Genomic DNA, 56265 nt, shown 5'->3' with positions numbered 1-56265 from the left:
CCAATCAGATCTGGCTCGCCGATCTGACCTACATCCCGACCGGCGAAGGCTGGCTCTACCTCGCCGCCATCCTCGACATGCACACCCGCAAGATCGTCGGCTGGTCCATGCGCCAGACCCTGCACACCGAGATCGCTTTGGACGCCCTCAACATGGCCGTCGAACGCCAGCGACCCGCGCCCGGCCTGATCCATCACTCCGACCGGGGCATCCAGTATGCCGCCGAGGCCTATCGCTCAGCCCTCGCCCGATCAGGCATCACGCCGTCCATGAGCCGCAAGGGCGACTGCTGGGACAATGCCCCGATGGAAAGCTTCTTTCACACCCTCAAAACCGAGCGTGTCCATCACCGAGTCTACGCCACCCGCGACCAGGCCCGGCGAGACCTGTTCGGATACATCGAGGGCTTCTACAATCCCCGTCGCCTGCACTCGTCACTGGGCTATATCAGCCCAGCCGAGGCCGAACGCAGAGCGGCTTAACCCCGTCCACTTTTGCGGGGGAAGATCAGTACAGTCATGCCGATGCCAAGCTCAAAACAGAGTTGCTCAATCATCTTGCTCCGCTTCAGCGCCTTGGACTGATCGACCACTGGCATGACAGCGAAATCCAGCCGGGCTCCGCATGGGAGCCCGCGATTTCCAAGCAGTTGGAGGCATCACAGCTTGTCTTGCTGCTGGTCTCCTCTGACTTCATCGCTTCGGACTACTGCTATGAGAACGAGCTCGCCTCGGCGCTTCGGCGGCACGATGATGGCACGGCGCGGGTGCTGCCGATCATATTGCGTCCCTGTCTCTGGCAGGATCTGCAATTCGGTAAACTTCAGGCCGCCCCGCGAGAGGGGCGTGCTGTCACATCTTGGACCAATGCCGACGAAGCACTGACAGATGCGGCCAAGTCGGTGCGCGAAGCGGCGCAGAACATCCGGACAGCGAGTGCCGGGACGAGCACCCAAGGAGCCAAGAAATGACTGACACGAATTCCCTGTCCCTAAGCACGACCGGAGATTTGGTCGTCGCCATCCGGAACAGCGAGCCTCTTGGTGTGGATGTCGTCGCCGACCTTCTCCGCGCGATGGGGGACGATTATCGGATGTCGAGTGGCGGCAGAACTTTGGCCGTCCGCGAGATGCGGGCGGGATCACTCCTGATCCATCTGTGGGACGCGGCCCAGTTCGCCTTCGACAGCGCAGCGACGATCGTGACGCTCGTCGAGTTTACGAAGTTGATACGCGGTGCGATCGAGGCGACCAAAAAAGGTCGGTCGGTAGACTCGAAAGGCCGCGGGATGAAGACTGTTCGCGCGCTGATCAAAGCCTCCCGTGAGTCTCACGCCGAGATAGAGATCGATTATGAAGGCCCGAACGAACGCATCCAAGTTCGGCTATCCCGGCTCGACGCAGAGCAGATCACCCTGAGGGAGGTCGACAAACCAGTCCTCAAACGCCTGCCGTCGATTACCGGCTTGTCGGCCCCCCAGTCGCGGATCGACCAAGAGATTGAGGCATTCGCCCGAACCGCAGCCCGGGATGATCGCTTTGTGGATCCACCCCAAGGGGACGGGCTCTTGTCCATAATAGGTACACTCGTTCACGCGCTGCTTGAGCTACCGGGCGGTCGTGACCGCCTACAAGAGATAACACGTCGACTGCGCTCATCGGGGGACGAGACTGCCGCGGTATTCTTGGAGGGTTTCATGGGGAAGCCGCTGGATCGCGGTTAGGCGCTACCCCCTAGTGGGCCTCGTCCCAATTCCCCGCCGCTCTCGCATCCACCACCAGCGGCACCGTCAGGGCCACGGCCGGTTCCGCCGCCCCCTCCATGGTGCGTTTGATCACGGCGATGGCGCGCTCGGCCAGGGCGTCCGGGCATTCGAAGACCAGTTCGTCGTGGACCTGGAGCAGCATCTTCACCTCCGACAGCCCGGCCGCCACCAGGGCCGCGGGCATGCGGATCATGGCGCGGCGGATGATGTCGGCGGCGGCGCCCTGGATCGGGGCGTTGATGGCGGCGCGCTCGCCGAACTGGCGTTCGGCGCCCGACTTGGAATGGATGGCCGGGATGTGGATGCGGCGGCCGAAGACGGTGGAGACGAAGCCCGCCTGGCGGACCTCGGCCTTCGTCGCGTCCATATAGGTGCGGATGCCGGGGAAGCGTTCGAAATAGGTCTTGATATAGGCGCCGGCCTCGCCCTGGTCGATGTTCAGCTGGGCGGCCAGGCCGAAGGCCGAGATGCCGTAGACGATGCCGAAATTGATCGCCTTGGCGCGGCGGCGGGTCTCGGGGTCCATCTGGTCGACGGGGACGCCGAACATCTCGGAGGCCGTGGCCGTGTGGATGTCGATCCCGGCCTTGAAGGCGCGTTTCAGCTCGGGGATGTCGCCGATGTGGGCCAGCAGCCGCAGCTCGATCTGGCTGTAGTCGGCGCTGATCAGGACATGGCCGGCGCGGGCGATGAAGGCCTGGCGGATCTGGCGGCCCGTCTCGGTGCGGATCGGGATGTTCTGCAGGTTGGGATCGCTGGAGGCGAGGCGGCCGGTGGTGGTGGCGGCCAGCTGGTAGGAGGTGTGGACCCGGTCGGTGGCCTCGTCCATGGCCGCGACCAGGGCGTCGGTATAGGTGCCCTTGAGCTTGGACAGCTGGCGCCAGTCGAGGATGGCGCGCGGCAGGGGGTGGGTCTCGGCCAGGGTCTCCAGGGTCGCGGCGCCGGTCTCCCACTGGCCCGAGGCGGTCTTCTTGCCGCCGCTCAGGTTGAGCTCGCCGAACAGCAGCTCGCCGATCTGTTTGGGGCTGCTGATCGCGAAGGGGCGGCCGGCGATCTCGTGGGCCTGGGTCTCCAGCTCGGCCATGCGCAGGCCGAACTCGGACGACAGGCGGCGCAGGCGGGCGGGGTCGACGCGGATGCCCTCCAGCTCCATGTCGGCCAGCACCGGCGGCATGCCGCGCTCCAGGCTCTCATAGACGGTCGCCAGCCCCTCCGCCGCCAGCCGGGGCTTGAGCAGACGCCACAGCCGCAGGGTCACGTCGGCGTCCTCGGCGGCGTAGCAGGTCGCCGGCTTGAGCTCGACGTGCTTGAACGACTTCTGGGCCTTGCCGGTCCCAGCGACCTGTTTGAACGGGATCGGGTCATGCCCCAGATGCAGCCTTGAGAGCTCATCCATCCCGTGCCCGTGCAGCCCGCCCTCGAGGACGTAGCTGATCAGCATGGTGTCATCGATCGGCGCGACCCGGATCCCCCGCCGGGCCATGACCGCCAGGTCGTATTTCCCGTTCTGCACGACCTTGAGGACGGATCGGTCCTCCAGAATGATCTTCATCCGGGCCAGAACAGCGGCCTTGTCCAGCTGATCCAGCGGCGGCCTCGTCTCGATCGCGTCCCCGAAATCCAGCCCGCCCCCGCCCGCCTGCGGCTCGTGTTCATGGGTCAGGGGCACATAGCAGGCGTCGTTCGGCCCGATCGCCAGGCTGATCCCGCACAGGCCTGCGTGGGTCGCCGACAGGGCGTCGGTCTCGGTGTCGAAGCCCACGACCCCCACCTCTGTCGCCCGGGCGATGAAGGCGTCGAGTTCCTCCAGCGTCTGGATGCAACGGTAGGCCTCATGGTCCACCGCGTGTTTCTCGACCCCCTCCGGAATGGCCTGGGGCGCATAGCGGGGCGAGATGACCGGGGCGGTCAGGGGCGCGGGCCGGGCGGGCGCGAAGGCCGACCCGTCGTGTCCCTCAAGCCTGCCGTCGCCGACCCGGCGCAGCAGTCCCCGGAACTCCATCGTCTCCAGGAAGCCGGCCAGCGTCGCGGGATCGGGATCGCGGACCTTGAAGTCGTCGATCGCCTCGGGCGCAGGGGCGTCGCAGGTCAGGGTAACCAGCTGGCGGCTGAGCAGGATCTGGTCCCTGAAGTTGATCAGGGTCTCGCGCCGCTTGGGCTGTTTGATCTCCCCGGCCCGCTCCAGAAGCGTGTCGAGGTCGCCGTATTCGTCCAGCAGCTGGGCGGCGGTCTTGGGGCCGATGCCCGGGGCGCCCGGGACGTTGTCGACGCTGTCGCCGATCAGGGCCTGCAGGTCGATCATCTTGTCCGGCGTGACCCCGAACTTCTCCATCACCGCCTCCTCGGCCAGGCGGCGATCCTTCATCGGGTCCCACATGACGACCGAGGGCCCGATCAGCTGCATCAGGTCCTTGTCGGACGAGACGATGACGCACTCGCCGCCGGCGTCGCGCACCTTGCAGGCATAGGTGGCGATCAGGTCGTCCGCCTCGTAGCCCGGCAGTTCGACGCAGTGGACCCCGAACGCCGCCGTCGCCTCTCGCACCAGCGGGAACTGCGGGATCAGGTCCTCGGGCGGGGCCGAACGGTTGGCCTTGTACTGGTCGTAGAGGGTGTTGCGGAAGGTCTTCTCGGAGTGATCGAAGATGGCCGCGAGATGGGTCGGCCCATCGGCGCCCTTCATGTCCTTGAGCAGCTTCCACAGCATGTTGCAGTAGCCCTGCACCGCGCCCACCGGAAGGCCGTCGGACTTGCGCGTCAGGGGCGGCAGGGCGTGGTAGGCGCGAAAGATGTAGGCCGAGGCGTCGATCAGCCACAGCCGGACCGGCGGGCCGTCCTGCGTCAACGGGCGGTCGGTTTCTGGCGCAAGATTGGCATCGGACATGGCGCGAACATAGGCGTCGCGTCGCGGCGCGTCACGCCTTGGCGATCGTCAGATCGGAGAAGCTTCAGCGTCGGACGACCAGGGCGTGGTGGCGATCGAGTTCGCCGGCTTCGCCTTCGTTAACGGCGTCTGGTCCGGCATGGCCGAAGCCTAGAACTCGAGCCAGCTGTCGCCGGGGTCGCGCTCGCCGGGCCGTGCCGACTGCTGGCCCCAGCTGACCATCATCAGCAGCTTGTGGCTGCGGATGCGGTATTCGCCGATCATCGGGCTGACGGCCCCCAGAGGCGCGCCCGTGCGCGCATCATAGACGAAGCCGGAAAACTCGGCGACGCCGACCCGGTCGCGACGGCTGTAGAGGCTGAGCTCGGGAATCGAGACGACGTTCAGGTTCTCGTTGATCGGCAGGGCCAGCGGCGGCAGTCCGACGACCCGGCGCATCTGCTCCAGCGACAGGGCGCCGGCGCGCAGCTCGAATACGGCGTCGGCCTGGGCCTTGTCGTCGGCCAGGGCGAAACCGGCCTCGGACAATGCGGATCGGATGGCCGAAGTCGCATAGGCCGAGCCCTCTCCCTGCATGTAGCGGCTCTCCACGAAGACCCGCGATCCGGGCGGAATCGGCAGACGCAAACCATCGACGGCCTGATCGGCGGCGCGCGCCATCAGCAGCTGTTCCGTCGCCGTCCGGCCCGGGTAGGTCTCCGACGTCGAGGCGCATCCGGCCAGGAGGGCGGCCAGAACGACCGCGACGCCCGGCAGGATTAGACGCACGCCTACCAGGTCCCGATATTGGGCATGGACAGCCACGGCTCGGCGGGCTCCAGCGGCGTCCCTTCCTGCAGCAGTTCGATCGAGATGCCGTCGGGCGAGCGGACGAAGGCCATGTTGCCGTCGCGGGGCGGGCGGTTGATGACCACGCCCGAGTCCATGAGCCGTTGGCAGGTCGCATGGATGTCATCGACCTTGTAGGCGAGGTGGCCGAAATTCCGGCCACCCGTATAGACCTCGGGGTCCCAGTTCCAGGTCAGCTCGACCTCGGGCGATCGCTCGGCGGCGGAGCGATCCTTGTCCCTGGGCGCGGCCAGGAAGACGAGGGTGAACCGCCCCTTCTCGTTCTCGAGACGGCGGACCTCCTCGAGGCCCAGCTGGGCGGTCCAGAAATGCAGGGAGGCGTCCAGGTCGGCGACCCGGACCATGGTGTGCAGATAGCGCATGAGATCGCCTCAGGCTGAGAGGGAGGAGGCCCGCCTTCTAGTCGGGAATCGTCAGCTTCCAAAGGCCGGAAAAGCGCTCTAAGCGTGGCGGCTCAACGTCCTTGCACGAATTGTCGCAGGACTCAGCCGTCGGCCAGGGGGCGGGCGGACAGCCAGGGACATTCAGCCGCTTCATGGGATCGCTCACTCGCGCCAACGCGGCGCGCAGCGCCGGCAAGGGCGCCGCCGCCAAACCGAACACCACCAAGGGACAGCAGGTCGGCGACGTCAGTCTCGGCGAACGGCTGAAGTACGGCTTCGACAAATCCATGGCCGGCGGACCGGTCGCCCTGGTCGGCTGGCTCAGCCTGGTGACCCTGGTGGTGATCGTGATCGCCGCGACCATCCTGGCGATCAGCCGGATGGGCCCGGACGGCGGCTTCAACTTCTTCGAGGCCGCCTGGCAGTCGCTGATGCGGACGATGGACGCCGGCACGATGGGCGGCGACTCCGGCTGGCCATTCCGCTTCCTGACCCTGTTCGTGACCCTGATGGGCATCCTGGTCTTCTCGGCCCTGATCTCGATCATCTCGGCGGGCCTGGACGCCAAGATCGACGAGGCCCGCAAGGGCCGCTCGCGCGTCCTCGAAACCGATCACACCATCATCCTGAACTGGTCGGCGTCGATCTTCGACATCATCTCCGAACTGGTCATCGCCAACGAGAGCCGGAAGAACCCGCGCATCGTCATCATGGCCAACAAGGACAAGGTCGAGATGGAGGACGAGATTACGGACAAGGTGTCCGATCTCAAGAACACCCAGATCATCTGCCGCTCGGGCGATCCGACCGACCTGTTCGACCTCTCGATCGTCAATCCCCAGGCCTGCCGTTCGATCATCGTGGTGTCGCCGGAAGGCGCCGAGGATCCCGACAGCCAGGTGATCAAGACGGTCCTGGCCCTGACCAACGATCCCAAGCGCCGCGAGGCGCGCTATCAGATCGCCGCCGAACTGCGTGACGCCAAAAACGCCGAGGTCGCCCGCATCGTCGGCGGCGACGAGGTCCAGCTGGTGCTCGCCGACGACCTGATCTCGCGCATCGTGGTCCAGTCCAGCCGCCAGGCCGGCCTCTCGGCCGTCTATTCCGAGCTGCTCGATTTCGACGGCTGCGAAATCTACACGACCGAGCTCGAGGAGCTGACCGGCGTCACCTATGGCGACGCCGTCATGGGTTATGAAGACTCCGCCCTGATCGGCATCCGCTATCCCGACGGCCGGGTGCGGATGAACCCGCCGATGGACGAGATCATCGTCGCCGGCTCGCGCGCGATCATCATCGCCGAGGACGACGCGGCCATCAAACTCACCCCGCTGCCCGAGGACGCCATCGACGCCTCGGCGATCCGCAAGCCCAAGGTGGTGCGTCGCAAGGCTGAACGCACCCTGATCATCGGCTGGAACCGTCGCGGCCCGATGATCGCCTATGAGCTGTCGAAATACGTGCGCCCCGGCTCCACCCTCGTGGTGGCCGGCGACACCCCCGGCTTCGCCGAGGAGATCGCCGCCATGCCGCTCGGGTCGACCAATATGAAGGTCACCTCGAAGACCATCGACACCAGCCACTCTGCCTCGATCGAGGCGCTGGACCCGGTCAGCTACGACTCCATCATGGTGCTGGGCTATTCCGACACCATGGAGGCCCAGTCGGCCGACACCCGGACGCTGATCACCCTGCTGCATCTGCGGAAACTTTCCGAGCGGCTGGGCACCCATATCAGCGTGGTCTCGGAGATGATCGACATCCGCAACCGCGAGCTGGCCGAGGTCACCCGCGCCGACGATTTCGTAGTGTCCAACAAGCTGGTCAGCCTGATGCTGGCCCAGGCGTCCGAGAACGAATACCTCAGCTCGATCTTCGACGACCTGCTGGATGAGGACGGCTCGGAAATCTACATGCGCCCGGTCGGCGACTATGTGGACCTGTCCGGGCCGGTGACCTTCTACACGATCGCCGAGGCCGCCCGTCAGCGCGGCGAGACCGCCATCGGCTATCGCCGCAAGCGCGAGAGCGAGGCCGGCGACGACCGCAACATGGGCGGGGTGGTGGTCAATCCGCCCAAGTCCGAGGCGCTCGACTACCTGCCCGAAGACCGCATCATTGTCCTGGCGGAAGACTGATCGCATCGATCGGGGCGGGGCTGCGACACCCCGCCCCGCTTGGCGCGTCTGGCCAGAGCCTCCACCTGTAGTAGATACCTGTCGCCTAGGAGACCGCCGTTGCCCCTTCTGATGTGCCCCAACGACAATACCCAGATGCAGACGCTGGATCGCAACGGCGTCCAGTTCGACATGTGTCCCAGCTGTCGCGGCGTCTGGCTGGATCGCGGCGAGCTCGAGAAGCTGATGGAGAGCGCCGCTGCCAATGCGGTGGCCTCCGCGCCCCCGCCGCAAGCCCAGGCCTATGCGCCGCCGCCCCAGCAGAGCCAGCCCTGGGGCCAGGCTCCGCAGCAGCCGCAGTATCGCGAACAGCCGCGCTATCGCGACGACGACGACAATCGCTACAAAAAGAAGAAGCGCGACAGCATCTTCGACATCTTCGACTGACGTCGGAGGCCTCCTCCCTCTCGCGCAGCGATGGGGAGGCGTATCCATAGCCTAGCGGAGGAGACGGAGGGGGTGTTGCCGCCACTCAGAACACTTCCGTCAGCTCGCGAAGGGCTCGCTGTCTCCTCCCCACGCCTGCGGCGCCTGGAGGAGACAGATCTGTTCAGGCCGCCAACCCCGCCGCCTTCATCAGGGACTTCAGCGGCGCAAGGCTTTCCGGCGCGGCGGTCAGGGCGGCCCGGGAGTCGGGCGCGCGAAACAGCTTGATCGCCTCGGCCTTGGCCCGGTCTGCGGCCGGTCCCAGCGGCGCGGTCTCGCCGGCGGCGAGGCGCAGCAGGGCCGACAGCTTTTGCTGCACCGGCGCGGTCGCCCGGGCGAGCTGGAGGGTCAGCCGGGCTTCGGCCTCGACCACGCCGCCGACATGGCCGATCGAGGTCATGATCTGTTCGGTGTCGTGCTCCGACAGGGCGGCCGCCATCACCGATCGATTCAGCTGGGCCAGGACTTGAAGCTTCCTGGACGCGGTCGGCCCGTTGAGGCGCATCTCGCTCTCGAAGCGCAGCGAGGTGACGCAGGCGGCCAGCCAGCGCGCCGCTGAACGTTTGTTCGCATTGCCGGTGACGTTCTCGCACAGGCGTGTCAGCTGTTCAGCCTCGCACAGGACGGACTCGCAGGACACGACATAGGCCTGGACGAAGTCGGCGGTGACCAGGCTCTTGGAGCGTTCGGTGAAGGCGGTCTGGACCTCGTCCAGCGTCAGCAGCCGCCCGGCCGTGGCGGTCAGCGACATGGCGAGCGCGCGCAGGATATCGATCTCGCCGGGCGCATCGGCGGGACGCAGGCGGCGCTGTCCCATCAGTTCTCGCAACACCATGCGAGCCAGGGACGCGGCGAGGATCGGGTACTCCCCGGCCTCGATCCGGGCCCCCAGCCGGGCCGCAGGCCCGTCGACAGACGGCATCAGCAACGCGAGGCGCGGATCGTGGCGGATCAGGGCGGCGATCTCGCGCGGGGCGACCATCCGCACCACCGCGGCCAGGCTGCCGCCCTGATCCAGCGCGGGCCCCAGGATTTCCGACAGGTTGGTCCGCGCGCCCAGTTGCTCGCACAGGATCTGTTCGATCGCGACCATCACCATGGCGCGCGGCGCGCCCTCGCCCGGCGCCCGATCGGCCAGGTCCATCAGCCGGTCAAGACGCGGCCGTGCCCCGCGGGCGCCGGCCAGCGCACCGGCGATGACCCCGCCCATGATAAAGGCGCGATCCGACGCACCCGCCAGCTTCTCGGCCACATCGGCCAGCGACCGGTTGGCCAGGTCGGGGAAGGTTCCCTTGCGCCCGGCGGACATCACCCGTTCCATCGCCTGCCCGACGAGCTTCTGATAGTGACGGATCAGCTCATGCGAGGCCTGACCCGTGGCCTGGCTCTCGGGAATGACGACCTTCTGGATCGCGTGCTGGAGTTCGACACCGGACGCCTCGAGCTTTTCGACCATATCCGGCCGGTGCAGAAGCTCGAAGACGGTGATGCCGTTGCGACCGAGCCAGTCCTCCAGCACCCGTCCGATCAGCTCGCGGGCATGCGGTGCGTAGAGGTCCTGCGGGCCCAGGCAGTTCGAGCGCTCTTCGTCGGCGTTGACGAGGCGCTTCTTCGGCGCTTCCGGCACGCCCTTGGTCAGGACGGTGTGGCTGCTGAACTCCATCGTGTCCGGATCCAGCGTCTCCTTGGTGACCCGCACCGCCACGGCGTGCTTGTCCTTCAGAATTTCCTCGGCCGTATCGATGGCGTGCTTGCGCTCTTCGGTCGCCAGCATCAGCGACCACGGCGCGGGCGCCGTCTTGCGGATATAAAGCTCGTAGTGGACAGGTCCGGCCATCGGGTCGCTTTCTGCGGTCTTGCCCGCAGGTTAGGCCCCAAGGCTTTAAGCTCCCGTTTCGCGAACGAAATCTGGCGCTGGGGCGACTGTGGCCGTAAAGTCACCGTGATCGCGGGCGAACGGTAACGCTTGTCGTGCGTTCAAACGCTCCCGACTTCGGTCAGGATCAGACGAGGAGACCTTCATATTGGCCAACATCACCCTGGTGGACGACGACGAGAACATCGTCGCCTCCGTGTCGCTGGCTCTCGAGAGCCACGGTCACAAGGTGGTCGCCTACCACGATGGCGCCACGGGCCTTGAGGCGCTGGAGGCCTCGCCGCCGGATCTGGCCATCCTGGACGTCAAGATGCCCCGGATGGACGGCATGGAGGTGCTGCGTCGCCTGCGCCAGACCAGCCAGATCCCGGTCATCATGCTGACGTCCAAGGACGAGGAGATCGACGAGATCCTCGGTTTCAACCTCGGGGCCGACGACTACATCCACAAGCCGTTCAGCCAGCGCCTTCTGATCGAACGGGTGAAGGCCCTGTTACGCCGCTCGGGCGGCGACGGCGGCGAGCCGGAACCCTCGGCCGAGATTTCAGGCAAGGCCATCCGGCGCGGCAAGCTGGTCATGGACCCGGCGCGGCACGAAAGCACCTGGGACGGTCGGGCGGTCAAGCTGACCGTCACCGAGTTTCTTCTCCTGCAGGCCCTGGCCCAGCGCCCCGGTTTCGTGAAGAGCCGAGACAATCTGATGGACGCCGCCTACGACGATCAGGTCTATGTCGACGACCGCACCATCGACAGCCACGTCAAGCGGATGCGCAAGAAGTTCCGGGTCGTCGATCCCGAGTTCGACGCGATCGAGACCCTGTATGGCGTCGGTTATCGATACCGCGAGAGCTGACGCTTCGGAGCCGTCCGAGGATCTGCCGCCGCGCCCCCGCCTGATCCGCTTCGGCGGGTCGCGGCTCGGCGGACTGATCCTCGCGCTCAACCTTCTGAGCCTGCTGATCCTTTTCGGCGGGGCGCTGGCGCTGAACGAATGGAGCACCGGGCTGATCAAGACGCGGCAGGAATCCCTGCTGGGCCAGGCCGAACTTCTGGCCAAGGTGCTGAGCGACGAGGACTACACCCGCGGCGAGCCGATCCCGGAACTGAACCCGACCCAGTCGGCCAAGGTCCTGATCGACCGGTTCGTGCCGGCGGGCCAGCGCGCCCGCATCTTTGATCGCGATGGCGTCCTGATCGCGGACAGTTTCGACGTGTCCGACACGATCGAGGGGCACCCTCTGCCGCCGGCGCGGCCGGCCGGCACGCCGGCGGCGCCCGACCCCGTCGACGCCAAGGCGGCCGCAAACCTCGAACGGGCCAATGCGGCTCTGGACGAGGAAATCCTTGCGGCTCTGGCGGGCAATCCCCAGGCTGCGGTGCGGCGGTCGGAGAATGGTGACCGGGTGGTGTCCGTCTCCCTGCCGATCCGCCATGTGCAGCAGGTGCTGGGCGTCCTGACGCTGGAGGCCGGAGACGTCGATCAGATCCTGGACGCCCAGCGGCGCGCGCTGGTGCCGTTCGCCCTGGTGGCCCTGGGGGTGAACCTGCTGGCCTCCCTGCTGCTGCACCTGTTCGTGGCCCGCCCTGTCATGCGGCTGTCGGCGGCGGCTGACCAGGTCCGGCTGCAGCGCGCCCGCGCGATCTCCCTGCCGGACCTGGAGGATCGTCGCGACGAGATCGGCGATCTGGCCCGGTCCCTGGAATCGATGACCGACACCCTGTCGACGCGGATGGACGCCATCGAACGGTTCGCCGCCGACGTGGCGCACGAGATCAAGAACCCCCTGACTTCGATCCGCTCGGCGCTGGAAACCCTCGATCTGGTTCAGGACAAGGACAAGCGCGATCGCCTGACCGCCGTGCTGCAACAGGATGTACGGCGGCTGGACCGGTTGATCACCGACATCTCCAATGCCTCGCGCCTGGATGCGGAGCTGTCGCGCGATCGGCCGCGCCCCGTCGATCTGGCGGCCCTCCTGACCGAGATCGTCGGCGTCTACGAAACCACCGGAAAGCCCGGGGAGGCGCCGGTGACGCTGGACCTCGCCGTCGATGCGCCAGCGCGGGTCATGGGGCGCGACGGGCCGCTGGGCCAGGTCTTCCGCAACCTGATCGATAATGCCCGCTCCTTCAGTCCGACAGGCGCCACCGTGCGGATCGCGGTGCGTCGGGACGAGACCGACACCCTCCTGCCCCTGCGGATAGCGGTCGAGGACGATGGTCCGGGCATCCCGCCCGAGAACCTGGAGACGGTGTTCGAGCGGTTCTACACGTCGCGGCCCCGGGGCGCGGCCTTCGGCTCCAACTCCGGCCTCGGCCTGTCCATCGTGCGCCAGATCGTTGAGGCCCACGGCGGCCGGGTCACGGCCACGAACCGGCTGGACGCCTCGGGCGCCGTCAAAGGCGCGCGGTTCGACGTGGCCCTGCCCGCCGTCGGGCGCCGACTGTGAGCCAGCCTGTCCATGCCACCGCCGTCGCGCGGTATGCCTCTGGCGGCTGGCAGGGCGTCCTGCTGCGCGGCCCGTCGGGGGCCGGAAAGAGTGATCTGGCGCTGCGCTTGATCGACGCGGGCTGGCGTCTCGTCGCCGACGACTACGCCGGGGTCTGGGCCTCCGACGGCCGTCTGTTCGCTTCCGCGCCCGAACGTATCGCCGGACGGATCGAGGCGCGGGGCCTGGACGTTCTGGACGCCGCCTTCCGGCCCCTGGCGCGCATCGTCCTGCTGGTCGACTGCGTCCAGACGACGCCGGAACGGCTGCCCGAACCGCAATGGGAGACCCTGGCTGGCGTCCGCCTGCCGCGCCTGATCGTGGATGTCCGCCCGGCTTCGGCGGCTGTGACTCTGGCGCTCGCCATCGACCGGCTTTAATCGCAGATCGGTTTGGCCTATCTAGGCCCGCTGGGGTCGGAGCGGGGGCTTCCGATCCACCGCATAGGGGATACCCAGCGTTGCAGTCGCTTTCATGATCGGCTCGGCATGATCGGCCTGGTGATCGTCACCCACGGCGGACTCGCGTCCGAATTCCTGTCCGCCATGGAGCATGTGGTCGGCCCCCAGCGCGGGGTCGCGGCCATCTGCATCGGGCCCGAGGACGACATGGAACGGCGTCGCCGCGACATCGTCGACGCCGCCGCCGCCGTCGATGACGGATCGGGCGTCATCCTCTTGACCGACATGTTCGGCGGCACGCCCTCGAACCTGGCCATCTCGGTGATGGAACAGACCCACGCCGAGGTCATCGCCGGGCTCAACCTGCCCATGCTGATCAAGCTGGCCAGCGTGCGCGGCCGCGAAACCCTCGAAACCTGCGTGGCCCATGCCCAGGACGCGGGCCGCAAATACATCTCCGTGGCCTCCTGGGTCCTGGCGGGCGAGAAGTAGCTTCCATGGGTCAGACCATGCCGACCGCGAAGGCGACCGCGAACATCTGCAACACGCGCGGCCTGCATGCCCGGGCCTCGGCCAAATTCGTGAAACTGGCCTCCAGCTTCGAGGCCGAGATCCAGGTGACCCGCGACGGCGTCACGGTGGACGCGCGCTCGATCATGGGCCTGCTGATGCTGGGCGCCGGAAACGGTTGTTCGATCGAGATCACGGCCGAGGGTTCAGACGCCCGGGACGCCATCGACGCCCTCAACGACCTGGTCGCCCGCAAGTTCGACGAAGACCAGTAGGGTTCAGTCCCTGCCCTGCTTCGCCCCGATGTGGGCGATGCCCAGCCGCTTCGCGATCCTGACCTGACGATCCCGCTCCAGCGCGGCCTCGCGCTGTTCTTCGGTCCGCGCATCGTGGCACCGCTCGCAGCAGACGCCCTCGACATAGTGGGGCGACGTCCGGCCCTGCGGGCTGACCGGCATCCGGCATCCCCGGCAGAGGGTGTGCGTCCCTTGGGCCAGGGCGTGGCCGACCGCGACCCGCTCGTCGAACACGAAGCATTCGCCCTGCCACAGGCTCTCGGCCTGCGGCACGGTCTCCAGATAGCGCAGGATGCCGCCCTGCAGGTGGACGACATCCGTCACGCCCTCCGCCTTCAGGAAGGCCGTCGACTTTTCGCAGCGGATGCCGCCGGTGCAGTACATGGCCACCTTGGGCGGGCCCCGTCCGTCTTCAGTGCGTCGGTCGAGAAGCGCGCGCCCCTCGGTCTGGAACCACTCGGGGAAATCCCGGAACGACCGCGTGTTCGGCTGCACCGCCCCGACAAAGGCCCCGACCTCGCCCTCATAGTCGTTGCGGGTGTCGATCACGATCGTGTCCGGGTCGGCGATCAGGGCGTTCCAGTCCTCAGGCGCGACATAGGTCCCGGCGTTCACGGCGGGCTCGAGGTCGGGCAGGCCCAGGGTGACGATCTCGGGCTTCACGCGCACCTTCAGCCGATGGAACGGCATCCGCTCGGCGGTGGAGTATTTGACGTCGGTGTCCGCGAAGCCGGGCAGGGCGGTCAGCCCGTCGATGACCCGCGCGACCGCCCCGGCCGGACCCGCGATGGTCCCGTTCACGCCCTCATGCGCCACCAGCAGGGTGCCGCGCACGTCCTCGCCACAGAGATCTTCCAGGAGATCTCGCAGGGCCGCAGGGTCCGCGACGGAGGCGAAGCGGTAAAGGGCCGCGAGGCGGACCGGAGATTGGATCATCGCTTGTGTGTCAATTCTACGGGCTTTCCGCCAGCCACCGGGATCAGTTTTCAGCGGCGAGATTCTGTCGAAGAAATATTTTTATTCGACGTCTTTTTCCAGACGCCGAGCCCCTTGGAACCGATCTCGCGCGCCCTGGTTCGCGGTCCCCTTAGATTCTGTGGACGTCGAGCCGCTGTGGCCCGGCCAACGGAGATTTCCATGACAGACGCTACCAATCCCGGCAATATGCAGGTCTGGGGCCAACGGCGCCAAGCGAATGGCCTGTTCCCCTCTGCCGGCGGCGCGGGCATGCAGCCGCCACTCGGCACTCCCGCCAAGGAGAAGCGTGACCCGGAAAGCCCCTACTACGACCCGTGCGCTCTTGGTGGACCACAATTCCCCGACCGGCTACACTACCTACGCCCACACCTATGACCCCCCGGAGGGTCAGGTGGGTCGCGAGGTCAATCCGCTTGCCCTGCCATGCCCGAACCCCTGATCAAGTTGCACTGCTAACGGTAGCGGGCCTCGGCCTCATGGCTGGGGCATGCGCCGCCCAGACTGCGTCGAGGCCATCAATCGGCCCGCGGGATGAGAATCAAGGCTACGAATACCGCATCCGGGCGGAGAACGAACTTGGCGTGAGCCTGCTGGTGCAGCAGCAGCCAAACTTCAGGTTCAGCGTCGAAATCCGCGCCGGTGGCGGCGCCAAGGTCGTAAATCAGGGTGCATGCGCCGCGCTGGACGGGGTCCTCGCGGATTTTGCCACTTTGCCGCCATTGGCGATGGGGCCATGGTCCTTGAGGAATCTCGGTGAAGACCCGCCGACAAGTCTTCCACCACGGCGGTTTCATACGCCGTGGTGGAATGTCGAATGGTCTGGGGAAGCTCCGGACGGCTCGAAGTCGCGTGTGATCATGGACGGCAACCAAGGTCCGCATAGCGCCTGGCTGGACCAGGTCGCCGTGGCGGTCGCGGCCTGCGAGTAGCGGGCTCGCTGGCTTGCGAGCGTGAACCTGTAACTCTGTACTTCGGGAACCAAGGCCCCGAAAGAATGCTGGTTAGGGCATCGCCAAATATGAGCGCCTGGTGGAGCCGAGGGGAGTCGAACCCCTGACCTCGTCATTGCGAACGACGCGCTCTACCAACTGAGCTACGGCCCCGTTTTCCGGGTGACAGGCGAGCGCGGACATAGTCGGGCGCAAGGCGCGGTGTCAACGGGCCGCACACCGTCGCTCCGGGGAATCCTTGGCCTCGGGCGATTGGCCCGCTAGAAGCGGCGTTCATTTCTTGAAGGAGTTCCCCGCATGGGAATGGCGATCGTCTGGCTCATCAACGCCATCATCAGCCTGATGACCTGGTTCATCATCGGCTCGGCGATCCTCAGCTGGCTGTTCGCCTTCGATGTGATCAACCACCGCAACCGCTTCGTGAACCAGCTGGCCGGATTCCTCGACGCGGTGACGCGGCCCCTGATGGAGCCGTTCCGGCGGATCATCCCGCCGCTGGGCGGCATCGACATCTCGCCGATCGTCGTGCTGCTGCTGCTCAATTTCGCGCGGATCGCCTTCAACAACATGGCCGCCGGCCCGATCATCGCCCTGCTGGGGTGATGTCGGCGCGCCCCGGGCCGTGGCGCAGGCGCCGCAGTGCGACATTCCAGCCTTGCGCCGCGCCCGGACGCTCTTAAGGTGCCCCGGCCCGGGCGAGACGCCGCTTTTGACCACGACTAGATGACCTCTACGATCAAGACAGTCGCCGTGATCGGCGCCGGCCAGATGGGTGTCGGCATCGCCCATGCCGTGGCCCTGGGCGGATATCAGGTGCGGCTGTACGATGTCGCCGCCGAGCGGCTGCCCACGGCGCTGGGCGTCATCGCCGCCTCCCTGGCCCGCCAGGTCGAGCGCGGCGGCGTGACCCAGGCCCAGGCCGATACGGCCTTGGCCAACATTTCCGGCGTCGAGACCCTGGCCGAGGCCGGGAAGTCCGACCTTGTCATCGAGGCCGCCGTCGAGGACGAGGCGACCAAGAAGGCGGTGTTCGCCGAACTGGTCCCCCATCTGGGCGCCGACACCCTGCTGGCCTCCAACACCTCCTCGATCTCGATCACCCGGCTGGCGTCCGCGACGGACCGGCCGGACCGGTTTATCGGCCTGCATTTCATGAAGCCGGCCCCGGTGATGAAACTGGTGGAGATCATCCGCGGCATCGCCACCTCGGCCGCGACCTACGACGCAGCCGTCACCTTCGCCGAAAGCCTGGGCAAGACCACCACCAATGCCGAGGACTTCCCCGCCTTCATCGTCAACCGCATCCTGGTGCCGATGATCAATGAGGCGATCTATGTCCTCTACGAGGGCGTCGGTAACGTCGCCTCGATCGACAAGGCGCTGAAGCTGGGCGCCAACCATCCGATGGGGCCGCTGGAGCTGGCCGACTTCATGGGTCTGGACGTCGTCCTGGCCATCATGAACGTGCTCTACGACGGGCTGGCCGACAGCAAATACCGGCCCTGCCCGCTGCTGGTGAAATATGTCGAGGCCGGCTGGCTGGGGTGCAAGTCCGGACGCGGCTTCTACGACTATTCCGGCGACGTTCCGGTCCCGACCCGCTGATGGCCCGGTTCGACACCCCCGCCGATCTTCCCGGTCAGGCGCCGGTCATCTGGCGCCGAACCCGTGCGGCAATTCCTCTGGCCGCGCTGGCGGGCGTCATGTGGCCGCCGCTGATCCTGACGCTGCTGGTCTGGCCGCCCCAGAACTGGATTCCGGGTCGGGAAATCGACTGGCGGCTGACGGTTCTGCTGATCGGCATGATCGCCGTGCCCGCCGGCCTGTGGTCGATCCGGCGCGAGCGGGACCGTCGCGGTCGCCCCGCCTCGCGCCTCGGCGTCGTGTGGCGCTTCATGCTGTATGGTGGCCTGCTGGCCGCCGCAGCCCAGACGGTGCTCGCCCTGGGCATGATGGTCTATGGCTGGGTCCAGTCGGGCGACCTCGGCCAGGGCGTCGGCGCCACCGAAACCACCCTGCTGATCTATGGCGTCGCCGGCCTGCCGGTCGCGATCCTGGTCGGCGTCAGCTACGCCCTGTGGGCCGGCCTCTGCGCCGCCTTCATCGCCTTCATCCCCGCGCCGGAGCAGGTCAAGGACCGTCTGGGCGTTTTGGGCCGCTGACCCTGCGGTCAGCGTGCGGTTTACGCCTGACAGCATTGCTTTAAAGTCGACGGATGATTGCTTTGGGGGAAGCATAATGGCCATGCCCGCACTCGAGGTTCAGCCTCGGACCGCCGCCGGAGGCCTCGCGCCGACCGAGACCAGGGACCGCATTTTCCAGCTCGACGTGCTGCGCGGCTGGGCCATCCTCGGGATCCTCGCCGTCAACGCCATCGCCTTCGCCTGGCCGTTCCAGGTCATGATGTCCGAGGCGCCGCCTCCGGGCGCGACCAGCCAGGCCGATCTGATCGGGGTGTGGGTCACAGACGTCTTCTTCCACGACAAGTTCCGCACCCTCTTCACCATGCTGTTCGGCGTCTCGATCTTCCTCGTCGGCGGCGAGAAGTTCGACGAGGCGCGGGGCGCGCTGCTCTGGCGACGTCTATTGTGGCTGGGCCTGTTCGGCCTGCTGCATGGCGTGGTGCTCTGGTACGGCGACATCCTGCTGCACTATGCCTACTGCGGCCTGCTGATGATGATGATGCGCTCGTGGAGCGCTCGCCGGCTGCTCTGGATCGGCGGCGGCCTGACCCTGCTGTGGGCCGTCGTCGCTGCGGTCGCCTCCTGGGGCATGGCCAATCTGCCGGCCGAGGTCGCCGCCCAGATGGAGGCCGCCCGCCCGGTGGCGAGCCCCGAAGCCATCGCCGAGGCCGTGGCCCTCTACCGCTCCGGCTGGCCGGCCGGTCTCATGGAGAACATCGAGTTCTGGGCGACCTTCCAGCTGATGGCCAGCCCGTTCCTGATCCCGGTGACCGTGCCGCTGATGATGCTGGGTCTGGGCCTGTTCAAGTCCGGCTATCTGCACGGCCGCGCGCCGCTGTGGACCTATCTTCTGATCATCCTGTTCGGCGGCGCCAATCTGGCGGCCTTCGCCATCTGGGGCTGGCAGGACACGATGGCCGGCGAGGCTGATCCGACCAGGGGCCTGGCGGCGGCCGCCGGCGGCGCGGCCTTCCTGATCACCCTCTTCTACGCCAGCATCCTGATCCTGCTGGTCCGCTTCGGCCTCAGGCCTCTGGTCGCCTGGCTGGCGCCGGTCGGTCGCATGGCTTTCACCAACTACCTGACCCAGACCCTGATCATGGTCACCCTCTACTATGCGCCGTGGGGGCCGATGTGGTTCGGCCAGCAGGGTCCGGCCGAGATGTGGATGGTGGTCGGCGCGATCTGGGCCGCCCAGATCATCTGGTCGCCCCTCTGGCTGTCGGTCTTCACCATGGGACCGCTGGAGTGGATCTGGCGCTGCCTGACCTACGGACGGATGGTGCCGATCCGGCCCTGAGGTCCGGGGCCTCGACCACCGGCGGTCGAGCCTCTAGAAGCCCGGCATGACCGACGCCGAAACGCCCGCAGCACCCCGCCCCGAAGCCCGAGGGCCACGAGGCTTCGCCGACCGGCGCGGGCCTGAGGTCGCGGCCGAACGCCGGATCGTGCGCCAGGTGTCGGAGGTCTATGAGCGCTGGGGCTTCGAGCCGCTGGAGACCGGCGCCTTCGAATACGCCGATGCGCTGGGAAAATTCCTGCCCGACGCCGACCGTCCGAACGAGGGCGTCTTCGCCCTTCAGGACGACGACGATCAGTGGATGGCCCTGCGCTATGACCTGACCGCGCCCCTGGCCCGGTTCGCGGCCCAGACCTGGGAGACCCTGCCCAAACCCTATCGCCGCTACGCCTTCGGACCCGTGTGGCGCAACGAGAAGCCCGGACCCGGCCGCTTCCGCGAGTTCGTCCAGTGCGACGCCGACACCGTCGGCTCCGACCGCCCCGAGGCTGACGCCGAGATCATCGCCATGGCCTGCGAGGGCCTTGAGGCCGCGGGCCTCGCCGAGGGTCAGGCCGTCGTACGCGTCTCCAACCGCAAACTGTTCGATGGCCTGTTCGAGGCGGGCGGGATCACCGATCCGATCCAGCGCCTGACCGCCCTTCGCGCCATCGACAAGTTCGACCGCCTTGGCTGGGAGGGCGTCGCCGCCCTGCTGGGCGAGGGCCGTCTGGACGACAGCGGCGACTATACGAAGGGCGCCAACCTGCCGCTCGGCGTGGCCGCGACCATCGAGGCCTTCCTCGGATCGGCGTCCGAAGGCACGCGCGCCGAGACCCTCGACGCCATCGCCCGCTCGGGCGGCCTCGGCGCAGCCGGCGAAGCGGCGCTGGAGGAGCTGGCCGGGATCGACCGCGCCCTGACCGCCATGCGCGTCGATCAGGCGACGGTCCGGTTCGACCCGACCATCGTGCGTGGTCTGGAATACTACACCGGCGCGGTGTTCGAGGCGGAGCTTCTGCTGGACACCACCGACGACAAGGGTCGGCCGGTCCGCTTCGGTTCGATCGGCGGCGGCGGGCGCTATGACGATCTGGTGGCTCGCTTCACCGGCCAGTCGACCCCGGCGACGGGCTTCTCGTTCGGCGTCTCGCGCCTGGCCTCGGCCTTGCGCGCGGCGGGCCGGACTTCGGAGACGGCGCGCGGCCCGGTGGTCGTGATCGTCTTCTCGCAGGACGACATGCAGGCCTACCTCGACGCCGTGTCCGAACTGCGGGGCGCCGGCGTCGCCGCCGAACTCTATCTGGGTCGCGCGGGCATGAAGGCCCAGATGAAATACGCCGACCGGCGCAACGCTCCCGCCGTCGTCCTCCTGGGCGGCGACGAGATCGCCGGCGGCCAGGTCACCATCAAGGATCTCGACGCCGGGCGCGCGGCCGGGGCCGGTCTGGCGGACAACGAGGCCTGGAAGGCCGAGCGTCCTGGCCAGCAGACCGTCGCTCGCGGAGACCTCGTGCGAACCATTCGCACCATTATCGAAGCTTCTTCGAGAATGACGACGCCCATCGGATGACTTATCGATGTTCAGTCATGAAACTGTCGGTTTTCGCTTGTGGTTTGATTGACTTGAACCGGCCCGTGGCGTCATCTGAAGCCACTCGAACGGCGCGGCGCTGACAAGGCGCAGCCGCTGATCGAAGGCGTTTCGGGGAGGAAACGTCCGCTCCTTAGAGAGCGTGAAAGCCCGCTGCGATGTATCCCCCGCAGCGGGCTTTTTCACGTCTGGTGATCGGCGCGACGCCTTCCAGTCTCTCCGTCATCCTCGGGGCGCGCAGCGAACCCGGCGACCCAGCTCGGTGATGTCGACGTGCGCGCCTCCCCGCCCGGAATGCTGGGTCCTCGGATCTCCGCTTCGCTTCGTCCAAGGATGACGGAGGTGGGGCGAGGGCGCGCATGAAAAAGGCCGGAGCAGTGAGCTCCGGCCTCCTGGTCATCTTGGCGAATCTGATCGCCGCCGTTGGTCGGTTTGACGATCGCCTACCAGATGCGAACCCGCTCTTCCGGCGCCAGGTAGTAGTGGGTGCCCGGCTGGACCTCGAAGGCCTCGTACCAGGCGTCGACGTTGCGCAGCGGGCCGATGACGCGGAACTCGTCGGGCGAGTGCGAGTCAGTGGCAATGCGGTTCTTGAGGGCGTCTTCGCGCGACTTCGACTGCCAGACCTGGGCCCAGCCGAGGAAGAAGCGCTGGTCGCCGGTGAAGCCGTCCAGAACCGGAGCCTCGGCGCCGTTCAGGGACAGTTGATAGGCCTCCAGACCCACGGCCACGCCCGAGGCGTCGCCGATGTTCTCACCCATGGTCAGGCCCGGATTGATGAAGTGGCCGGGCAGGGGCTCATAGGCGCCGTACTGGGCGCCCAGGCGGGTGGTCAGGGCGTTGAAGGCCGTCGCATCGGCCGGGGTCCACCAGTCGCGCAGCACGCCGTCGCCGTCCGACTTACGGCCCTGGTCGTCAAAGCCGTGGCCGATCTCGTGGCCGATCACCGCGCCGATGCCGCCGTAGTTGATGGCCGGGTCGGCCTCCGGGTCGAAGAACGGCGGTTGCAGGATCGCCGCCGGGAAGACGATCTCGTTGTTGGTCGAGTTGTAATAGGCGTTCACCGTCTGGGGCGTCATGCCCCACTCGGTCTTGTCGACCGGCGCATTCAGGCGGGCGAGGTCGTATTCCCAGCGGAAGCGGCTGGCCCGTTCGCCGTTGCCGAACAGGTCGTCGGCGCGGACCTCCAGATCCGAATAGTCGCGCCAGCGGTCGGGATAGGCGATCTTGACCGTGAACTTCTCCAGCTTGGTCTGGGCCGCCGCCTTGGTCTCGGCGCTCATCCAGCTGTAGCCCTCGATGCGGTGGCTCAGGGCCGTGCGCAGGTTGGCGACCAGTTGTTCCATCTGGGCCTTGGATTCGGCCGGGAAATATTCGGCCACATACTGGCGGCCGACCGCTTCGCCCAAAGCGCCGTCGGCGAAGCTGATGCCGCGCTTGTCGCGGCTGCGCTGTTCAAGGGCGCCCGACAGTTCACGCGAGCGGAACTCCCACTGGGCGTCCGAGAACCGCTGCGACAGGCGAGGCGCGGCGCGGTCCACGGTCTGGAAGGCCTGCCAGGCCTGCAGGGTCGCGACCGGCGTCTCGGCATAGATGGCGGCGATCTTCGGCAGGGCCGTGTTCTGGCGCACGATCAGACGCGGGATGTCGCCCAGACGCGCCGCACCGAAATAGCCTTGCCAGTCGAAGCCCGGCGCGTCGGCGGCCAGACGCTGGATCGTATATTCGTTGTAGGTCCTGTCGCGGTCGCGGCTCTCGGCCGGAGTCCAGTGGGCCTCGGCGATCTTCGTCTCCATGGCCACGATGGCGGCGGCGGTCCCAGCGGGATCGTCCCAGCCGATCATCTCCAGCATCTGGGCCACATAGGCCTCGTACTTCACCTTCTTCTCGGCGAAGAGCGGCGACAGATAGTAGTCGCGGTTGGGAAGGCCGAGACCCGACTGGCTGGTCGAGACGACGTAGCGGTCCGGATCCTTCTGGTCGGTGGTGATGCCGGTGCCGAAGAAGGAGCCGCCCAGTCCGCCGATCGTCTGGCCCATATAGGCGGCCAGGGCCTCATGGCTGTCGGCGGCGCGGATGGCGGTCAGGAAGGGCTGCAGCGGCCGGGCGTCGAGCGCCTCGATCCGCGCCGTGTCCATATAGGAGCGATAGGCGTCGGCGATCTTCTGCTCGTCCGTGCCGGCCTGCAGGTCGGTGCGGGCGACCAGGGTGTCGATCATCGCCTTGACCCGGTTGTCCGACAGTTCGCGCAGCAGGCCGAAGGAGATGCCGTAGCTGGAACGGTCCGCCGGGATCACCGTGCGATCCAGGGCCAGGCCGTTGGCGAAGCGGTTGAAATTGTCTCCCGGCGACACGGACCGATCCATGCCGGAGGCGTCGAAGCCCCAGGTCCCGTAGTGCGGCGTCTCGGTGCCGCGATAACCGGTGAAGGCCGCATCGCCCTCCTGGAAGATCGACTGGATGGTGCAGGCCTCGTCGATACAGCCGTGGTCGTGGTCCTGGGCGGAAGCGGCGGCCGGCAGCAGGAGCGCGCCGAGGGCCGCGCCGATAAGCAGAGACTTCATGAGGATTTCCTGGGGTTTCGGATCGTCGCCGCGCCGTTGTCGCGCGCTCGGCGCGGACCCTACGCCCGGCCGACAGGGTGTCGCCTTAAAAAAAGTTCATGAATCTGATCGCACGGCTCGCCAAGCGCAGCCTTTAAGGTGACGATCACTCATCGAGGAGATCGAATGGCAGGCGGGCACGGCGGCGGCGATTACAAGGACCTGGTCGTGTTCCTGGCGGCAGCGGGGGTGGTCGTACCCCTGTTCAACCGCTGGAAGATCAGCCCCGTACTCGGCTTCCTCGCGGCCGGCGTTCTGCTGGGGCCGGACGGGCTCGGCCGGTTCGCGGACGTGGTCCCCTGGCTGTCCTGGCTGACCATCGACGACGCCGACCAGTTGGCCCAATTGTCGGAACTGGGCGTCGCCTTCCTGCTGTTCATGATCGGGCTGGAGCTGTCCTGGGAACGGCTGAAGGCGATGCGCCGGCTCGTCTTCGGCTTCGGCCTTATGCAGGTCGTCCTCTGTTCAGCCGTTCTGGCCGGGGGCTTCATCCTGCTGGGCCAGCCCCTGGCGGGCTCAGCGGTTCTGGGCATGGGACTGGCGCTGTCGTCTACGGCGGTCGTCCTGCCGGTCATGGCCGAAAGAAACCGCATGAAGGGCGCGGTCGGGCGGACGACCTTCGCCGCGCTCCTGGCCCAGGACCTGGCCGTTGCGCCGATCCTGATCACCGTCACCGTGCTGGCCACGCTGGCGATCAGCGGCGGAGACGTTCAGCCAGGCGTCCTTGGGCCGGCGCTGCTGACCCTCGCGCCCGCAGCCATCGGCCTGGGGCTTTTGGTCATGTTCGGCAGGCTGGCGCTGCGTCCCCTGTTCCGGTCGGTCGCCAAGAGCAGATCCAGATCCGGCGGCGGACGGCAGGAGCTGTTTGTCGCCCTGTGCTTGCTGATCGTGGTGGGCGCGGGCGTGGCGGCGCAGGCGGCTGGATTGTCGATGAGCCTGGGGGCCCTTGTGGCCGGCTTGTTGCTTGCGGAGACGGAGTATCGCCGCGAGATCGAGGTCAACATCGAGCCTTTCAAGGGCCTGCTTCTGGGGGTGTTCTTCGTGGGGGTCGGAATCGGTCTCGATCTGGATGCGGTCGCCGCCAACCCGCTGGGTGTGTTCAGCCTGGCGCTGGCCATTATCGCAATCAAGGTGGGGCTGATCTTCGGGCTCGCCCGGCTGTGGGGTGTGGGCGCACGCTCGGCGATCGAGACGGCCCTGGTCCTGGGGCCTGCGGGCGAGTTCGCCTTTGTCATCCTGAATACCGGAATGGTGGAAGGTCTCGCCTCCCCGGCGTTCACCCAGAGCGTTCTGGTGTCCGCCACCATCAGCATGTTCGCCGTTCCGCTCATGGCGATGCTGGGACAGAGGCTGGCAGGCGCTCGTGCGAATTCCGTCCCTCTGGCCGGGGATCCGGCGCTCGGCCTGGGTCCGGTGCGCGATGTGGGGATGGTTGACGCCGCCGTCCTGATCGTCGGCTTCGGCCGTGTCGGTCGGCTGGTGGCCGAAATGCTCAAGGAGCACGGTCAGAGCTTTATCGCCATGGACACTGACCCCTCCGCCGTCGCCGCCGGTCGACGCGACGGCTATGACGTCTCCTACGGCGATGCCGCGCGAACGGAGATGCTGTCGCTGTGCGGCATAGAGACGATCAAGGCCCTGGTCGTCACCATGGACGCCCCGACCAAGGTGGACGATGTGGTCATTGCCGCCCGCGCCCTGCGCGACGATCTGGTCGTCATCGCCCGCGCCCGCGACGACCGCCACGCGGCGCGCCTCTATGGTCTCGGCGTGACCGACGCCGTGCCGGAGACCACCGAAGCCAGTCTTCAGCTGGCGGAGAACACCCTGATCGACCTTGGCGTACCGATGGGCCTGGTGCTCGCCTCGATCCACGAGCGTCGCGACAAGTACCGGGCGGTGTTCCAGGCGGCGATCCCCGAGGACCGGCGCAACCGCAAGACCCGCGCGCTCCGGGCCGGCCCCAGGCCTTAACCAGAAACACGACCCATTTTGGTCATCGTTACGTGATGAAAGCGCGCCTTCCCCCGGGGCTCGGCGTTGCACGGGTCGCTATCTCACGTCCGTATCCGTGACGTGACCGATCCAGCCTCTGCCCCTTCTGTCCATCTCCTTCACGGTCCCCCGCCGTGAAGCGTCAGCCACAGAGTATTCGTGTTCATGCGTGAGTCCGCGTCGACCGCCACCCCCTCCAACCTCGAAGAGCAGCCCCGGCTGAATCGCCGCCAGGCCGCCAAGGTGCGCACGCGCCAGAAGGTTCTGGACGCCGCTCGCGGCCTGTTCGCGGAGCGCGGCTACGAGCCCGCCACCATCCGCGACATCGCCAAGGGCGCGGGCATGTCCACCGGTGCGGTGTTCGCCAACTTCCAGGACAAGGCCGAACTGTTCGAGGCCGTCCTAACCGAGGACATGGCCGGTCTGGGCCAGGTCATGCTCAACGGCGCAGGCGACGGCTCGACCCGTGATCGCCTCGTCAACGCCCTGACCGCCGGCTACCACGGCTCCATCGACCAGCTGCCGCTGTTCCAGGCCATCGTCGCCCGCTCGTGGTTCCAGCCTGTCGCTGCCGAGACCCGCCAGCGCGCCGCGACGCAAGGGTTGACCGACGTCATCTCCGACATCCTGCGCGCCGGTATCGGCGGCGGCGAGATCAGACAGGACGCCGATATCGCCCTGCTGACCGAGCTGACCTGGGACGCCTATCTGTCGAACTACCGCCGTGCCGCCTATGACGGCTGGACCGTGGACCAGCTGGCCGACCACATCGCCCGCCAGGTCGACACCCTGCTGGCCGGCGTCAGCACGAAATAGTCCTGGGAAGAGCCTTCAGCTCTTCCACTTCAGGATCGCCGGTTTGACCGGATTGGAGAAGCCGCGCCCTTCAGCGCGGCTTTTCTGCCATTCGCGCTTGAGCTGCTGGTACCATTTCGCCTGTTTGTCGGCGTCGTCGATCCAGATCAGGGCGGGGTCGTAGCGCAGCCCCTCGTTCTGCAGGTTCACCATCCCGCCGTCCTGCTTCAGGAAGGCGGCGACCCCCATCCTCAGGAAGGGCCTGGCCAGACCGAACACCCAGTGGTCGGACCAGAAGATCTGGGTGATCCGGGTCTTCGTCTCGGTGACGGGCGTCAGACAGGTCAGGGCCAGGACCTGCTTCGCTCCGACCTGGATATGCTCCCAGCGATAGCCGGGCAGGCGGAAGGTGATCTCGGTCGCGGGCGCCCCGCCCAGGATCCTGTAGGCCCGCGAGTTCGACGACGGCGCGTGACGGACCATGGCGAAGCCGAGCTCCCGAGGCTCGAAGGCCTTGGACTTCTCGTGCATCGAATGCTCGGAGCGCCACCACCATTGCTGATGCACATAGGGCCCGTGGGCGGGGTCCATCAGGCCGACAACCGCGTGGTCGATATGGCTGTCGAAATCCATCCACTCGACCAGTTTCGCCTCCCCGCCGACGACGCCGGGGAAGGTCGGCGGCGGATGATCGGGCTCGGCGTCCGAGCGGGGATCGGCGTGGACGAAGACGAAAACCATCCCTTGGCTCTCGACCACCGGATAGGACCGCACCCGGACCCGTTCGACCTCGAACGGTTGTTCGTCCACCAGCGACGGGATGGCGGCGCAGACCCCGTCGGTGCGGAAGCGCCAGCCATGGTAGCAGCACTCGACCGTCTCGGGCTCGCCCGGCTTCTGGACCAGACGGCCGGCCGACAGGGGCGCGGCGCGGTGCGGACAGATGTCGCGCATGGCATAGACCTGACCCGCCCGCGTCCGCCCGATCAGCACCGGCTCGCCCAGCAGTTCGTGGCGCGTCAGCGAGGCCTCTGCGACGTCGCGCGACAGGGCCACGAAATACCAGGTGTCCAGCACGAACCCCTTGCCGAAGGCTGCGGGCGGGGCTTTCGCCTCGGGGACGGCGGCGGGGCTTTCGGCAGGGTTCATAGGCGTCAGTCTAGACGCCGCCGGAGCTTTCGTCATTCTCCCGCCTTGCCGAACGCATCCGATGTCGCCAACTGCGACGACTAGGGTCGGAAAGGTCGGCGCATCGTCAGGCCAAAGTCAGGAAGACGCATCATGGACAGCCAGATACTCACCGGCCTCGTCGCCGCCCTCGGCCTCCTGGCCAATTTCGCCGGTGTCGGGGATGCCCGCGCCGGGGACATGATGGAGTCCCTGAGCCAGGACGGTCATGCCCAGCACGCCGACCACGGCCACCACCACGCCGACTTCGAGTCGACCCGCATGCACGTCCGCGTGGACGGCGAAGCCGGCCCGGGCGTGCGCGACATCATCCTGATTCCCGGCCTCAGCTCCTCGCCGGAGGTGTGGCAGGGCACGGTCGATCATCTTGGCAGCGGATGGCGCGTCCACCGCATCCATATCCAGGGCTTCGCCGGCGCGCCGGTCGAGGGCAACGCCGAGGGCCCCGTGGCCGCGCCCGTGGCCGAGGAAATCGCGCGCTACATCTCCGAACAGGGCCTGGATAAGCCGGTGGTCGTGGGCCATTCGATGGGCGGCACGATCGGTATGATGCTCGCCGCCCGCCATCCGGACGCGGTCGGCAAGCTGATGGTCGTCGACATGGTGCCCTTCATGGGGGCCATGTTCGGCGCGCCCGGCGCCACGGCCGAGAGCATCGCGCCTGTTGCCGAGCAGGTCTATCAGGGCATGGCGACCGCCGCCCCGGCAGATTACTACGCCCGCGGCGCCGCCTCGATCACCGGCATGATCAACACGGAATCGAAGCGCGCCGGCCCTCTGGAAGACGGGGCGACCAGTGACCAGCAGGTCTCCTCGCGCGCATTCCGCGAATTGATCCTGACCGATCTGCGGCCCGAACTGGCCCGCATTACAGCCCCGACTGAGGTCTTGTACGTGAAGTTCAACGACGCCCGGATGACCAACGAGATCACCGACATGATCTACCAGGCCTCCTTCGCCGGCCTGCCGGGCGTGGCGTTGAAGCGGATCGACGACAGCGCCCACTTCATCTTCCTGGACCAGCCCGAGGCCTTCTACGCCGACCTGGACGCCTTCGTCGCCGAATGAGCGATCCGGTCGCCCCCGGCGTCTTCGATGCTGCGGCCGACATCGTCGACCTTTACGATCGGCGGTCCAGCGACTGGATCGCCGATCGCGGCACGGTTCTGACCGAAGCCGACCGGCTCTGGCTGGATCGCTTCATCGCCTCTCTGGCGCCGGGCGACACCGTGCTCGACGTCGGCTGCGGCTCGGGACGGCCGATGGCGGCGGCCCTGCTGGATCGAGGGTTCCCGGTCACGGGCGTGGACTCCTCGGCCGGGCTCGCCGCCCACGCGGCGGCCGACCTGCCGACCGGCCGTTTCCTTCAGGCCGACATGCGCACGCTGAAGCTCGGCCAGACCTTCGCCGGCGTTCTCGCCTGGCACAGCCTGTTCCATCTCTCGCCCGAGGATCAACGGCTGGCCCTGCCGGGTCTCCTGGCCCACTGCGCGCCGAGGTCTGTGGTGATGTTCTCGTCCGGCCCTCGCCTCGGCCACGCCATGGGCGAATGGCGAGGCGAGCCCCTCTATCACGGCAGTCTGGAGCCCGAGGCCTATGAAGCGGAACTCGCCGGGCACGGGTTTTGGATTGAATCCGGCGTCCGGGCGGACGACGGCTCGGTCTGGTTCGCCCGTCGCGATGGATGATCGTTAAGACCCGCGCCATCGTTTCGGCCGAAAGGACCATCACGCTGACGTGAAGTCTTCACGCGCCGTTCACCACAACGGCGTTTTGGTAGGCGATGCGAACGGCTATGACGGCCGGGGTTTCTGAGGATGTCGATGGCCGGTCCGGGGTTCGGAAACAGGAATGCGGGCGGCGGGGCCAGACCGGCGCGCACTCGCCTGCAGCAAGTCCTCTACTGGGGCTCGGTGCTGGCCGTCTGGGGCGTAATCTTCCTGGTGGTCTTCTTCGCCGTGTTCGCGCGAGGACTGCCGGACACCTCGGCTCTCTACGACATCGATCGCCAGCCCTCGATCACCTATCTGGACCGGAACGGCGCCCTGATCGCCACGCGCGGCTCGCAGCAGGCGCCGCCGGCCGATCTGGACTCGCTGCCGGACTATGTGCCCGCTGCCTTCATCGCGATTGAAGACCGCCGCTTCTACTGGCACCCCGGCTTCGATCCGATCGGCATGAGCCGGGCCATGGCGGCGAACATGCGCGCCGGCCGGATCGTCCAGGGCGGCTCGACACTCACGCAGCAGCTGGCCAAGAACCTGTTCCTGACGCCCGACCAGAACGTGCGCCGCAAGGTGCAGGAACTGATGCTCGCCGTCTGGCTGGAGTTGAAATTCTCCAAACAGGAGATCCTCGCCCTCTATCTCAACCGCGTCTATTTCGGCGCCGGCGCCTATGGCATCGAGGCCGCGTCGCAACGCTATTTCGACAAGGGCGCCAAGGACCTGACCGTCGGCGAGGCTGCCCTGCTGGCCGGACTGCTCAAGGCTCCGTCCCGCTATTCGCCGGTCTCGGAACATGAGCGTGCCGCCGCCCGCGCCACGGTCGTTCTGGACGAGATGGCGGAGGCTGGCGTCATCACGCCCGAACAGCGCGCCGCCGCCGTGCTGGAGCCGGTTCGCGTCTCCCGCACCCTGGCGACCCAGCACGCCCAGTATTTCGTCGACTGGCTCGACAAGGAGATCCGCGGCCTCGTCGGCGAGCCGACCGAGGACATGATCGTCGAGACGACCCTGGACCTGACCCTGCAGACGGCGGCCGAACGCAATGTCCGCCGCATCCTGGACCGCGACGCCTCGCGCGGCGTGGAGCAGGCGGCCCTCGTCGCCCTGGACGGCGACGGCCGGGTGCGCGCCATGATCGGCGGCGCCTCCTATGCCGACAGCCAGTTCAACCGCGCCGTCGACGCTCGCCGTCAGGCCGGCTCGGCGTGGAAACCCTTCGTCTATCTGGCGGCCATGGAGGCCGGCTACACGCCCGAGACCCCGGTGGTCGACGAGCCTGTCCGCATCGGCAACTGGAGCCCGCGCAACTACTCCGGCACCTTCGCCGGCAACATGACGCTGGCCAACGCCGTGGCCCAGTCGACCAATACGGTCGCCGCCTATGTCGCCGACCAGATCGGTCGCGACAGCGTGGCCCGGGCCGCGCGGCGCCTCGGCATTTCGTCCCGAATCGGGCTGGAGCCGGCCATGGCCCTGGGCGCCGTCGAGGTCTCGCCGATCGACATGGCCACCGCCTATGACGCCTTCGCCAATGGCGGCCGTCGGGTCGAGGCCTATGGCATCAGCCGGATCCGTACCCCCCAGGGTCGGGTCATCTACCAGCGCAGCGCCCGTGACGCGGCGGCCGGTCAGGCGATCAACAATCCGTCGCTCTACTACATCAACCAGATGCTGCGGGGCGTGGTGACGAGAGGCACGGCCCGGTCGGCGGCGATCTCAGGCCGCGACATCGCGGGCAAGACGGGCACGACCTCGGACTACAAGGACGCCTGGTTCGTCGGCTACACCGGCGGCTTCGTCACCGCCGTCTGGGTTGGCAAGGACGACAACACCGCCATGCGCGGCGTGACCGGCGGCGCGGCCCCGGCGGCGATCTGGAAGGGCTTCATGGAGGCGGCCCTGCCGCGCCTGAACGTCCAGCCGATCCCCAACGGTCCGCCGATGCCAGACGGCTGGGTCGCGCCCGATCCGATCGGCGACCTGATCGGCGATGTGGAGGATCCCTACGGCGACTCCACTGTCCTGCCGGGCGGCGTCGACCCGAACCAGGGCGAGCCCTATGATCCGCGCGCGTCCGTCGAGGAACCCCGCCGCGATCCCGCGCCCGTCGAGCGTCCCCGGCGCGACGACCCGCCGGACCAGCGCCCCGAACCCGAGGCTCGGCCGGAAAAAGAAAACAACCCGCTGTTCTTCTGAGCTTCCTTCTCCCCTTGCGGGAGAAGGTGGCCGAGCGAAGCGAGGTCGGATGAGGGGTCGCGCTGACCTCGAAGGTCAGCGCTTGATCACACCAATCCTGCCGCCGGTGTGACCCCTCATCCGTCAGCCTTCGGCTGCCACCTTCTCCCGCGAGGGGAGAAGGATCGATGTCACCGTCCCACGGCGTGCAGCGCGGCCCCGTGGTCGCGCAGCCAGGCGCGGAAGGGACGGTGGTCGCCGACCAGCCCCTTGACCACCGACCAGTAGGCCGGGCTGTGATCGGCATGGACCAGGTGCGCCACCTCGTGGGCGGCCAGATAGTCGAGCACCTCGGGCGGCGCCATGATCACCCGCCAGGAATAGCGGATCGAGCGCGACACCGGACTGCACGAACCCCAGCGAGACGCCGGGTCATTGATGGTCAGGCTCACGGGGCTCTGGCCCAGGGCACGAAGATGGAAATCGGTTCGGGTCTGGAGCGCTTCTCGCGCCGCCCGCTTCAGCAGGTTGACGACGCGCCGGACGAACGCTTCGCCCTCGCCGCCCGAAACGATGCGCAGGCCGTCCGGGCCTTCCACCAGCCGAGCCGCCCCCGCGCCGCCCGCGGCCTCCAGCACGACCGTGCCGCCGCGATAGGGAATGACTGCGCCGGGTTCGATCGCCGTCCCGCCGGGCCGCGCCGCCAGCCGCTCGGCGATCCAGGCCGACTTGGTGCGCGCGAAAGCCACCGCATCGGCCAGCCGCCGCTCCGACGGGGCGATGGCCACGGCCTCACCCTTCCGCGTATCGATGCGGATCGAGATGCGCCGGGCGCGCGGATTGACGCTCAGGCGAAGGGCGTGGCCGCCCTCAAGCGGCAGCCGCTGACCGGTCTGATACTGCGCAGAGCTTTTCATTTGCGGCGATGAAGTCCCGGGTGCGGGTGTAGATCTCCTCGCGGAACCGCCGCCCGTTGAAGACGCCGTAGTGGCCGACGTCCGGCTGGACGTAAAGCACCCGTCGGCCGTCGGGAATGTTGGTGCACAGGGTATGCGCGGCCTGGGTCTGGCCCACGCCCGAGATATCGTCCTTTTCGCCCTCGACGGTCATCAGGCCGATGTCGGTGATCTTCGTCAGATCGACCGGTGCGCCCCGATGTTCCAGCAGGCCGCGCGGCAGCAGGTGGGACTGGAAGACGATGTCGATGGTCTGGAGATAGAACTCCTCGGTCAGGTCCAGAACCGACAGATATTCGTCGTAGAATTCCTCGTGCTTCTCCACCTCGTCGCCATCGCCGGCGACCAGGTGGCGGAAATACTCCCGGTGGGCGTCGGTGTGTCTCTGCTCGTTCATGGACATGAAACTGTAGAGCTGGACGAAGCCCGGGTAGACCTCCCGGCCGAAGCCCGGGTAGGGCCAGGGCACGGTGTGGATCATGTTCGACTGGAACCAGGCGAACGGCTTGGCCTCGGCCAGCTGGTTCGTCACCGTGGGCGACAGGCGCGCGTCGATCGGTGAGCCCATGAAGGTCATGGAGGCCGGGCGGTTCGGATCGTTCTCGGCCGCCATGATGGCGGCGGCGGCCAGCACAGGCGGGCCGGGCTGACAGACGCCGACGACGTGGGCGCGCGGGCCGATCTGGGCCAGCATGGTGCGGACGTGGTCGATGTAGTCGTGGAAGTCGAACCGGCCTTCCAGCATCGGCACCTGACGGGCGTTGACCCAGTCGGTGACATAGACGTCGTGATCCTGAAGGAAGGTCTCGACCGTGCCGCGCAACAGGGTCGCGTAGTGCCCGGACAGAGGCGCGACGATCAGCACACTGGGCGCCGCGACCGGCTTCCGGGCCCGCTTCAGGTCGCCGACGTTGCGCGCGAACCGCACCAGGCGAACCCAGGGGCTCTGCCAGATGACCTGTTCGGTGGTGCGCACCGGCTGGTTGTTGATGGTGACGACCTCGAGGCCCCAGGCCGGCTTGCCGTAGCGGCGCGTGACGCTCTCGAACAGCTCGGCCGAGGCATAGGCCGTGCGTCCGACAGCCGTCTGCGAGGCGGGGTTAAAGGGCGAGGTCCAGAACTTGCGGGCGAACTGCGCCCCGAGCCGGAAAGGCTGCGCCGACTGATAGGCGAGCTCGTGGAGGGAGTAGAGCATGAAATCCTGTGATCGGCCCCGCCGAAGCGGTGATGCCATCATAGAACGCGCTGCACTGCAAAAGGATTTATATTCGCAGCCCACGATCCCTGGGGATGTCAGCCCCGCGCCATGACCCGCTGGATCAGCTGGGCCGAGCGTTCCGGACCCAGATCGTGACCCAGGGCGGAGCGGAACTGGCCGTCGGGGCCCATCAGATAGACCGTCAGGGAGTGGTTCATCGTATAGTCCTCGCCGTCGCCGACCTTCTGGAAATAGGCGCGATAGACCTTGGCGGCGTCGGCGACCTGTTCCGGCGTGCCGGTCAGGCCGATGACGCCGGGCGGGAAGCCGTCGGACGACAGATAGTCCTTCAGCGCCCGGGGCGTGTCGCGCTCCGGGTCGATCGAGACGAAGACGATCTGCAGGTTGTCGGCCGCCGACCCCAGCAGGGTGCGCGTCGCCTCCAGCGAGGTCAGGGTCGTGGGGCAGAAGTCCGGGCAGTAGGTGAAGCCGAAGAAGACCAGGCTCCAACGGCCGTCCAGCATCGTCTGGTCGACCGCCTGGCCGTCCTGGTTGACGAGCTGGAACGGACCGCCGACGGCAGGCTGACCCGTCGCGGTCCCCTCGGCGACGGCCTGTGCGCGGTCCCGTCCCGTGACGACGACCACCGTCACGGTCGCCAGGGCGATAGCGATGGCCAAACAGGCGCCGGCGAACAGGAAGATGGAACGGCGTGGCATCGTGTCTCTCCGGGCCGACAGGGGCGCGAGACCGGTCTATAGACGCCGTGTGAACCAGAGCGAAGTCCGTCCCCATCCCGACGCCTCTCCCGAGGACGTCATGTCGCAGTTCCCGCCGGCGCCGCCGAGCTGGGCCAGTTTGCCGCGCCGCAGCCGGGGCCTGTCGCTCAGGACGCTGATCATCCTGCGCTGGCTGGCGATCGTGGGCCAGACGGCGACACTGATCGTGCTGGACACGATGTTCCACTTCCCCCTGCCGCGATGGCAGTGCCTGCTGGTCATCCTGGCCAGCGTGATCGTGAACCTGCTGGCCATGGCTCGATTGCAGAGAGTCGACAGCCGCCTGCCGGACGGGCGCCAGACCGGCATCCATCTGGGCTTCGACATCCTGCAGCTGTCGGCCCTGCTGGCCTTTACCGGCGGGCTGGAAAATCCCTTCTGCCTGCTGCTCGTCGCGCCGGTGACGGTGGCGGCCGCGTCCCTGCCGGGACGTCAGGCCCTGACACTGGGCCTGATGGTGCTGGCCTCGACAACGGCCCTGTTCTTCTGGTCCATGCCCCTGCCCTGGCAGAACGGTGCGGATATCGACCTGCCGGTTCTCTACAAGTTCGGCGTCGGTCTGGCCCTGACGACGGGGGTGGTGTTCACCGCCGCCTACGCCTGGCGGGTGGCGGCGGACGCCGAGAAACTGGAGCTGGCGCTGGCCACGACGCAGGACGTGCTTCAACGGGAACAGAGGCTGGCGGCGCTGGGCGGACTGGCGGCGGCGGCGGCGCACGAGCTGGGCACCCCGTTGGCGACGATCCAGGTGGTGGCCAAGGAGCTGCTGCGCGCCTCGCCGTCCGACGGGCCGATCGCCGAGGATGCGCGGCTGATGCTGCAACAGGCCGAACGCTGTCGCGAGATCCTCAAGCGGCTGTCGCAACGACCCGAGGACGGCGACCCCCTCTATACGGAGATCGGGCTGAAGGCCCTGCTGAACGAGGTGGTCGATCCGCATCTGGGCTTCGACCTCGACATCAAGGTGGCCGTCCACACGCGCGGAGGCCTGGCGGAGCCGCGCGTGAAACGACTGGCGGAAGTGGTCCACGGCCTGTCCGCCCTGGTCGAGAACGCGGCCGATTTCGCCGCCTCGACGGTCCGGGTCCGGGCGACGGCGGACGCACAGTGGATCACAGTCGAGGTCCTGGACGACGGCCCGGGCTTTGCTCCCGAGATCCTGCCGCGTCTCGGCGAGCCCTATGTGACCAGCCGTCCACTCGGCAAGTCGCGTCAGGCCCTGGCCGCGCGACTGGCCGCCGCCGCACGACCGCCCCGGCGCGGCAAGACCCCTGCGCCGCCTCCGCTGGAGCCCGACATCGTTCCGAGCCAGGGCGGTATGGGGTTGGGCTTCTTCATCGCGCGGACCCTTCTGGAACGGACCGGCGGCAAGGTGGTCGTCGGTCAGGGCGAGGGCGGACCGGGCGCCAACCGGGGCGCACGCGTCACTGTGCGCTGGGACCGTCGTGCGCTGGAACTGGTCCCGTGAGACCCGGCTGGCCTGCGCTCCATCGCCGCACCGCTTGACCCGCCTGCGCGGGAAGCCGACTTGGTGGCTAGGAGAAACTTCGCCATGACGACCACCACCGCGCCTCTCAACTCCGGCAACATGGAAGACCGCATCGCCGGGCTCCAGGACCGTTCCCTGTTGCTGCTGGACGACGACCAGGCGCTGCGCACGCGTCTGGGCCGGGCGCTGGAGTCTCGTGGGTTCCAGGTGACCACGGCCGGATCGGTCGGCGAGGCGACCGAGCTCCTCCGGACCTATCAGCCGGCCTTCGCCGTGCTGGACATGCGGCTGGAGGACGGCAACGGCCTGAAGATCGTCGAGGCCATTCGCGAACGCCGCGAGGACGCCCGGATCGTCATGCTGACCGGTTACGGCGCCATCGCCACAGCCGTGGCGGCGGTGAAGGCCGGGGCCGTCGACTATCTGTCCAAGCCCGCCGACGCCGACGATGTGGTCAAGGCCCTGCTCGCCACCGGCGACTCGCCCGAACCGCCCGAGAACCCGATGAGCGCGGACCGGGTGCGCTGGGAGCATATCCAGCGGGTCTACGAGCTGTGCGACCACAATGTCTCCGAGACTGCGCGCCGCCTCGGCATGCACCGCCGGACGCTGCAACGCATCCTGGCGAAACGCGCGCCGCGCTAGAGCAGGATCGGCCTCGCCCTATGGGAGAGGGTCTCGCACCGTCCGCATCGCCGCCAGGCGTCCGAAGGCGATCGTCAGCGCCTTCCGCCTCGCTGGAGCCAGGGTCAGCACCGGCGCATCCCGCACCACGGCCCCGCCGAACGCATCGGCGACGATCAGACCCGGCTCAGTCGGCAGCACCCCTTCCGGAAACTCGGGAGCCACCGCAAAGAAGAAGGCGTCGCAGAAGGGGGCGTACTGCGGCCATTTGCGATCGACACGATAGTCCGCGATCCCCGACTTCACCTCGACGATGACGATGTCGCCCTTGCGTCCCAGAGCCATGACATCGGCGCGACGGCCGTTCGGCAGACACACCTCCAGCAGCGGGGCATAGCCCATGTCGGCCAGCAGCCTCGCAGCCCCGCGCGTGACGCCGAGGGTGGTCTCAGGACGGCTGAAGACGAGTTCGAGATGAACAGCAGCGGCAGGCATCCGACACTTATGTTCCGGTTGCGTTCCGCCTTCAAGCCGTGAACCGCTTCCGATTCACGGCCCATTCCGCCCTTGTCTGACCCCACAGATCGACGCAGGACTCCTCGAACGGCGGCGGCAGTCGACCCCGGCCGCGATTGGCCGAGCCCAAGCGCGCGGCCAGCTGTTGGGACGCGATATTGTCGGGATGGATGGAGTGGATGACGTCGTCCCAGCCCAGCACGTCGAAGGCGTAGTCCATGGTCGCCACGGCCGCCTCCAGCGCATAGCCCTTGCCCATGGCGTCAGGGTGCAGGCTCCAGCCCACCTCCGGCCCCGGCCAGCCGTGCGGGTTCCACGGGCCGATGCGGCCGATCCACTGGCCGGTCGATTTCTCGATCACCGAGAAAAAGCCTTCGCCGGTCAGGGCCCAGGCGCCGGCCACCGACATCAGGACCCGCCAGACCTCGGCCGGACTCTTGGGACCGCCGATGAAACGGGTCGTCTCGGCGTCGCCCTGGAAATCGCACCAGCGCGGGAAATCCTCCATCGCCGTCGGGCGCAGGATCAGGCGTTGGGTCTCGATCGTGGGGCCGGGCATAGTCACAGCGGATACTCCCGTTCCAGTTCATAGTGGCTGCCGTCGTCACTCAGGACGCTGGAATACAGGCCGAAGCGATCGACGCGGATCGGCGGCGAATGCAGCAGGTTGTGGTTGGTGATCCAGGCCCCGATCCTGTCCGGATTGGTCTGGGTCTTCAGGTAGGCGAGGGTGACGTGGGGACGATAGAGTCGGGGCTCCATGGTGACGCCCGCGCGCTCGGCCGCCGACTTGCAACGACCGGCCAGGACGTTGAGTCGCTCTGAAGGTTCCAGGCCCGCCCACAATGTGTGGCTGCGATGCGCATCGCCGAAGGCGCCGACGCCCCTCAGTTCAATATCGAAGACGCCGCCCGGTATCCGGGCCAGTTCGGCGGCCAGATCGTCTACGCGGCGCTCGTCCACACCGCCGTAGAAGGCCAGGGTAACGTGGAGCGCCTCCGCCCCCCGCCATTTCGCGCCGGGCAGGCCGGTCTGGCGGCGGCCGAGCGTCTCGGCCACGTCGAAGGGGATCGGAACGGCGGTAAACAGGCGCAGCATGCGACCGTTCGTAGCGTCTGGCGCGAAAGGCGGGAAGCGGCGAGAACCCCTGCGGCGATCAATCCCTTGCGCAGTGGGGTCCAGACCCCGATATTTCTGATATGGGCGCCGGGAGTTTCCCGCCGCCTCAACAGGAGAAGACACTCGCGATGAGCGACTTCAGAAACGGCTACTCGACGCCGGCTCCGGCCAAAGCCGATATGGCCGTGGACGCGGGCCTGCGCAGCTTCATGCTGGGCGTCTACAACAAGCTCGCGCTCGGCCTCGTGGTCGCCGGCGCCCTTGCCTACGCCACCGGCAACGTGCCGGCGGTGCAGCAGTTGCTGTTCTTCCAGACAGCCGACGGCCGCATCGGCATGACCATCCTGGGCATGATCGTCCAGTTCCTGCCTCTGGTGCTGCTGTTCGGCTCGATGTTCTTCATGAAGAACCCCACCGCCGGCGGCGTTAACCTGCTGTACTGGGCTGTCGTCGCCTCGATCGGCGCAGGTATGGGCGTTCTGTTCCTGCGCTACACGGGCGGTTCGATCGCCTCGACCTTCTTCGTGACGGCCGCCTCGTTCGGCGCGCTGAGCCTGATCGGCTACACGACCAAGAAGGATCTGACGGCCATGGGGTCGTTCCTGATCATGGGCGTGATCGGCCTGATCATCGCCTCGGTCGTGAACATGTTCATGCAGTCGGGCACGCTCTACCTGATCATCTCGGGCCTGGGCGTGCTGATCTTCGCAGGCCTGATCGCCTATGACACCCAGCGTCTGAAAATGACCTACTACCAGCTGGGCGGCGATCACGCGGCGATGGGCGTGGCCACCGGCTTCGGCGCGCTGAGCCTGTTCATCAACTTCGTGAACCTGTTCCAGTTCCTGCTGGCCTTCATGGGCGGCAACCGGAACTAGGCTCAAGTCGCGGGCCTCGGCGAGGCGCGCACAGGCTGAACAATGGAAAGCCCCGGTCGAAAGGCCGGGGCTTTTTGCTAGTCCACCACCTGGAATTTGCGGCTGTCGAAGACGCGCAGCACCTGCGGCAGCTCGCGACCGCGCTTCAGGACCACGCCGCCCTCGCCGATGACCGACCATTGGCCCTGGCGCGTCTGGAGCGCCGGGCGTTTCTCGATGCGATAGGCGGGGGCGTCGCCTGAGCGGCGGAAGACGGCGAACTCGGCCGCCTCCCTGCCCCCGACCATGGCGTAGTCGCGCCATTCGGCCTGGGCCACCATGCGGCCGTAGACCCGAAGGATCAGGTCCAGCTCGCGCCGCTCGAAGAAGACCGACGACGGTTGCGGACCGCCTTCAGCGGAGGAGGGATCAAAGGTCATCCCGATCAATCTAGGCGCGGTTCGGACAAACGCCAGCGCCGCCAGACCCCTCGCATGACCAACAAATTATCCACGACACGAAATGGCCCCGTTTCGGTCCTTCGTCGGCCCGGTTGGACAGCGAAACAGTGACTGTCGGCCTGACGGAGTTCGGAAGCGTCCCGGATCCTGAACAGCCCCCCCAGCCCCCCTGGATGTTGCCGTATTTAGGCTTCGCCAGGCCGACGCTTCCTCCAAAGCGAGACGCCCGTCCTGCCTCTCTCCCCCCTCCGGCATGGCGGGCGTTTTGCTGTCTGGCGCGCGCCGTGGGCGCTCTTTTCTCTCTAGTGCGCTAATCCGCTCGACGCGCGGCGTCTCGCTGCTTGAGCGCAGCTTCCCCCACCCCATGCACCCCGGCGAAGGCCGGGGTCCAGATCACGAACTCGGTCAGCATGGATCACGCACTGGTCTTCACCACGCCCATCGGTGTTCGCCGTCTGGACCCCGGCCTTCGCCGGGGCACACGGTCGAGGACGCCTCAGTCCGCCGCAGGGATGACGATCTCGACCTCTTCGCCACTGCGCAGGACCGTAAGAGTCGCGCCGCCGCCCGTGCCGAGCGCACGGCCCAGCTCCGAAAAGCCCGAGACCGACATGCCGTTGGCGGCGGTGACCAGGTCGCCGGCGCGCAGGTCCTGCTGGGCCGCGGCTGAACCGCCCTCGACCGCCACGACCAGGGCGCCCGATGCGCTGATCCCGTCAGAGGACTTCACGTCGCGGAAATTGGCGCCGTAGGCCTGGAGCGAGGTCGAGCCGACCTGGACCGGATCGGTTGACAGGACCTCGACGTTCAGCGCCGTGGTCGCCTCGTGCCCGTCGCGCAGATAGACGAGCGCGATCCGGGTCCCCGGAGGTGCGATGCCCACCGTGGCCTGCACCGAGCCGGCGTTGGCGACCGGGCGGTTCTGGATGCGGGTGATGATGTCGCCACGCTGCAGGCCGGCGCGCTCGGCCGGAGAGCCGGGCAGGACATCCTCGACAATGGCGCCGCGCACGAAGCCGAGGCCTGCCTCGACCGCGCGCTCGGCGGTCAGCGAGCCCAGGGTCGCACCGATGCGGCCGCGCGTGACCTCGCCGTTGGCGCGCAGTTGTTCGACCACGAAAAGCAGGATGCGGGTCGGGACCGCGAAGGCGATGCCGTCGTTTCCGCCACCGATGTCGCCCGACAGAATCGAGGTGTTGATACCGATCAGTCGGCCCCGGCTGTCCAGCAGGGGACCGCCCGAGTTGCCCGAGTTCACCGCCGCGTCGGTCTGGATATAGTCCTCGACCGCGTCGCCCATGCCGGACCGGCCGAGACCCGAGATCACGCCCATGGTCAGGGTCTGGTCGAGGCCGAGCGGATAGCCGACCGCGAAGGCCAGGTCGCCCGTGCGCAGGGTGTCGGAATCCACCGTCTCCACCTGCGACAGGCCCGGCGCGCGGATCTGCAGGACTGCGATATCCGTCGCCTTGTCGGACCCGATCAGGGTGGCGTCGACCAGACGTCCGTCGGTCATGTCGACGCGGAATTTCTGACCGTCCTCGATGACGTGATGGTTGGTGACGATGATGCCATTGGCGGCGTCGATGATGACGCCGGAGCCGCTGGAGACGGGGGTCGGTTCGGTCTCGCCGGTGGTCGGCCCCGCCGACATGCCGAGTGTCGTCACCTGGACCACGGCCGGCAGGGACCGCTCCAGCCCGGTCGCGAAGCTGAACACGCCGCGGCGGCTGTCGTAGGGGATGGGGAACTCAGGCGCAGTCTGGGCCTGGGCGACGCCGCCGACGGCTCCGAGCAGCGTCAGGGCGAGGGCCGAACCGGTCAGGAGGCGAAGGCGCGTCATGGTGTATCCCCAGTGGTTGATCGGAGCCTAGCGTGAGAACCTTGCCGTGACGATGGCTCCGGGGCGCGCGTCATCAATCGTCATCCGGCCGCCGTGGCGACGCAGGATCGCCCGCACGAAGGCCAGTCCCATGCCATGACTGTCCTTGGCGCGGGGCATGGAGGGCTGGTTGCCGGACATGCCGGGCCCCTGATCGCCGACCGAGAGGCACGGACCCTCATCGCAGTCCCAGGCGCGCAGCGTCACAACGCCGCCGTCGGGCGAGAACTTCACCGCATTGTCGACGAGGTTGGCCACGGCGCGCTGCAGCAGGGACCGCACGCCCAGTACCGAGACCGGCTCCCCCTCGGCGACGATCCGGATGTCGCGGATGTCGGCGATGGGCTGATAGAGTTCCACCGCCGCCTCGGCCAGCACATCCAGCCGCACGCTCTCGAACAGCCAGGCCTCGCCGTCGCGCAGCGCCATGGCCTCGTTCATGGCCCGGGTGATCTCGGCGATGTCCCGCCCCGCCGCCTCGCCCAGCCGCTTCCGCTCGACCGGATCCTCGGTCTCCATCAGCTTGTCGAGACGGGCCGAGGCGCGGGCCAGCGGGGTCCGGAAATCGTGCGCCAGCTGGTCGGCGGAATCGCGCAGCCAGCTCAACAGCTCCTCGAGGCGGTCGAGCGTCCGGTTCACCTGGTTCGAGAGCTGGGTCAGCTCCGGCGCCACAGCCACATCGGGCGCGCGGCGCGAGAAGTCGCCCAGGGCGGCGCGGTCCAGCACCAGGCTGACCTCGGCGATGGCGCTGGTCAGGCGCTGGCGGGCGAACAGCGCCGCCGTCAGTCCGGACACCAGGATCAGGGCGCCGGTCAGGGCCACGGCCAGGACAGCCCAGCGCCAGGCGACACCGGCTGGATCGACCACCCGGCCGACGATGATGGACAGCGACCCGATCGGCCGCTTGACCACGATGACGTCGACGCTGCGCGTCAGGCAGAGCTGGCCGGCCTCGAGCCGGATCAGGAAGACGCCGTCGCCCAGCCGCGTCATCCGCTCGGCCCGCGTGGTCTCCAGCGCCAGCAGCCCTGCGGGCTTGCCGACCGGGGCGCGGATGAAGCGCACGCCCGCCCCGCCCTGACCGGTGCGACAGGTCTGCTCCAGGGTGGTGACGTTGCGCGTCGGCCCATCCTGGAAGGCGCTGAGGAAGGCCGACATATAGGCGGCGTCGCCCTCGGTCATATCCCCGACGTCCATGCTGGTGTCGGCGGGAAGCTTCGAGGCCATGGCGCCGAAGTCGTCGAGCGCAGACAGGGCCGCCTGCTGGCGCTGGTCCAGCCGCGCCGCCTGCCCGGTCACCACCAGCGATCCGGTCAGGGCGACGGCCGCCAGGATGGCCAGACCGGAGGCGAGCTGGGTCAGGGTCCGGCGCGCCATCCAGGCCACGAGGCCGGACGGCTGGATTCTTTTCCAGATCGCGGCCAGTCGACTCAAAGACTCACGCATTTCCCAAGGCGTGACCCGGGCGCAAAACCGCTGACACTTTTGCTGGTCACGCCGCGTCGAGATCGCGGAAGATCAGGCTCTGGCTGCGGGCCGAGACGATCAAGGGATGCAGGTCCTCGCCCAGCTCCGGCGCCTGTTCCTTCAGCCGGCGACGCAGGGCCGAGATGCGGGCGTCGATGATGTTGACGAAATTGTCGGGCAGGAAGGTCCATTCGACCCAGCACCGGTCCCACAGCATGGTCTTGGTCACCGGCTGGCCGCGCGCGGTCATCAGCTCCGAGACGATGGCGAACTCCAGCGGCGACAGGTCGATCAGCCGCTCGGCCCCCTCGACCATCAGCTTCAGGGTGCGGGCGCCCGGCGACAGGCGGAACGGGCCGTTGATCAGGTCGGCGTTGGCCGGTTTGGCGCGGCGGGCCACGCGACGCAGCTGGGCCGCGATCCGGGCCAGCAGCTCCTCGTCGCCGATCGGCTTGGACAGGTAGTCGTCGGCCCCGCCCAGCAGGCCCTCGACCCGCTGGCGCTCCCCGGTCAGGGCGGTCAGCATCAGGGCCGGCGCGTCCGAGGACGGACCTGACGAGGTGCGCAGCCGCTTCAGCGTCTCCAGACCGTCCAGCCCCTTGGTCAGCCGGTCGAGAATGAGAATGTCATAGGCATGGGCCGCAGCCGCGCTCAGCGCCTGCTCGCCCGCATCGACACAGTCCACGGCCTCGAAGCCCGCGCGCAGCAGGCGGTCGGAGACATGTTCGGCCAGGGCCGGATCGTCCTCGAGCACCAGGGCGCGTCGGCCGGCGAACACCTCCGCCAGGGCCGCGAAGGGATCGGTGTCCGTGGCCTGTTCGATGTCCGTGCTGCTCATGCGCCTATTCCCCCGACCCGACTTCCCGCCAGCTTAGTCTGCGCGGTCGCCAGAACAAACCGGCCCGGCCCTGTGATCCTGGAGCTTTCGGCCCGCCCGCGCCGCTGATCCTTCCTGACGAGACGCGGCTTGTCGGCCACGGGCGGCATGATAGCGTCCCCGTCGGCGCGCCCGGGCGCCGGACGGGAAGATCGCCATGACCCTGCTCGCCCTCGCCGCCGCCCTCGCGATCCAGACCACCATGCCCGCCGACCCGGCCTTGGCCGAGGCCGCCGCCGTCATGGTCCCGGTCAACGCCGTCTTCGCCGCCCTGGCCGCCCGCGACGGCGCCCTGGTCACGCCGCACCTGGACTCAGAGGCGCGGCTGACCGCCGTGGTCGCACGGCCGGACGGAACCCAGATCATCCGCCGGATGAGCGGCGCGGAGTTTGCTGGCGGTCTCCAGCCCGGCGGGCCGGCTCTCGAGGAGGTCATGCCCGACCCGATCATCGTCATCGACGGCGATGTCGCCGTGGTCTGGGGCCGCTACCTGTTCAAGATCGACGGCGCGATCAGCCACTGCGGCTCGGACCATTTCGACCTGATCCGCAAGGACGGCGTCTGGCTCATTGCCGGCCTCACCTGGAACCAGCGCACGACGGGGTGCCAAGGGTAGCGATGACCTGCGCCAAATATCTTCGACGATATTGGAAGCCGCTCCTGATACGCTGGCTGATCTTCGCCGCAGGCATGTTCACGATCGGCTACTTCGCCGGCTGGGATCTGCGAACGGCGTGGCCGGCGATTCTGATCGCCTCTGCGGCCATAGATCTCGCGTGGATTCTTGTAGCCTAAAACGCGCTCTCGCCCGTGATCGCCCGCCCCAGGATCAGCGCATGCACGTCGTGCGCGCCCTCATAGGTATTGACCGTCTCGAGGTTCATCGCGTGGCGCATCACATGCAGTTCGCCGGTGATCCCCGCCCCGCCGTGCATGTCGCGGGCCTCGCGGGCGATGGCCAGGGCCTTGCCGCAGTTGTTGCGCTTCATCAGGCTGATGGCCTCGGGCACCCAGGCGCCGGTGTCGAGCAGACGGCCCAGGGCATAGGCGCCTTCGAGGCCGAGGAAGATCTCGGTCTGCATGTCGGCCAGCTTCTTCTGCACCAGCTGGCGCGACGACAGCGGGCGCCCGAACAGCATCCGCTCGCCGACATAGTCGCGCGTCGCATGGAAACAGAACTCGGCCGCGCCCATCGCCCCCCAGCTGATGCCGTAGCGCGCCTTGTTCAGGCAGGAGAACGGACCGCGCAGACCCTTCACGCCCGGCAGCAGATTGGCCTCGGGCACGAAGACGTCGTTGAGCCCGATGTCGCCGGTGATCGAGGCGCGCAGGGATAGCTTGTCGCCGATCTTGCCGGTGGTTAACCCCTCCATGCCGCGCTCGACGATGAAGCCCCGGATGACGCCGTCGAGCTTGGCCCAGACGATGGCGAGGTCGGCGATCGGCGAGTTGGTGATCCAGTATTTGCCGCCGTTCAGCGTGTAGCCGCCGTCCACGGCCACGGCATTGGTCTTCATCGAGGCCGGGTCCGACCCGCCGTCGGCCTCGGTCAGGCCGAAACAGCCGACCAGTTCGCCCGCCGCCATCCGGGGCAGGAAGCGCATCTTCTGCTCCTCATTGCCGAAGGCGTAGATGGGGTACATGGCTAGGGACGACTGCACCGACATGGCGCTGCGATAGCCGCTGTCGACCGCCTCGATCTCGCGCGCGATCAATCCATAGGCGACGTGGCTGACGCCGGAGCCGCCATACTGTTCGGGCAGCATGGCGCCGAGGAAGCCCATCTCGCCCATCTCGGTCATGATGGCGCGGTCGAAGACCTCGTCCCTGAAGGCAGCCACGACGCGGGGCAACAGGCGTTCGCGGGCATAGCTGCGGGCCGCGTCGCGGATGGCGCGTTCGTCCTCCGTCAGCCGGCTCTCCATGTCGAACGGATCGTCCCACTTGAAGGTCTGGGTCACGGGTGCGGCGCCGTCGGCCATGGGATCGTCCTCTGATCGCTGGTTGCGTCTTTTGGGGCTTCTCACGCGCGCGTGACGCGCCGGCCCTGGTTCGAGCGCCGGTTTAGGCCAGAATGCGCGTGACGGGTAGAGACGAGGCTCGTCTCAAGCTAGGCTGTCTGGATGATCCGCGCCTTGAAATCCCTGTTCGTCGACCACCCGCGCGAGGTCGAGGAAACCTATGTGCACCACGCGGGCGTGGCCACGCGCATGGGCATGCGGCTCGCGAAGCTGTCCGGTTGCGCCTTCATCCACGCCGTGGTTCCCGGCCTGCACAAGACGACGGTGTCGGCGGACATCAAGCGGATGGCCGACGAACTGGGCTATCGCGCCGAGGTTGCCCGCGAGACCCGGATGCGGGACGCCGGCGCCTTCGATCCCGGGCTCTAGCAATGGCGCCTCAAGCCTTGGCGGGCGTACGTGTCCTCGACCTGTCGCGCGTTCTGGCGGGACCGTGGGCGACCCAGACCCTGGCCGATCTCGGCGCCGAGGTGATCAAGATCGAACGCCCCGGGGTCGGCGACGACACCCGCGCCTGGGGCCCGCCCTTCACCACGAAGACCGACGGCTCACGCGGCGACAGCGCCTATTTCCTGTGCGCCAACCGGGGCAAGAAGTCCGTCGAGCTCGATATCGCCTCGCCCGAAGGCGCCGAAACAATCCGCAATCTGGCCGCAACCTGCGACGTCGTGGTCGAGAATTTCAAGGTCGGCGGGTTGAAGAAATACGGCCTCGACTACGCCTCGCTCGGGGCGACCCACCCGAAACTCGTCTATTGCTCGATCACCGGCTTCGGCCAGACCGGTCCGCGCGCGGGTCAGGCCGGCTACGACTATATGATCCAGGCCATGGGCGGTCTGATGAGCGTGACCGGCCAGCCGGACGGGGCGCCCGGCGCCGAACCGATGAAGGTCGGGGTCGCCGTCGTCGACCTGGCGACCGGCCTCTATGCCTCCAACGCCATCCTCGCCGCCCTGCTGCATGCGCGGGCGACGGGTCAGGGCCAGCATGTCGACATCGCCCTGTTCGACGTCCAGGCCGCCATGCTGGCCAATCAGGCGACCAATTACTTCGTCTCCGGGGTCGCCCCGACCCGGATGGGCAACGCCCACCCCAACCTCGTCCCCTATCAGCCCTTCCCCTGTTCCGACGGCATGGTGGTGATCGCGGTCGGCAACGACGGTCAGTACCGGACCCTGTGCGGCTTGCTGGACCTGGAGGGCCTGGCGACGGACGAACGCTACGCCGGCAACGCCGGGCGGATCGAGCACCGGATCGAACTGGTCGCGGCCCTCTCGGCGATCACCTCCGGCTGGACCATGGGCGAGTTGATGGCGCGACTGGAGCCGGCGGGCGTCCCCTGCGGCCCCGTCAACACCATCGACCAGGTCTTCGACGAGCCCCAGGCCAAGCATCGCGGGCTGGAGATCACGCTGGAGCGGGCCGACCTGTCCGCGCCGACGCGGACGGTCGCGTCACCGATCAGGCTCTCGGAAACGCCGGTGCGCTACGATACCGCCCCGCCGGCATTGGGGGCCGATACGGACGACGTTCTGGGCGCGCTCAGGTAGCGCAAACGAAAACGGCGGGGTCGTCTCCGACCCCGCCGTCCATGTCTCTGTCTCGTGGACCGCTTACAGGTCCAGCAACGCCCGCGCCGGGTCTTCCAGCAGTTGCTTCACGCGCACCAGGAAGGTCACGGCTTGCTTGCCGTCGACGATGCGGTGGTCGTAGCTGAGGGCCAGGTACATCATCGGCCGGATCACCACCTGGCCGTCCACCGCCATCGGGCGCTGGACGATGTTGTGCATGCCCAGGATGCCCGACTGGGGCGCGTTGAGGATCGGCGTCGACATCAGCGAGCCGTAGGTGCCGCCGTTGGTGATGGTGAAGGTGCCGCCCTGCAGCTGGTCCAGCGTCAGGTTGCCGTCGCGGGCGTCCTTGCCGAGCGCGCCGATGCCCTTCTCGATACCGGCCAGCGACAGCGTGTCGGCGTCGCGCAGGACCGGAACGACCAGGCCCTTCTCGGTGCCGACGGCGACCCCGATGTCATAATGGTTCTTGTAGATGATGTCGGTGCCGTCGATCTCGGCGTTGACCGCCGGGATCTCCTTCAGGGCCGCGACGACGGCCTTGGTGAAGAAGGACATGAAGCCCAGCTTGACGCCGTGGGCCTTCTCGAAGGCCTCCTTGTACTGGTTCCGCAGGGCCATGACGTTGGTCATGTCCACCTCGTTGAAGGTGGTCAGCTGGGCGGCGGTGTTCTGCGATTCCTTCAGGCGGCGCGCGATGGTCTGGCGCAGACGGGTCATCTTGACCCGCTCCTCGCGCGGCTGGTCGGCGCGCGGGGCGGCCGGGGCGGCGGCGACGGGCGCCGGGGTCGGAGCCGTGAAGGCCTGGGCCGCGGCGGCCGGGGCGGGCGAGGCAGCGGCGGCGAGCGCGTCGCCCTTGGTGATGTTGCCCTTCGGACCGGTCGGGGCGATCGCCTTCGGGTCGAGGTTTTTCTCGGCGACCACGCGCTGGACGGCGGGCGACAGGGTGTCGTTCGAGACCTGGGCCGAGCCGGCGTTGGCGCTGGCGGCCTTCGGAGCGGCGGCGGCCGGAGCCGGGGCAGCAGCCCCGCCCGAGCCCGAGATGGAGCCGATGACCTGACCCGGCGTGACCGTCGCGCCTTCGTCGACCGAGATGGTCAGGACGCCGTCGGCGGGGGAAGCGATTTCGAGCGCGACCTTGTCGGTCTCGATCTCGACCAGGATCTCGTCCTTCTTGACCGCATCGCCGGTCTTCCTGGACCATTTGCCGATCGCGCCCTCGGCGACGCTCTCGCCCATGACGGGGATGGTGATGTCGACCGAGGCGGACGCGGCGGCGGCCGGCGCCGGAGCGACGGCGGCCGGAGCGGCTTCAGCCTTGGCCGGAGCGGCGGGTGCTGCGGCGGCCGGTTTCGCGGCGGCGGCGCCTTCGGTCACGGAGCCCAGGATCGCGCCCGGCATCACGGTGTCGCCCTCGGCGAACTTGATGTCGCCGAGCGTGCCGTCGGAGGGCGAGACGACTTCCAGCGAGACCTTGTCGGTTTCCAGCTCGACCAGGACCTCGTCCTTCCGGACCGGATCGCCGACCTTCTTGCTCCACTTGGCGATGGTCGCCTCGGAGACGGATTCGCCGAGGGCGGGGGTCAGGATGTCGGCCATGGTCGGTTCCGGTCGTTCAACGTGTCAGCAAGGTAGGGGAGAACGGCGTCGGGCGGGAGACCGCCTGACGCCGCATAATCAGGCGAGGGCCTCGGAGGTGAATTTTTCGAGTTCCTGCAGATGTCGGCTCATCAGGCCGGCGGCGGTCGAGGCCGACGCCGGGCGACCGACGTAGCGGGCGCGTTTGGACTTCAGGCTCATCTTTTCCAGCGTCAGTTCCAGCCACGGATCGACGAAGGTCCAGCCGCCCATATTCTTGGGCTCTTCCTGGCACCAGACCAGTTCGGCGTTGGGGAAGCGGGCCAGCTCGGCCGAAACCGACTTGATCGGCCACGGATAGAACTGTTCCAGGCGCAGGATGTAGACGTCGTTGACGCCCTTCTTCTCGCGCGCGTCCAGCAGGTCGTAATAGACCTTGCCGGAGCACAGGATCACCCGGCGGATATCCTTGTCGCCCTTGATGGTGATGCCCGAGACGTCCGGCCGCGTCTGGGCGTCGTCGTGCAGGACGCGGTGGAAGGACGAGCCCTCGGCCATGTCCTTCAGGGTCGAGACCGCCTTCTTGTGACGCAGCAGGCTCTTGGGCGTCATGATGATCAGCGGCTTGCGGAACGGCCGGTGCATCTGGCGACGCAGGATGTGGAAATAGTTGGCCGGGGTGGTGCAGTTGGCGACCTGCATATTGTCCTCGGCGCACTGCTGCAGGAACCGCTCGAGGCGGGCCGAGGAATGCTCCGGACCCTGGCCCTCATAGCCGTGGGGCAGCAGCATGGTCAGGCCGCACATGCGCAGCCATTTGCGTTCACCCGAGGAGATGAACTGGTCGATCACGACCTGGGCGCCGTTTACGAAGTCGCCGAACTGGGCCTCCCACATCACCATCGTGTTGGGGTCGCTCAGCGCGTAGCCGTACTCGAAGCCAAGCACAGCCTCTTCCGACAGGGCCGAGTCGATGACCTCGAAATGGGCCTGGTCGCCGCCGAGGTTGTTCAGCGGGACGTAACGCTCCTCGGTCGTCTGATCGACGATGCCCGAGTGGCGCTGGGAGAAGGTGCCGCGCATCGAGTCCTGACCCGACAGGCGGACAGGGAAGCCTTCCGACACCAGCGAGCCGAAGGCCAGGCTCTCGGCGGTGGCCCAGTCGATGTTCTGACCCGTGTCGATCATCTCGCGGCGCGCCTCGATGACCCGCTTCAGCGTCTTGTGGATGTCGACCTGGTTCGGAACTGTCGTCAGGCGATGCCCGAGATCCTTGAGCTTCGCTTCCGGCACGGCGGTCTCGCCGCGTCGCTCCTCGCCGTCGGGCAGGCCCACGCCCTTCCACTGGCCGTCGAGCCAGTCGGCCTTGTCGGCCTTGAAGGTCTTGCCGGCCTCGAACTGCGCGTCGAGATAGGCCTCGAACCGCGCCAGCTCGGCGTCGACCTCGGCCTGGGTGATCACGCCCTCCTCGACCAGCCGCCTGGAATAGATCTCGCGCGTCGACGGGAGCGACCGGATCTTCGCGTACATGATCGGCTGGGTGAAGGTCGGGTCGTCGCCTTCGTTGTGGCCGAAGCGGCGGTAGCAGAACATGTCCACCACCACGTCCTTCTTGAATTTCTGGCGGTATTCCGTAGCTACCTTGGCGGCGAAGACGACCGCTTCGGGATCGTCGCCGTTGACGTGGAAGATGGGCGCCTGGACCATAAGGGCGACGTCCGACGGATAGGGCGTCGAGCGACTGTTGCGCGGCGAGGTCGTGAAGCCGATCTGGTTGTTGATGACGAAATGCATCGTCCCGCCGGTGCGGTAGCCCTTCAGCCCCATCAGGGCGAAGCATTCGGCGACCACGCCCTGACCGGCGAAGGCCGCGTCGCCGTGGATCAGGACCGGCATGACCTTGGAGCGGTCCAGGGCCCACTGGCTTTCCGGCAGGCCCTTGTTGGCCTCGCGGATGTCGAACGCCTGTTTGGCGCGCGCCTTTCCCAGAACGACCGGGTTGACGATCTCCAGGTGCGACGGATTGGCCGTCAGCGACAGGTGGACGTGGTTGCCGTCGAACTCGCGGTCCGACGAGGCGCCCATATGGTATTTGACGTCGCCCGATCCCTCGATGTCCGACGGCACGGTCGAGCCGCCCTGGAACTCGTGGAAGATGGCCCGGTAAGGCTTGCCCATGACGGCCGCGAGCATGTTCAGACGGCCGCGGTGGGCCATGCCGAAGACCATGTCGTCGACCCCGAGGGCGCCGCCGCGCTTGATCATCTGCTCCATGGCCGGGACCATGGCCTCGGCGCCGTCCAGGCCGAACCGCTTGGTGCCGGGGAAGCGTTTGTGCAGGAAGCGTTCGAAGCCCTCGGCCTCGATCAGCTTGTTGAGGATGGCGATCTTGCCTTCCTTGGTGAAGCCGTTCTTCTCGAAGGCGTCAGGGCCCTCGAACCGCTGCTGGAGCCAGGACTTCTCCTCCGGCTCGGCGATATGCATGAACTGGATGCCGATATTGCCGCAGTAGGTGCGCTTCAGGACGGCCATCACCTCGCGGATGGTGCCCGTGTCCAGACCCAGTACGCCGTCCAGATAGATCGGACGGTCCATGTCGGCTTCGGTGAAGCCGTAGAACTCCGGCGACAGCTCGGGATTGTTGGTCGCCGCCTCGATGCCCAGCGGGTCCAGCGTCGCCTGCAGGTGACCGCGCACGCGGTAGGTGCGGATCAGCATCAGGACGCGGATCGAATCATGGGCGGCGGCGCGGACTTCGGCCGCCGAAGCGCCCGACGGGGCGGGAGAGGCGGCGGCGGGCGCGGCCGGAGCAGCGGCGGCGGGCCTAGCCTTGGGATCGGGCTTCGGCGCGGGCCAACGGCCGTCGAAGACGCCGGTCTCTTCAGTCGGCTCGGAGACCCCCGACCGGCCCCAGCTTCCGGCGGCCGAGGAGGCCTGCACGGTCGCGGCGGTGTCGCGAAGCTGGTCGAAGAAGCCGCGCCATTCGGCCGAGACGCTCGACGGATCGGCCGCCCATTTGTCGTGAAGCCCTTCGATGAAGGCGGCATTGGAGCCGTAGAGGAAGCTGGTCTCGGCAAAGACCTGGTTCAGCCGACCGGCATCGTCCGCCATAGTATTCGTCGTCCCGCTTCAGCCTCGGGTTACTGAGCGGTCACATCCGCGTGAGGCTGGCGCGGTTCATATAGGCGCTGTTTCCTTATGGGTCATGACCGAACCGGGGCTAAGGGCGAAGAAATTCTCTGAAACCCCAAAGAAAAACGCCCCCGGCGCGAACCGGGGACGTCTTTGATGTCATTTCGCCGCACGATCGATGCGCGGCCCGCCTGATCTTTCACCGTGCATACCGGCGAAGGCCGGGATCCAGATGGAAGGCCGAGCCTCAGAAGCAGCCAGCGCGGCGAGACATCCAGGCCGTCTGGGTCCGCGTTCTGGGCCCCGGCCTTCGCCAGGGTGCACGGAGAGAAAGATTAACCCTTGAGCACTTCCACCAGCGTCTTGCCCAGCCGCGCCGGCGATTCCGACATGCGGATGCCGGCGGCCTCCATGGCGGCGATCTTGGATTCCGCATCGCCCTTGCCGCCCGAGACGACGGCGCCGGCGTGGCCCATGGTGCGGCCCTTGGGTGCGGTACGACCGGCGATGAAGCCGGCCATCGGCTTGGACCGGCCCTTCTTCGCCTCGTCGATCAGGAACTGGGCGGCGTCTTCCTCGGCGCCGCCGCCGATCTCGCCGATCATGATGATCGAGGTGGTTTCCGGATCGGCCAGGAACAGCTCCAGCACGTCGATGAATTCGGTGCCCTTGACCGGGTCGCCGCCGATGCCGACGGCCGTCGTCTGACCCAGGCCTTCGTTGGTCGTCTGGAACACGGCCTCATAGGTCAGGGTGCCCGAACGCGACACGATGCCGACCGATCCCTTCTTGAATATGGAGCCCGGCATGATGCCGATCTTGCACTCGTCCGGGGTCAGGACGCCCGGGCAGTTGGGGCCCAGCAGGCGCGACTTCGAACCCTCGAGGTGACGCTTGACCTTGACCATATCCAGCACCGGGATGCCCTCGGTGATGCAGGTGATGAAGGGGATCTCGGCGTCGATGGCCTCTATGATGGCGGCCGCTGCGCCCGCCGGAGGGACGTAGATCACCGAGGCGTCGGCGCCCGTGGCCTCCTTGGCTTCGGCGACCGAGGCGTAGATCGGCAGAGTCTCGCCGTGCGACCCGGTCCAGGTCTGGCCGCCCTTGGTCGGATGCACGCCGCCGACCATCTGGGTGCCGTGGTAGGCCAGGGCCTGTTCGGTGTGGAATCCGCCCGTCTTGCCGGTCAGGCCCTGGACGATGATCTTGGTGTTCTTGTCGACGAGGATGGACATGGGTCTGCTCTGGCTATTCGGTCAGCGGGACGGTCGGTGGCGAGGCGTCAGCCTCAGCCGACCGCCGCGACGATCTTCTGGGCGGCGTCGTCGAGGTCGTCGGCGGCCGTGATCGCCAAGCCGCTCTCGTTCAGAATCTTCTTGCCCAGTTCGGCATTCGTGCCTTCCAGACGGACGACCAGCGGCACCTTCAGGCCCACTTCCTTCACGGCTGCGACCACGCCCTCGGCGATGACGTCGCACTTCATGATGCCGCCGAAGATGTTGACCAGAATGCCCTGGACGGCCGGGTCGGCGGTGATGATCTTGAAGGCAGCCGCGACCTTCTCCTTGCCGGCGCCGCCGCCGACGTCGCAGAAGTTGGCCGGCTCTTTGCCGTACAGCTTGATGATGTCCATCGTCGCCATGGCCAGGCCGGCGCCGTTGACCATGCAGCCGATGTTGCCGTCCAGCGCGACATAGGCGAGGTCCCACTCGGACGCCTCGATCTCCTTGGCGTCTTCCTCGGTCTCGTCGCGCAGCAGCTTGATGTCGTCGTGGCGGAACAGGGCGTTGCCGTCGAAGCTGACCTTGGCGTCCAGCACGCGCAGATGGCCGTCGGTCATGACGATCAGGGGATTGACCTCCAGCATCGCCATGTCGGTCTCGATGAAGGCCTTGTACAGGATCGGGAACAGGCTCTTGCCGTCCTCGGCCGCCGCGCCGTCCAGCTTGAAGGCGGCGTTGATCCTGGCGACGTCGGCGTCGGTGACGCCCGTGGCCGGGTCGATGGCGATGGTCTGGATCTTCTCGGGCGTGTCGTGAGCGACGGCCTCGATGTCCATGCCGCCCTCGGTCGAAACGACGAAGGCGACGCGGCCGACTTCACGGTCGACCAGGAGCGAGCAGTAGAGTTCACGGTCGATGTCAGCCCCGTCCTCGATATAGAGGCGGTTGACCTGTTTGCCGGCGTCGCCGGTCTGGGCGGTCACCAGGGTGTTGCCGAGCATTTCCTTCGCATTGGCCACGACCTCTTCGATCGAGCGCGACAGGCGCACGCCGCCCTTGGCGTCCGGCCCCAGTTCCTTGAACTTGCCCTTGCCGCGGCCGCCGGCGTGGATCTGGGACTTCACGACATACAACGGGCCCGGCAGCGAGCGCGCCGCAGCCTCGGCTTCGTCGACCGAGGTGATGGCGACGCCCTCGGCGACCGGCGCGCCAAAGCCCTTCAGGACCTGCTTGCCCTGATATTCGTGAATGTTCATGGGGAGACCGCCGCGATCGCTGGGGAGAAGTTGGCCGCGCTTATAGGCGGGCCGCCTTCGCAGGCGCAACCGTCTCGGACAGAGACCGGCCCCGACCGGCTGGTGGGATGGCGGTCCCTGCGGTTTCAGACTGCGGTTTTCGCTCCTTTGGCGACGTTGGCCGTAGCCGAATTCGCCGAAAACTGCAGTCGATGCATGGTCGAATTCACCGGAATTGGCAGGGAATGACTGGCCGAAATCACCGGCGAACTAGTCGACCCAATCGCGCTTCAGGGTCCGCGAGGCGCCGAACAGCAGAACGGCCGCCATCAGATAGAATCCCATGCCGGTGTAGATGGCCCAGCGCAGGCTCTCCTCGCCGAACCGCGGCGCCAGCAGGTCGCTCATCCAGCCGAAATAATAGAAGCCGACCGCGATCCCGAGCAGGTTGTTGAACAGCAGGAAGATGGCCGAGGCGGTGGATCGCATCGGCGCGGGGGCGATATGCTGGATCGCCGCCGTGATCGGGCCCAGCCAGGCCAGGTTCAGCCCGGTGGGGATCAGGAAGATCAGGAAGGCCAGGATCAGCTGCTGGGCGTTCGACCCGCCGCCAGGCAGGACGAGGCCGATCAGCCAGGGCGAGTTCATCGCCGCGATGAAACAGGGCGCCGAGATGATGAAGGCGATGGCGGGGGTCAGCGGGTAGGCGCCCTTGCCGCGTTTCGCCAGCTTGTCGGCGATGGAACCGCCCAGCCAGATGCCGAGCATGCCGCCGATCAGGGCGATGCCGGCATAGTACCAACTGGTCTGGGCCAGGGTCAGGCCGAAGCTGCGCATGAAGAAGAGCGGCAGCCAGCCCGCGACGCCGTAGCCGCAGACCGAGGACGAGGCGGCGCCGAGAGCAAGCAGCCAGAAGCTGCGCTTGGGCAGGACGATAGAGGCGGTCTTCTTGGCGATCCAGAAGGACACGCCGATCACCATGGCCAGCAGTCCGCCGAAGGCGAGGACCAGGGCGTTGCCGACGGCGACACCGGCGAACTGGTTGAGCGCGGCCAGGATCAGACAGCCGGCGCCGAGGCCCAGCAGGATCAGGGAAGCTGTGCGGCCGACCTTGTCGGACACGACCACGGGCGGGGCCGCAGCCTCGGCGACGGTCTGCGGCGGGCGGGCGGCGTCCGTGCCGCCACGGACCGGGTCCTTCACGGTCAGGCGCAGCAGGGGGGCGATCAGGAGGCCCAGAAGGCCCACCGCGATAAAGGCGGTGCGCCAGCCGTAGCTCGCGGCCAGCAGGCCTCCGACCAGGGTGCCGGCGGCCGTGCCGAGCGGAATCCCGAAGGCGAAGCCGGCCAGGGCGCGCGCCCGCTGGTTCGGGGGGAAATAGTCGGAAATCAGGGAATAGGCCGGGGCCACGCCGCCCGCCTCGCCGACGCCGACGCCCATGCGGAACAGGAAGAGCTGGCTGAACGACCCGGCGACGCCGCACAGGGCGGTGAAGCTGGACCAGACGGCCAGGGCGCCGGTCATGATCCATACCCGGCTGGCCCGGTCCGCGAGCGCCGCCAGCGGAATGGCGAGGGTCGAATAGACCGAGGCGAAGGCGATGCCGCCCAGCAGGCCGAACTGGCTGTCCGACAGGCCGAACTCGGCCTTCAGCGGGGCGGCCAGGATGCCGATGATCTGCCGGTCCAGGAAGTTCAGCATGTAGACCAGAATCAGGACCGCCAGCACGTAGTAGCGATAGCCGGGCTTCGCCGG

The 56265-nt window shown here is 67.6% G+C and carries 51 protein-coding genes and 1 tRNA gene (1 of these 52 only partly in view); 28 read left to right on the top strand and 24 right to left on the bottom strand.

All coding sequences use genetic code 11. From position 1 onward, the window contains the following. The 3 genes from ACP7AZ_RS11140 to ACP7AZ_RS11130 form a co-directional block, all read left to right on the top strand. Positions 1–482, top strand: a 482-nt coding sequence (locus tag ACP7AZ_RS11140; protein ID WP_426038721.1) for an IS3 family transposase, incomplete at its 5' end; no start/stop codon positions are given. Further along, entirely contained in the window at positions 395–970 is a 576-nt protein-coding gene (locus ACP7AZ_RS11135) for a toll/interleukin-1 receptor domain-containing protein (protein ID WP_426038726.1), read from the top strand. The genes ACP7AZ_RS11140 and ACP7AZ_RS11135, both read left to right, overlap by 88 nt. Then, positions 967–1722, top strand: coding sequence for a hypothetical protein (locus ACP7AZ_RS11130; protein WP_426038720.1), 756 nt, complete (start codon positions 967–969; stop codon positions 1720–1722). The genes ACP7AZ_RS11135 and ACP7AZ_RS11130 overlap by 4 nt, the downstream gene beginning before the upstream one ends. A gap of 10 nt (positions 1723–1732) precedes the next feature. Here ACP7AZ_RS11130 and polA read toward each other — a convergent pair whose 3' ends face one another. From polA to ACP7AZ_RS11115, 3 genes are all read right to left on the bottom strand, one after another. Then, positions 1733–4648 (bottom strand): DNA polymerase I, encoded by a 2916-nt coding sequence (polA, locus tag ACP7AZ_RS11125; protein ID WP_426038719.1) that lies wholly within the window; start codon positions 4646–4648, stop codon positions 1733–1735. Positions 4649–4798: 150 nt separating this feature from the next. After that, a complete protein-coding gene (locus ACP7AZ_RS11120) occupies positions 4799–5416 on the bottom strand; it encodes a DUF6655 family protein (RefSeq protein WP_426038718.1) in 618 nt (205 codons plus the stop codon). A gap of 2 nt (positions 5417–5418) precedes the next feature. After that, the gene (locus ACP7AZ_RS11115) at positions 5419–5859 is read right to left on the bottom strand and encodes a VOC family protein (RefSeq protein ID WP_426038717.1); all 441 of its coding nucleotides are present in this window, start codon (positions 5857–5859) and stop codon (positions 5419–5421) included. A gap of 173 nt (positions 5860–6032) precedes the next feature. On the opposite strand from ACP7AZ_RS11115, the gene ACP7AZ_RS11110 reads away from it, so the two are divergent. Continuing rightward, on the top strand, positions 6033–8018 hold the full coding sequence (locus tag ACP7AZ_RS11110) for a CASTOR/POLLUX-related putative ion channel (protein ID WP_426038716.1): 1986 nt from the start codon (positions 6033–6035) through the stop codon (positions 8016–8018). A gap of 99 nt (positions 8019–8117) precedes the next feature. Beyond that, on the top strand, positions 8118–8444 hold the full coding sequence (locus ACP7AZ_RS11105) for a zf-TFIIB domain-containing protein (RefSeq protein ID WP_426038715.1): 327 nt from the start codon (positions 8118–8120) through the stop codon (positions 8442–8444). A 163-nt stretch (positions 8445–8607) separates the two neighbouring features. Here the strand turns inward: ACP7AZ_RS11105 and ACP7AZ_RS11100 are convergent, their stop codons facing one another. After that, positions 8608–10320 (bottom strand): hypothetical protein, encoded by a 1713-nt coding sequence (locus ACP7AZ_RS11100; RefSeq protein WP_426038714.1) that lies wholly within the window; start codon positions 10318–10320, stop codon positions 8608–8610. A gap of 187 nt (positions 10321–10507) precedes the next feature. Here ACP7AZ_RS11100 and ACP7AZ_RS11095 point away from each other — a divergent pair, with 187 nt between their 5' ends. The 5 genes from ACP7AZ_RS11095 to ACP7AZ_RS11075 all read left to right on the top strand — a co-directional run bounded on the left by ACP7AZ_RS11095 (position 10508) and on the right by ACP7AZ_RS11075 (position 14034). Next, the gene (locus ACP7AZ_RS11095; protein ID WP_303694605.1) at positions 10508–11212 is read left to right on the top strand and encodes a response regulator transcription factor; all 705 of its coding nucleotides are present in this window, start codon (positions 10508–10510) and stop codon (positions 11210–11212) included. Then, entirely contained in the window at positions 11181–12809 is a 1629-nt protein-coding gene (locus ACP7AZ_RS11090) for a stimulus-sensing domain-containing protein (RefSeq protein WP_426038713.1), read from the top strand. Before ACP7AZ_RS11095 ends, ACP7AZ_RS11090 begins: the two co-directional genes overlap by 32 nt. Next, a complete protein-coding gene (locus tag ACP7AZ_RS11085; protein WP_426038712.1) occupies positions 12806–13228 on the top strand; it encodes an HPr kinase/phosphorylase in 423 nt (140 codons plus the stop codon). Before ACP7AZ_RS11090 ends, ACP7AZ_RS11085 begins: the two co-directional genes overlap by 4 nt. 108 nt (positions 13229–13336) lie before the next feature. Then, positions 13337–13741, top strand: coding sequence for a PTS sugar transporter subunit IIA (locus ACP7AZ_RS11080; protein WP_271084494.1), 405 nt, complete (start codon positions 13337–13339; stop codon positions 13739–13741). 5 nt (positions 13742–13746) lie between these two features. Then, complete coding sequence (locus ACP7AZ_RS11075; protein WP_426038711.1) at positions 13747–14034, top strand: HPr family phosphocarrier protein; 288 nt, start codon at positions 13747–13749, stop codon at positions 14032–14034. Positions 14035–14037: 3 nt separating this feature from the next. Here ACP7AZ_RS11075 and ACP7AZ_RS11070 read toward each other — a convergent pair whose 3' ends face one another. Then, entirely contained in the window at positions 14038–14991 is a 954-nt protein-coding gene (locus ACP7AZ_RS11070) for a rhodanese-related sulfurtransferase (RefSeq protein WP_426038710.1), read from the bottom strand. Between the two features lie 623 nt (positions 14992–15614). Here ACP7AZ_RS11070 and ACP7AZ_RS11065 point away from each other — a divergent pair. Next, positions 15615–15962, top strand: coding sequence for a hypothetical protein (locus tag ACP7AZ_RS11065; protein ID WP_426038709.1), 348 nt, complete (start codon positions 15615–15617; stop codon positions 15960–15962). Positions 15963–16060: 98 nt separating this feature from the next. On the opposite strand, the gene ACP7AZ_RS11060 is transcribed toward ACP7AZ_RS11065, so the two are convergent. After that, positions 16061–16136, bottom strand: a tRNA-Ala gene (locus ACP7AZ_RS11060). A gap of 144 nt (positions 16137–16280) precedes the next feature. Between ACP7AZ_RS11060 and ACP7AZ_RS11055 the strand changes: the two genes are divergently transcribed. The 5 genes from ACP7AZ_RS11055 to hisS all read left to right on the top strand — a co-directional run bounded on the left by ACP7AZ_RS11055 (position 16281) and on the right by hisS (position 21018). After that, positions 16281–16586 (top strand): YggT family protein, encoded by a 306-nt coding sequence (locus ACP7AZ_RS11055; protein WP_303694612.1) that lies wholly within the window; start codon positions 16281–16283, stop codon positions 16584–16586. Between the two features lie 120 nt (positions 16587–16706). Then, positions 16707–17588, top strand: a complete 882-nt coding sequence (locus ACP7AZ_RS11050; RefSeq protein WP_426038708.1) for a 3-hydroxybutyryl-CoA dehydrogenase — start codon at positions 16707–16709, stop codon at positions 17586–17588. Further along, positions 17588–18145, top strand: a complete 558-nt coding sequence (locus ACP7AZ_RS11045; protein ID WP_426038707.1) for a DUF5671 domain-containing protein — start codon at positions 17588–17590, stop codon at positions 18143–18145. Before ACP7AZ_RS11050 ends, ACP7AZ_RS11045 begins: the two co-directional genes overlap by 1 nt. 76 nt (positions 18146–18221) lie before the next feature. Beyond that, complete coding sequence (locus ACP7AZ_RS11040) at positions 18222–19466, top strand: DUF418 domain-containing protein (protein WP_426038706.1); 1245 nt, start codon at positions 18222–18224, stop codon at positions 19464–19466. Positions 19467–19512: 46 nt separating this feature from the next. Next, positions 19513–21018: a histidine--tRNA ligase gene (hisS, locus tag ACP7AZ_RS11035; protein ID WP_426038705.1), complete on the top strand. Its 1506-nt coding sequence runs from the start codon at positions 19513–19515 to the stop codon at positions 21016–21018. Between the two features lie 464 nt (positions 21019–21482). On the opposite strand, the gene ACP7AZ_RS11030 is transcribed toward hisS, so the two are convergent. Continuing rightward, positions 21483–23603, bottom strand: a complete 2121-nt coding sequence (locus tag ACP7AZ_RS11030) for a M13 family metallopeptidase (protein ID WP_426038704.1) — start codon at positions 23601–23603, stop codon at positions 21483–21485. 165 nt (positions 23604–23768) lie between these two features. Here ACP7AZ_RS11030 and ACP7AZ_RS11025 point away from each other — a divergent pair, with 165 nt between their 5' ends. Together ACP7AZ_RS11025 and ACP7AZ_RS11020 are read left to right on the top strand one after the other, a co-directional pair. Then, complete coding sequence (locus ACP7AZ_RS11025; protein ID WP_426038703.1) at positions 23769–25616, top strand: cation:proton antiporter; 1848 nt, start codon at positions 23769–23771, stop codon at positions 25614–25616. A gap of 186 nt (positions 25617–25802) precedes the next feature. After that, a complete protein-coding gene (locus ACP7AZ_RS11020; RefSeq protein ID WP_426038702.1) occupies positions 25803–26453 on the top strand; it encodes a TetR/AcrR family transcriptional regulator in 651 nt (216 codons plus the stop codon). 15 nt (positions 26454–26468) lie between these two features. Here ACP7AZ_RS11020 and ACP7AZ_RS11015 read toward each other — a convergent pair whose 3' ends face one another. Beyond that, positions 26469–27581, bottom strand: coding sequence for a Rieske 2Fe-2S domain-containing protein (locus ACP7AZ_RS11015; protein WP_426038701.1), 1113 nt, complete (start codon positions 27579–27581; stop codon positions 26469–26471). A gap of 132 nt (positions 27582–27713) precedes the next feature. On the opposite strand from ACP7AZ_RS11015, the gene ACP7AZ_RS11010 reads away from it, so the two are divergent. The 3 genes from ACP7AZ_RS11010 (at position 27714) to ACP7AZ_RS11000 (ending at position 31543) form a co-directional block, all read left to right on the top strand. After that, positions 27714–28688, top strand: coding sequence for an alpha/beta fold hydrolase (locus tag ACP7AZ_RS11010; RefSeq protein WP_426038700.1), 975 nt, complete (start codon positions 27714–27716; stop codon positions 28686–28688). After that, positions 28685–29308, top strand: a complete 624-nt coding sequence (locus ACP7AZ_RS11005) for a class I SAM-dependent methyltransferase (RefSeq protein ID WP_426038699.1) — start codon at positions 28685–28687, stop codon at positions 29306–29308. Before ACP7AZ_RS11010 ends, ACP7AZ_RS11005 begins: the two co-directional genes overlap by 4 nt. 135 nt (positions 29309–29443) lie before the next feature. Beyond that, positions 29444–31543 carry a transglycosylase domain-containing protein gene (locus ACP7AZ_RS11000; RefSeq protein WP_426038698.1) on the top strand — a complete coding sequence of 700 codons (2100 nt, stop codon included), beginning with the start codon at positions 29444–29446 and terminating at the stop codon, positions 31541–31543. Positions 31544–31713: 170 nt separating this feature from the next. On the opposite strand, the gene ACP7AZ_RS10995 is transcribed toward ACP7AZ_RS11000, so the two are convergent. From ACP7AZ_RS10995 to ACP7AZ_RS10985, 3 genes are all read right to left on the bottom strand, one after another. Continuing rightward, positions 31714–32439 carry a M48 family metallopeptidase gene (locus ACP7AZ_RS10995; RefSeq protein ID WP_426038697.1) on the bottom strand — a complete coding sequence of 242 codons (726 nt, stop codon included), beginning with the start codon at positions 32437–32439 and terminating at the stop codon, positions 31714–31716. Next, positions 32393–33673, bottom strand: coding sequence for a polyhydroxyalkanoate depolymerase (locus ACP7AZ_RS10990; RefSeq protein WP_426038696.1), 1281 nt, complete (start codon positions 33671–33673; stop codon positions 32393–32395). Before ACP7AZ_RS10990 ends, ACP7AZ_RS10995 begins: the two co-directional genes overlap by 47 nt. A 98-nt stretch (positions 33674–33771) precedes the next feature. After that, positions 33772–34395 (bottom strand): SCO family protein, encoded by a 624-nt coding sequence (locus tag ACP7AZ_RS10985; RefSeq protein WP_426038695.1) that lies wholly within the window; start codon positions 34393–34395, stop codon positions 33772–33774. A gap of 49 nt (positions 34396–34444) precedes the next feature. Here ACP7AZ_RS10985 and ACP7AZ_RS10980 point away from each other — a divergent pair, with 49 nt between their 5' ends. Next, a complete protein-coding gene (locus ACP7AZ_RS10980) occupies positions 34445–35923 on the top strand; it encodes an ActS/PrrB/RegB family redox-sensitive histidine kinase (protein WP_426038694.1) in 1479 nt (492 codons plus the stop codon). Between the two features lie 120 nt (positions 35924–36043). Then, positions 36044–36589 (top strand): ActR/PrrA/RegA family redox response regulator transcription factor, encoded by a 546-nt coding sequence (locus ACP7AZ_RS10975; protein ID WP_426038725.1) that lies wholly within the window; start codon positions 36044–36046, stop codon positions 36587–36589. Positions 36590–36607: 18 nt separating this feature from the next. Here ACP7AZ_RS10975 and mmcB read toward each other — a convergent pair whose 3' ends face one another. From mmcB to thpR, 3 genes are read right to left on the bottom strand one after another with little or no spacing between them, the layout of a single operon-like run. Further along, positions 36608–37063 (bottom strand): DNA repair putative endonuclease MmcB, encoded by a 456-nt coding sequence (mmcB, locus tag ACP7AZ_RS10970; protein ID WP_425992129.1) that lies wholly within the window; start codon positions 37061–37063, stop codon positions 36608–36610. Positions 37064–37094: 31 nt separating this feature from the next. Continuing rightward, the gene (locus ACP7AZ_RS10965; RefSeq protein WP_426038693.1) at positions 37095–37643 is read right to left on the bottom strand and encodes a GNAT family N-acetyltransferase; all 549 of its coding nucleotides are present in this window, start codon (positions 37641–37643) and stop codon (positions 37095–37097) included. Between the two features lie 2 nt (positions 37644–37645). Further along, positions 37646–38182: an RNA 2',3'-cyclic phosphodiesterase gene (gene thpR, locus ACP7AZ_RS10960; RefSeq protein WP_426038692.1), complete on the bottom strand. Its 537-nt coding sequence runs from the start codon at positions 38180–38182 to the stop codon at positions 37646–37648. A gap of 149 nt (positions 38183–38331) precedes the next feature. Here thpR and ACP7AZ_RS10955 point away from each other — a divergent pair, with 149 nt between their 5' ends. Further along, entirely contained in the window at positions 38332–39081 is a 750-nt protein-coding gene (locus ACP7AZ_RS10955; RefSeq protein WP_426038691.1) for a Bax inhibitor-1/YccA family protein, read from the top strand. A gap of 77 nt (positions 39082–39158) precedes the next feature. Here the strand turns inward: ACP7AZ_RS10955 and ACP7AZ_RS10950 are convergent, their stop codons facing one another. The 4 genes from ACP7AZ_RS10950 to ACP7AZ_RS10935 all read right to left on the bottom strand — a co-directional run bounded on the left by ACP7AZ_RS10950 (position 39159) and on the right by ACP7AZ_RS10935 (position 43708). Next, entirely contained in the window at positions 39159–39500 is a 342-nt protein-coding gene (locus ACP7AZ_RS10950; RefSeq protein ID WP_426038690.1) for a DUF2794 domain-containing protein, read from the bottom strand. A gap of 517 nt (positions 39501–40017) precedes the next feature. Further along, the gene (locus ACP7AZ_RS10945) at positions 40018–41364 is read right to left on the bottom strand and encodes a trypsin-like peptidase domain-containing protein (protein WP_426038689.1); all 1347 of its coding nucleotides are present in this window, start codon (positions 41362–41364) and stop codon (positions 40018–40020) included. Between the two features lie 27 nt (positions 41365–41391). Continuing rightward, positions 41392–42837, bottom strand: coding sequence for an ATP-binding protein (locus ACP7AZ_RS10940; protein ID WP_426038688.1), 1446 nt, complete (start codon positions 42835–42837; stop codon positions 41392–41394). Positions 42838–42895: 58 nt separating this feature from the next. Next, positions 42896–43708, bottom strand: a complete 813-nt coding sequence (locus ACP7AZ_RS10935; protein WP_426038687.1) for a response regulator transcription factor — start codon at positions 43706–43708, stop codon at positions 42896–42898. Positions 43709–43904: 196 nt separating this feature from the next. Between ACP7AZ_RS10935 and ACP7AZ_RS10930 the strand changes: the two genes are divergently transcribed. After that, positions 43905–44363, top strand: a complete 459-nt coding sequence (locus ACP7AZ_RS10930; RefSeq protein WP_426038686.1) for a hypothetical protein — start codon at positions 43905–43907, stop codon at positions 44361–44363. Positions 44364–44365: 2 nt separating this feature from the next. Next, on the top strand, positions 44366–44542 hold the full coding sequence (locus tag ACP7AZ_RS10925; protein WP_426038685.1) for a hypothetical protein: 177 nt from the start codon (positions 44366–44368) through the stop codon (positions 44540–44542). On the opposite strand, the gene ACP7AZ_RS10920 is transcribed toward ACP7AZ_RS10925, so the two are convergent. Further along, entirely contained in the window at positions 44539–45729 is a 1191-nt protein-coding gene (locus ACP7AZ_RS10920; protein ID WP_426038684.1) for an acyl-CoA dehydrogenase, read from the bottom strand. The genes ACP7AZ_RS10925 and ACP7AZ_RS10920 overlap by 4 nt on opposite strands. Before the next feature lie 141 nt (positions 45730–45870). On the opposite strand from ACP7AZ_RS10920, the gene ACP7AZ_RS10915 reads away from it, so the two are divergent. Both ACP7AZ_RS10915 and ACP7AZ_RS10910 read left to right on the top strand, forming a co-directional pair. After that, complete coding sequence (locus tag ACP7AZ_RS10915; RefSeq protein ID WP_426038683.1) at positions 45871–46137, top strand: DUF6356 family protein; 267 nt, start codon at positions 45871–45873, stop codon at positions 46135–46137. Positions 46138–46139: 2 nt separating this feature from the next. Further along, positions 46140–47318, top strand: coding sequence for a CaiB/BaiF CoA transferase family protein (locus ACP7AZ_RS10910; protein WP_426038682.1), 1179 nt, complete (start codon positions 46140–46142; stop codon positions 47316–47318). Between the two features lie 63 nt (positions 47319–47381). On the opposite strand, the gene odhB is transcribed toward ACP7AZ_RS10910, so the two are convergent. The 5 genes from odhB to ACP7AZ_RS10885 form a co-directional block, all read right to left on the bottom strand. Beyond that, entirely contained in the window at positions 47382–48938 is a 1557-nt protein-coding gene (odhB, locus tag ACP7AZ_RS10905; protein ID WP_426038681.1) for a 2-oxoglutarate dehydrogenase complex dihydrolipoyllysine-residue succinyltransferase, read from the bottom strand. A 78-nt stretch (positions 48939–49016) separates the two neighbouring features. Further along, positions 49017–52028: a 2-oxoglutarate dehydrogenase E1 component gene (locus tag ACP7AZ_RS10900; protein ID WP_426038680.1), complete on the bottom strand. Its 3012-nt coding sequence runs from the start codon at positions 52026–52028 to the stop codon at positions 49017–49019. Positions 52029–52384: 356 nt separating this feature from the next. Next, positions 52385–53287: a succinate--CoA ligase subunit alpha gene (gene sucD / locus ACP7AZ_RS10895; protein WP_426038679.1), complete on the bottom strand. Its 903-nt coding sequence runs from the start codon at positions 53285–53287 to the stop codon at positions 52385–52387. A 53-nt stretch (positions 53288–53340) separates the two neighbouring features. Beyond that, the gene (sucC, locus tag ACP7AZ_RS10890) at positions 53341–54531 is read right to left on the bottom strand and encodes an ADP-forming succinate--CoA ligase subunit beta (RefSeq protein WP_426038678.1); all 1191 of its coding nucleotides are present in this window, start codon (positions 54529–54531) and stop codon (positions 53341–53343) included. Between the two features lie 249 nt (positions 54532–54780). Beyond that, a protein-coding gene (locus ACP7AZ_RS10885) for a spinster family MFS transporter (protein ID WP_426038677.1) crosses the window boundary here: on the bottom strand, positions 54781–56265 show its 3' portion. Its footprint extends 24 nt past the window's final position; the window shows 1485 of its 1509 coding nt (coding positions 25–1509); its start codon lies off the right edge, out of view — the gene reads right to left on this strand; the stop codon is at positions 54781–54783.

Source organism: Brevundimonas sp. DC300-4 (genome assembly GCF_049897365.1).
Taxonomy (GTDB): domain Bacteria; phylum Pseudomonadota; class Alphaproteobacteria; order Caulobacterales; family Caulobacteraceae; genus Brevundimonas.
This window is presented reverse-complemented; position numbering and strand designations above follow the sequence as displayed.

Bases quoted from the DNA above. Each gene is read 5' to 3' on its own strand.
- sucD (WP_426038679.1), bottom strand. From the start codon at position 53,287: ATGTCCATCCTCGTCGACAAGAACACCAAGATCATCGTCCAGGGCCTG.
- ACP7AZ_RS10930 (WP_426038686.1), top strand. From the start codon at position 43,905: ATGACCCTGCTCGCCCTCGCCGCCGCCCTCGCGATCCAGACCACCATG.
- ACP7AZ_RS11050 (WP_426038708.1), top strand. From the start codon at position 16,707: ATGACCTCTACGATCAAGACAGTCGCCGTGATCGGCGCCGGCCAGATG.
- ACP7AZ_RS10910 (WP_426038682.1), top strand. From the start codon at position 46,140: ATGGCGCCTCAAGCCTTGGCGGGCGTACGTGTCCTCGACCTGTCGCGC.
- ACP7AZ_RS11070 (WP_426038710.1), bottom strand. From the start codon at position 14,991: ATGATCCAATCTCCGGTCCGCCTCGCGGCCCTTTACCGCTTCGCCTCC.
- ACP7AZ_RS11055 (WP_303694612.1), top strand. From the start codon at position 16,281: ATGGGAATGGCGATCGTCTGGCTCATCAACGCCATCATCAGCCTGATG.
- mmcB (WP_425992129.1), bottom strand. From the start codon at position 37,063: ATGCCTGCCGCTGCTGTTCATCTCGAACTCGTCTTCAGCCGTCCTGAG.
- ACP7AZ_RS11130 (WP_426038720.1), top strand. From the start codon at position 967: ATGACTGACACGAATTCCCTGTCCCTAAGCACGACCGGAGATTTGGTC.
- ACP7AZ_RS10945 (WP_426038689.1), bottom strand. From the start codon at position 41,364: ATGACGCGCCTTCGCCTCCTGACCGGTTCGGCCCTCGCCCTGACGCTG.
- ACP7AZ_RS11025 (WP_426038703.1), top strand. From the start codon at position 23,769: ATGGCAGGCGGGCACGGCGGCGGCGATTACAAGGACCTGGTCGTGTTC.
- ACP7AZ_RS11080 (WP_271084494.1), top strand. From the start codon at position 13,337: ATGATCGGCCTGGTGATCGTCACCCACGGCGGACTCGCGTCCGAATTC.
- ACP7AZ_RS11015 (WP_426038701.1), bottom strand. From the start codon at position 27,581: ATGAACCCTGCCGAAAGCCCCGCCGCCGTCCCCGAGGCGAAAGCCCCG.
- odhB (WP_426038681.1), bottom strand. From the start codon at position 48,938: ATGGCCGACATCCTGACCCCCGCCCTCGGCGAATCCGTCTCCGAGGCG.
- ACP7AZ_RS11010 (WP_426038700.1), top strand. From the start codon at position 27,714: ATGGACAGCCAGATACTCACCGGCCTCGTCGCCGCCCTCGGCCTCCTG.
- ACP7AZ_RS10975 (WP_426038725.1), top strand. From the start codon at position 36,044: ATGGAAGACCGCATCGCCGGGCTCCAGGACCGTTCCCTGTTGCTGCTG.
- ACP7AZ_RS10900 (WP_426038680.1), bottom strand. From the start codon at position 52,028: ATGGCGGACGATGCCGGTCGGCTGAACCAGGTCTTTGCCGAGACCAGC.
- ACP7AZ_RS11110 (WP_426038716.1), top strand. From the start codon at position 6,033: ATGGGATCGCTCACTCGCGCCAACGCGGCGCGCAGCGCCGGCAAGGGC.
- ACP7AZ_RS11020 (WP_426038702.1), top strand. From the start codon at position 25,803: ATGCGTGAGTCCGCGTCGACCGCCACCCCCTCCAACCTCGAAGAGCAG.
- ACP7AZ_RS10915 (WP_426038683.1), top strand. From the start codon at position 45,871: ATGATCCGCGCCTTGAAATCCCTGTTCGTCGACCACCCGCGCGAGGTC.
- ACP7AZ_RS11115 (WP_426038717.1), bottom strand. From the start codon at position 5,859: ATGCGCTATCTGCACACCATGGTCCGGGTCGCCGACCTGGACGCCTCC.
- ACP7AZ_RS10995 (WP_426038697.1), bottom strand. From the start codon at position 32,439: ATGAAAAGCTCTGCGCAGTATCAGACCGGTCAGCGGCTGCCGCTTGAG.
- ACP7AZ_RS11030 (WP_426038704.1), bottom strand. From the start codon at position 23,603: ATGAAGTCTCTGCTTATCGGCGCGGCCCTCGGCGCGCTCCTGCTGCCG.
- ACP7AZ_RS10955 (WP_426038691.1), top strand. From the start codon at position 38,332: ATGAGCGACTTCAGAAACGGCTACTCGACGCCGGCTCCGGCCAAAGCC.
- ACP7AZ_RS10965 (WP_426038693.1), bottom strand. From the start codon at position 37,643: ATGCCCGGCCCCACGATCGAGACCCAACGCCTGATCCTGCGCCCGACG.
- ACP7AZ_RS11000 (WP_426038698.1), top strand. From the start codon at position 29,444: ATGGCCGGTCCGGGGTTCGGAAACAGGAATGCGGGCGGCGGGGCCAGA.
- ACP7AZ_RS10985 (WP_426038695.1), bottom strand. From the start codon at position 34,395: ATGCCACGCCGTTCCATCTTCCTGTTCGCCGGCGCCTGTTTGGCCATC.
- hisS (WP_426038705.1), top strand. From the start codon at position 19,513: ATGACCGACGCCGAAACGCCCGCAGCACCCCGCCCCGAAGCCCGAGGG.
- ACP7AZ_RS11040 (WP_426038706.1), top strand. From the start codon at position 18,222: ATGGCCATGCCCGCACTCGAGGTTCAGCCTCGGACCGCCGCCGGAGGC.
- ACP7AZ_RS10920 (WP_426038684.1), bottom strand. From the start codon at position 45,729: ATGGCCGACGGCGCCGCACCCGTGACCCAGACCTTCAAGTGGGACGAT.
- ACP7AZ_RS11090 (WP_426038713.1), top strand. From the start codon at position 11,181: ATGGCGTCGGTTATCGATACCGCGAGAGCTGACGCTTCGGAGCCGTCC.
- ACP7AZ_RS11075 (WP_426038711.1), top strand. From the start codon at position 13,747: ATGGGTCAGACCATGCCGACCGCGAAGGCGACCGCGAACATCTGCAAC.
- ACP7AZ_RS11100 (WP_426038714.1), bottom strand. From the start codon at position 10,320: ATGGCCGGACCTGTCCACTACGAGCTTTATATCCGCAAGACGGCGCCC.
- ACP7AZ_RS10990 (WP_426038696.1), bottom strand. From the start codon at position 33,673: ATGCTCTACTCCCTCCACGAGCTCGCCTATCAGTCGGCGCAGCCTTTC.
- ACP7AZ_RS11045 (WP_426038707.1), top strand. From the start codon at position 17,588: ATGGCCCGGTTCGACACCCCCGCCGATCTTCCCGGTCAGGCGCCGGTC.
- thpR (WP_426038692.1), bottom strand. From the start codon at position 38,182: ATGCTGCGCCTGTTTACCGCCGTTCCGATCCCCTTCGACGTGGCCGAG.
- ACP7AZ_RS10935 (WP_426038687.1), bottom strand. From the start codon at position 43,708: ATGAGCAGCACGGACATCGAACAGGCCACGGACACCGATCCCTTCGCG.
- ACP7AZ_RS11005 (WP_426038699.1), top strand. From the start codon at position 28,685: ATGAGCGATCCGGTCGCCCCCGGCGTCTTCGATGCTGCGGCCGACATC.
- ACP7AZ_RS10925 (WP_426038685.1), top strand. From the start codon at position 44,366: ATGACCTGCGCCAAATATCTTCGACGATATTGGAAGCCGCTCCTGATA.
- polA (WP_426038719.1), bottom strand. From the start codon at position 4,648: ATGTCCGATGCCAATCTTGCGCCAGAAACCGACCGCCCGTTGACGCAG.
- sucC (WP_426038678.1), bottom strand. From the start codon at position 54,531: ATGAACATTCACGAATATCAGGGCAAGCAGGTCCTGAAGGGCTTTGGC.
- ACP7AZ_RS10950 (WP_426038690.1), bottom strand. From the start codon at position 39,500: ATGACCTTTGATCCCTCCTCCGCTGAAGGCGGTCCGCAACCGTCGTCG.